Source organism: Paenibacillus sp. NRS-1782, assembly GCF_050467685.1.
In the GTDB taxonomy this organism is placed as follows: Bacteria; Bacillota; Bacilli; order Paenibacillales; family Paenibacillaceae; genus Paenibacillus; species Paenibacillus terrae_A.
In genome coordinates this window covers 1-57,671 of sequence record NZ_JBITPH010000005.1, presented here as the reverse complement: position 1 = coordinate 57,671, position 57,671 = coordinate 1, and the positions used below count along the sequence as shown (strand labels likewise).

Below are 57,671 nucleotides of genomic sequence, written 5' to 3'. Positions count from 1 at the left end.
GGCTCCTTCATCGGATCATACGCAATCACTTCTGATAACGTTGAAAATTTGTATGCGTTAAATGAGTTGATGAACACCTGGAAAGATCAATTAAAAACGGTTTCAGGTATTTCAAAAGTTAATATTCAAGGAATTCCAGAACAAGAAGTACGGATAAGCCTAAACACTCAAAAAATGCAGCAATATGACATCTCCTGGGAACAGGTCCTTCAAGCCATTAAAAATGAAAATGATAGAGTGCCTACAGGAAGTCTGGATTTCAATCAGCGTACCTATCAGCTAACGGTAGATGCTTCAACTGATCCGAATGTTTTAAATAACGTTCAGATTTCAAGCAACGAAGAAGGGTTTCCTATAGCCTTGAAGGATATAGGTACGGCCTCACTTGTTTTTAAAAAAACGGAGAGTTATACGTATGTGAATACCAAGCCTGCTATTTCAATCAGTTTGAGTGGAGATACAGGCACAGACGTACCAACGGTATCCAAAGCGGCGACAGCCAAAATCAACGAGCTTGCGAGTAGCTTGCCAAAGGATGTACATTTTGAACTGCTGTTTGCTCAAAATGATCGCGTAAGTGAAATCTTTGGTAATCTGTCCAAAGAAATGATGATTGCTATTGCATCAGTTATTGTTATTTGTACATTAGGCTTAAACTTGCTAACCTCTGCATTTGTGGCCTTGGCTATCCCTGTTTCTATTGCCATCGGTTTTATTGTCTTGCCGATGACAGGAACGACGCTGAATCAAATTTCAGTCATCGGATTAATCATTGTACTGGGGATACTGGTTGATGATGCCGTTGTGGTAAACGACAACATTGAACGCCGACGCTCTGAATTTGGAGAAGATGCTACGGAGGCGGCAATTAAAGGAACAAAAGAGGTATCCTTATCGATCATTACAGCCACGCTGGCTACAGTTGCAGCATTTGCCCCGCTTTTATTTCTGCCGGGCAATATGGGAGACTTTATTAAACCGATCCCTACCGTTATTTCGTTAACGATGCTGGCTTCCATGATTATGTCGCTTACGATCATTCCTATTTTCCGTCAATGGTATGATAAACGAAGTAAGGGCAAAGAACGTAGCAAACCGACCAAGCCTCCGGGGCTCCTTGGCAATCAAATTCAGTCCCTCTCTAATGCATACGCTAAAAACTGGATGCCAAGAATACTGCGTCGACCACTTTTCACTGCGCTTATTGGTCTTATGATTGGTACGGCAGCTTATGGACTGCTTGCTATTGTGCCCATTCAATTATTTCCTGAATCGGACCAGCCGGATGCCACAATCAACGTAACGATGCCAGAAGGAACGTCATTGCAGGCAACCAATCAGGTTATAACTGAGATTGAGAACTGGGTTAAGAAGCAGCCAGAAACAGAACATCTGGCAGCAACGGCAGGTGGTGGAGCACCTCAAATGTACAGTGACATAGTAGCCGGTAGTGGCTCCGTGGGCGCGGTGCACGGTCAACTTGCTGTTGTTGGAAAAGAGGGAGTCTTTGATATCAAAAAAACGGTGGACAGCTGGACAAGTACACTGCAAGCCAAATATCCAGCAGCATTAATAAGTATACGTGTTCCTCAATTAGGTATCCCAGTCGGCAGCGCAGTGTCTATCCGTATTAAAGGAGAAGACCTTGGTAAGCTGCAAAACATGACAGCTAAAATAAAAGAAATCGTTGCGGGAACTCCCGGGGCTGTAGATGTGACCGATAACATGGGGATGCAAAGCTATAATTTGAATTTTCAAGTCAACCAGCAGGCCTTGGATAAATATCAGGTCAACTATTCCAACTTAACCCGCACTTTGTTGCTAATGGGTGACGGAGTGAAGGTCACGGATTTTGATACGGGTAAGGAACTGCTTGATATCAATATGTACATGGATAAACCTAACCATGATCCTGAGGTATTATTCCAACAGCTGAGTGTCACTAATGCGGGAGGAGAGCAGGTCCCGTTATCCCAGTTAGCCACGATGAAACCGGATTTTTCCATTCAGCAAATTCACCGCTATGATTTGGAACGGACGGTAACAATCTCAGCCAATGCAAATGGGCGTACGGCTACGGAGCTCACCCAGGATATCCACAGCAAGCTTACAAGTACACATTTCGATTCGGGGTATACTTGGGAAATGGACGGGGAAACATCTACGCAGTCCGATTTGTTTAAGGATTTGGGGAAATTAGCCGTTATCGTTGTTTTTCTCATTCTGCTCTTGATCACCATGCAGTTTTACTCGGTTTCCACACCGCTCATTATTATGACGACTGTTTACCTGGCAGCAGCAGGAGGAGTGCTTGGAAGCTTTATTACAGGTATGCCAATCGGCTTTATGAGTATCATGGGTATCATTTCCCTTGCCGGTATCGTCGTGCGTAATGGTATTGTATTGATCGAGTTTATTGAAGACGCGCGGCGTGAAGGCGCCGAATTAACAGAAGCCATCTTAATGGCATGCTCTGCCCGTTTTCGTCCGATCTTTCTCACCTCGCTAACTGCGATCGTCGGTATGATACCGATTGCTACGATGGGAGAAATTCTATTCAAGCCATTGGCAGCGACCATTATATTCGGACTGATTTTTTCAACCATTTTAACGTTGTTTGTAGTTCCGACTCTTTATATGGTCGTAGCTCAACTGAAGCTGAAACGGAAGCAGAAGAAAGAAATGGATGGCAAATAACGATAGCACATAATTATGCTTGAAAATTACCCGATCGTACATTAGGCTGTTGCCCTAATGTACGATTTTTTTCTTTTGCTGGCGTAGTACAATGAATAATTAAGAGAAGTCTTATTATTCAAAAGCAGTATAAACAGAATTTTAGATGGTACCAAAGGAGAGCATTGTATGACTGAAAACGAGCAGCACGGCCACATTCTAATATCAGATGATGTTCTATCCCAAATTACTGGTTTGGCGGTATTGAAAATTTCCGGAATATCAGCAATCTACGGAGGGATTTCAAAAGAAGCAATCAAACGTCCGAATAGAAAAAATTTCAAAAAAGGAATTTCAGTGACAGTAAGCCCGGATGAAACGATTATTGATCTCAAAGTAGTCGTCGATTACGGATGCTTCATTCATGAGGTGGCCCGAGAGTTACAGCAAAATGTTATGGAGGATATAACTACTATGACAGGATTATCAGCAGTCGTGGTGAACGTCAAGGTGGAGGGAGTTGCTCGCATACCGAATCCCTGAAGTGAAAGAGCCAACGGTCGTTCAAAAATACATCGAGAAGTTGGTAAATGATGAGATGGTTCAACGCGCTGTGGCAGACAGGGTTTGAAGGAAGCGAAAGTGAAGATACTTAAATTATCGGATGAATGATGAAACAAGGCAGACCAGAGAAGCTGACTGCCTTGTTTTAATTGTTTTATCGTCCTATTATTGGCACTGGATTCATCCATTATACGCGCGGGATAGCCTTAAGGCGGAAGGTAGAGCTGACAAAATCTCCTGTCAGATCCGAGACAACAAGCCCAATTTTCATTAAGCGGTCACCTCCAAAGATTTCGCCGCCGAACGCTTCGCGGAAGGGGGAACCACCGTCTTCCGCCAAGGTATTACCCGTATCTGCTGCACCGGTTTCGATCTTGTACTTTTTCTCTGGATCAAGTCCTTTTAAGGTTAATCGTAGGATTGGCCCATTGGGCTCAGCCAGTACGCGGAAATAAGCAACAAACGCTTCCGACTGGTCCTCGCTAACGAACATCCAAGCTGTATCGCCTCGGCCTTCAAACGGGCTAAGAAGCCGATACATATTCCCCTGCTGTACAAGGGAACGAATTTCCTTATACTGTGCGATTTGTTTGGCAGCGAGCTCTTTTTCTTCCTTAGTAAATGCAGTAAGGTCAAGCTCGTAGCCAAAGTTGCCACTCATTGCCACGTCACCGCGTATGGCGAGGGAGGTCATTCGTCCCACTTGATGATTGGGTACGCTCGATACGTGTGCACCCATGGTGCTGGCTGGATACACGATGCTTGTTCCGTACTGGATAGCCAATCTTTCAATTGCATCGGTATCGTCGCTGGTCCATGTTTGCGGCATATAGTAGAGCATTCCGGGATCAAACCGTCCGCCTCCTCCGGAACAGCTTTCGAACAAGATGTCCGGGAACCGGGAGGTCAGACGTTCCAGCAGATCGTAAAGTCCAAGCATATAACGGTGTGCGGTTTCCTTTTGCCGTTCGCTAGAAGCTGCAGCCGATGCAATCTCCGTCATATTACGATTCATGTCCCACTTGACATAAGTAATCGGAGCGATCGAAAAAACGGAGCTAAGTGTATCGTACAAATAGTCGCATACTTCCTTGCGGGAGAGATCGAGCACTAACTGGGATCGACCCTCCGTCCGCCGCCGCCCCTTAGCATGCAGGCACCAGTCAGGATGCTTGCGGTACAATTCACTATCAGGAGATACCATTTCCGGCTCTACCCACAAGCCAAACTGTAATCCTTGTTCATGAACCCTCTTGGCTAGGTCGGAAAGACCTCCAGGCAGCTTGCGGCTGTTTTCAAACCAGTCTCCAAGCGAATTATCATCGTTGTCGCGTTTGCCAAACCAACCATCATCCAGAACAAAGAGCTCAATACCGAGGGGGCCCGCTTCCTTAGCAATCGCTTCGATTTTATCGGCGTTGAAGTTGAAATAGGTAGCTTCCCAATTGTTTACGAGAATAGGGCGCTCTTTGTCACGATAAGCCCCCCTGGACAGTCGAGTGCGGTAGAGACGATGATAAGTGCGCGACATACCTCCAAGACCTTCTTCCGAAAAGACCAGAACGGCTTCGGGGGTCTGGAATGATTGACCCGGTTCAAGTCGCCAGGAGAAGTCAAAGGGATTGATTCCGATACTTACACGGGTTTGGTTGAACTGCTCTACTTCTGCCTGTGCGACGAAGTTGCTGCTGTAGACCAGACTGAAGCCGTACACATCTCCGCGATCTTCAGTTGCATCCGGACGAAGCAGTGCCAGAAAGGGATTCATCTGATGGCTGCTGGAGCCACGCCGGCTTTCCAACCGAATGGCCCCAGGTCCGAGGTCGCGGCGCTGGATATGTCTTTCTCGCACCCACGCTCCGGACAGGTAGAGAGCCTGGTAGTTGGAATCGGCGAAATCGACAGAGGCGCTCATTGCATGCTCAATATTCATGACAGCGCTTCCCTTATGCTCCAAAAGAGTAGACCGGGCAATAGCGCTGTGATTCGCAAATACGGTATAGAGCAGTGTCGTCTTAAGACCCGAGTATTTGTCCTCAAGGATTAGAAAGAGGGTTGCCGCTTCATCATCCGATTCCGCATAGACGGCAGGAAGCCCTTCGAGCTGTGGCTTACCCGCTACAATACGGTACCCACTATATTGTAGCTCCGTAATCCGGGTTCCGTCCGCGAGTGTAGCCTGGTAAGCAGGCTGACGAAAGTCGCTTGTTCCATACTGAGGATATTCCTGGGGAAGCGTATCCAGGGAAATCGTACGATTGGAAGGAACAGGATTGGGAGAAAAGGAGCACCGCTCCCTAAGCTCCAGTATACTTGCCAGACTTTTGTCATGAAGAAGTCGGGCTCCCCAATAAACATGTGCGGGATATCCTTCTACAAGCTGGATAATATAACTGCAATCCTTGGACTGCAGATGGAACAGGCCAAGCGTCTCGTCTACATGAATGTTCATGGTATTCACTCCTTGAGGGTTCCTGATATCAATTTGTTTTCACGTAAGGATTTTATCAAAAGAATTGAGAATTTCACTTGCTGATTTTAGCCGTTTCTGCATGAACTCTCTCGTATGACAAGCTTAGTCCCGATCACGCTGTGTGCAGGTGGTTCACGTCCCTCAAACCGTTCAGAGAGCAGTTGAACGGCAGCCTTTCCCATCTCTTCGGGGTAGGCACGTACGGTGGTGAGCGGAGGCTGTACGAAGGCCGCCATCTCAATGTCGTCGAAGCCGACGACAGCCATATCCTCGGGCACCCGGATTCCATGTCCATGCAGGGCACGAAGGGCTCCGATGGCCAGCGGATCGCTTGCAATGAAGCAAGCCGTCGGTCTTTCCTGTTCGGTAAGGAGATTGTTCATCATCAGATATCCATCCGCGGTACTCCATGCGCCTACACGGACGAATTGAGGATTGTACAATCCCTGTTCCCGCATGAACCGTTCAAAATAATGCGCACGTCGCTCTCCATCGCTTTTGCCGCCGATAAACCCGATGTGTTGGTGGCCAAGCTCGATTAGATGTCCGAGTGCCTGATCAACAGCTTGACGGAAGTGGAGGCGTACAGAATCGTACTCCAGCTGTTCATGGTATTGGTCCACAAGAACAATGGAGTTCTTGTCGGGATGCAATTTGATTACCTCTTCAGGATCGACCCCGCCCACAACTATCAGACCGTCCGTCTTCTGCAAGGTGGAGATGGAAGAGCGGCCCCGCAGGGTCTGTCCCAACGTCAGGCCAAGCTCTTCACAGCGCAGCTCGATTCCACGACGGATCGAGGCGTAATACGGATCGTCCCGTTCCTCTTCAATGGAACACCACAACAGGAGGGAGACCGTCTTTCCAGCACGTTCCTTGTTCTGCTTTAATTGTCTCAGCCGGGAAGGCTTATACCCAAGCTGTTTGGCAATCGAAAAAATTCTGTTTCTGGTGTCCGGGCTCACAGCCAGAGACTGATCGTTATTTAAAACCCTTGAAACTGTTGCGGCAGACACTCCCGCTTCGTGGGCAATGTCTTTTATGGTTGCCAAAGAGCTCACACCTTTTTAGTTAATAATTTTACTAAAAATCAACTTCATCCTAACACATCCCCTTTATGCTTTCAAGAGGGCTGTTGAATTTACTTTTAATCTACTACTTTCGTCTTTTACATCTAGAGTAGGGCTGAGAGATTTCCTAACACCAGATCCGAACTTCCCGGTTTTCCTTGTTTTTGCCTGTCTGGGTGCTAGCTTTTTGTGTGAAAGATAGAGAATGTAAAGCAGCGTTTCTTTTAGAATTCGCTACTGATTTTGGTGGCTTATTTTTGCATACTCGGATCATTGTATATCCGAAATGGATCAGGTTGAAAGCCCTTAGGAATCCGCTTGTACAACCGACGAATTCATGTGGCCTGTCAGTCGTTGTGGAGGGAAAACCGTTCGCACTGGTGCAATGATAATAGCAGCGAATAAGACTTTGACCAGATCCCCGATAATGTAAGGATAGAAACCCTGAATCATGGCTTCGGAGAACGACATTTTATAGGCAAAGGCAAGCCAGGGCACACCTGAAACATAGATCAGCATTGAACCGAACATCTCAAATACGATAAATGCCAGAAAGTAACCGAAGAAGCCTTTCAGTTTGATTCGAGCGAGTAGCCATCCAATCAGGAGAGCGGATATGGGCCACATCATGACGTATCCTCCTGTAGGACCCAGAAGAACGGCCAGCCCTCCGGTTCCATGCAGAAGAGGGAAGCCAAGTGCAGTCAAAATAACGACCAGAGCAATGCTTAGAAAACCGTACAATGGGCCCAGCAATCCTCCAGCCAGCATCACGGCAAGAGTCTGCAATGTAATCGGGACAGGTGAGAAACCGATCGGAATGCTTATGTAACCGAAAAGGACAAGTATGGCTGCCATGAGCGCGCTAAATACAATACCTCGCAAAGATAATTTCATGTTTGAACATTCCTTTCGATTTTGGTAGTCTTATTGTTAACCAAATAAATATGATTCGGTTAACGATTTGGATCGTACCACAAATGAATCAAAAGGGAAAGGACCCATTTGCGATGCAAGACGTTGTACCATTAATCACGCTGGAGAATGCTCGTGTTCATTATGAGTCAGAGTCTGGACGTGTTCGTAAGGCGGTTGATGGTGTTTCCCTGAAACTGCATGCAGGAGAATGGATCAGTGTTGTAGGATCCAATGGAAGCGGCAAAAGTACGCTGGCCGGGCTGTTGATTGGGTTCACTCCGTTATCCGGTGGAGCAAGGCAGGCTTCTTCAGAACTTGTCGTTCGTGGAGTCCTGCAGCAGCCTGATGTGCAGGTGCTCGGTGACACCATTGAAGAGGAATTTCATTTCGCCTTATCTCCATTGCTTGGATCCGTAGACGAACAATTACGGCGTAGAGAACACGCATTACATACCGTAGGGCTTGACTTCTCGCCGGGAGCGGCAATCTCACAGCTGTCTGGAGGGCAAAAACAATTGCTCAACATTGCGGTAGCGCTGGCAGCCAAACCGGACGTACTCATTCTGGACGAACCAACAGCCATGCTGGATCCCGGTGCGAGAGAACGAATGGAAGCCATTATGCATGCCGTTGTCCGCGAGGGGACGGCGGTAATCTGGATTACACATCATCTGGAAGAAGCCACCTTGTGTGATCGAATCATTGCTATGGAACGAGGACGTTGTGTGTATGACGGAGTGCCTTCGTCCTTCTTTTATGGACGTGAGAAGGAGGTGATCCCTGCCAAAGAAGATGAGCAGCGATCACCTTGTGAGCGACTTGGGCTTGCTCCACCTTTCACTGTGCAAACGGCGCTTCTGCTGAAGCAGCAAGGCATGCTCCGTCATGCCGCCCCACTGCGACCTGAGCAGCTGGTTAAGGAGGTAGCCTGTTGCATATCGAATTGAATCATTTAAGTATAGCAGCGCCAGAACCCCATAAACGTGCACTGCTTCAGGATGTGTCCGTTACAATGAACAGTGGGGAAATCACTCTGCTGCTGGGTTGCACAGGGTCGGGAAAAACTACGCTGCTGCAAACGATAGCTGGCCTAACACCACCAAATGCAGGGAGTATTCTGCTGGATGATGAGCCCTTCTGGCAAAACGGAAAAGTGCCGCAGTCTATTCTTTTGCGGATAGGGCTGGTATTTCAATTCCCGGAGCAACAGCTGTTTGCCCGAAGCGTTCAGCGTGAATTCGCGTATTCTCTCCGTCCATATCGAATGACCGAGGAGCAAAAGAAACGCCAAATTGCCAGTACCCTCGAACAGTGGGACCCTCCAGCAGGCAAAGAGTCGAAGCGGCAGTTCAATCTGGACAGATCGCCATTTGCACTGAGCGGAGGAGAACGGAGAAGACTTGGTCTTGCATTGGGAACCGCTGTTGAGCCGCATTGGTTGCTTCTGGATGAACCCAGCGCCGGATTGGAAGCGCAAAGTGTAGTGCTTCTGCTCAAAGCGCTGGATCAGCATCGACATGCAGGCGGGGGAGCCGTTGTGGCTACGCACGACATGGATACGTTTTTGCCGCATGCGGATCGGGTTCTTTTGCTTCGGGAAGGGTGTCTGATCGCTGATCTGACACCCAAAGAACTCCATTCACGGCCAGACCTGCTGGAGCAGGCTGGGCTTGGGCTGCCACCTTCCATGCGGCTGGCACAGCAATTCGCCGCTGCAGGTATTGAGCTGCCTTTTACCGCATTGACGCCAGAGGAGATGGCTGAACATATCGTTTTTTCCAGGTTACATGGATGGGATGTGGTGCAGGAGTTCAAGTCGAATGACGAGCTGCGTGCAGCAGAAAAGATGGAACAGGAAAAGGTGCACACCAATGAATCGGCAACTTCTGCACTGGCTCAAGGTAGTAAAGCCCCAGAAATTACTAATCCGGCATCAGCGGACAGTCAGGCAGTTTCAAGCACTGGATTGTACGGTGCCATGGACCCGCGTCTCAAATGGATTTTGTATATTTTGCTTGCGACTGCGTCGATGCTTCAACATCGCTGGTTGGGACTGTCACTCACATTGGTGCCGGTAGCGCTGGCACTAGCTGCTCTGCCTCGACAAGCTCTGGCTGGCTGCGTGAAGTTAATGAAGCCGCTATTGTTGTTTTTTCTCGTATCCACGGCTTTGTCAGGAACAACTCTTTCAACAGAAAAGGGCGGTCTCCAATTCGGTTTCTCCCTGATGCAGGCGGAGGCTACTTTGCTGAATGTGTACCGTTTGTTTATTGTCACCTTGGCCAGTCTCTGGTTTTCGCTGACTACGCCTTATGGACGCATGGTGGAAGGACTGAACTGGGTGCTTGGTGCTGGCAAAAAATTGAGGCTTCCCGTTACCTCGTTTGCACTTGCTGTATCATTAATCTTTCGGTTCATCCCGATGATCTGGAGTGAATGGCAGCGATTCTCGCTGATTGTCCGGGCACGCGGCAAAGCTGCGCTACGACCAAATACGGTGCGGGTGCGGGATCTTGGACCGATGGTGATTCCCTTGCTGATGTCGCTGTTCCAGCGTGCGGAGGACATGACGATCGCGATGGAAATGCGGAAAGTTAGAGAGCATTCCCTGCTAGGAGCACGTTCCACCTTGCTGATATGGTCCAAGCGGGATACGATGATCTGTATCATAGGCCTTATTGTTTTTGCATTATTTATATCAATTCGGAATCTCTGAAGAAGAAAATTATTGCGACAGAACCAAACCTGAATCAGAGCCTGAAACGCAGTGCTTTTTAAACATCATGCATAAATGAATACGTTTTCGCTCAAAATAGGCTTGCTTTGATATCTCAAAGCGGATAGGGAGGGGCAAAACGATGAAGGATAAATTTTTGCAGGAAGAAAGGCAAGAATATACGGATGTATCTACGGTGGAGTCACAGCAAAATGATCTGGCTCTCGAAGAGTTCCCTGAAGGTTCTTACGGTTCATCTCTGATGTCTGAATCTCTTGGAAAAAGCTCGCCGTGGCGAGTGGATCAGAGAACTGCGCATCGTTTTGATTATGAAAATCATGAATTGCATGAGGGGGAAGTTCGGGATTATCCCGGCCAGGACGTTTATGACGAATCTGTTCCCAATAACGTGACCAAACCTCAATATCCAGAATGATTAGTCATGATATGATGTTATAAATAGATGATAGCCTCAGGCAGGATAATCTTGCCCGGGGCTATTTTTAGTTATACTGTTCGAAAACAAACTTTTGCAAATTCCACAATATGGGTTATCATAAGCGTAACCAAAGACGAGTTATCGAAAAGGAGAGACTTGCATGAATCCCATTTTAAATCAAATTGGTACTGTGTTTATCCCTGTCAGTGACATTGAAAAAGCGCGCGATTGGTACTGCGAGATATTGGGGTTGCCTGCGGATGGAGAGATTTTATTTGGACATTTGTACATTGTTCCGATGAATGGAACACGTATTGTGCTGGACAGCAAAATCTATGCCGAGAATCATACGTTTAAAACGCCAGCATTTCATTTTGATACTCATAATATTGAAGAAGCCTATGCATTTATGCAATCTAAACATGTAAATATAACGACAACCATAAAGCATGACCAATGGTTTAACTTTCAGGACCCAGACGGGAATCTGTTGATGGTATGCAAGTGTTAAATGAATAAATGGTAAGCTCTTGATGAAGAGTACGATGATACTTTCTATTTCTAACAGTTGCAGTACGCGGCTTGTGCAGAGTGAAAATACAAAAAAAAACGTGGTATATAATAATTGAAGTGAAATTCAGTCTTCTTGGATAGTGTGAACCAGACAGAAGCCTAATAACAATATCAATGCAATCGCTTACATTTTATAAACTTCCGTTCTGTAAAAGGAGGGTATGTCATATCATCACATATTAGAACCTCAGGAAGTGAAGCGTTGGAAACCAATGCCACGAATTATGGCCTCCTTAAAGGCTCTGTATAGCGCAGATCAATACCCATACGTATGGGGGGAACAACCGAACGGCGCTTCGCAATGCGGCCACCTCGGACAACAAACATCTATGGACTTCCGAGTATGGGGACGGGAACGCCAGTGGATTGACGATGTCACGGACGATCCTAAAGGACATACGCAATATGGGCGCAAGTGCCTGGGTTTACTGGCAGGCAGTTGACAGTGCTGAGGGATGGGGATTTTTCAAGAACGTACTTAATGACACACAGACGACCAGCTACACTGTGAATCAGACATATTATGTGGTGGGCAATTACAGTAAGTTCATTCGTCCGGGGTACAAAATCATCGGTATGAGTAACGCCAATACGCTTGCTGCTTACGATGCATCTTCAGGCAGGTTCGGTCACGACCTACGTCATATCCGGCATCGGATACGATTCCAAATCCATCAAGTAGGTAAGCCAATACAAAACTTCAAGTTCAAAAAGAAAAGAAAAACTCCTTCCTCAATAATTAAGTTATTACGAACTAATAAATGGTCCCTTTCATTTCCTTATTATTATATGATCCAGCACTTATATTATATTTATAAGCGAAATGGATGTAAGTATAATGGGATTATATTTATACAGATTAATTCAAATGGGGGAATGCATTCATATGAGTTATAATTTGTTTCAGTCTGAGATAAGAGAAAGTTTGAAGTGGATGAATGAGCCCGAGCACTGGGAATACACCAAAGAAGATGGATTGATCATTGATGCACCGGCTAAGGTTGATTTTTTTAAGGATCCTGGGGGAAAACATGTAGCCCATTCGGCTCCTTTTCTACATCTTCAGGTTGATTCATCATTTCAGCTTACGACGCAGCTTCAGGTAGACATGCGTCATCTTTATGATTCAGGGTGCTTAATGTTGATGGCAGACGAGAACAATTGGGCTAAACTATGTTATGAATTTAACGGTGATTATGCTACGATTGTGTCTGTTGTAACAAAGAATGGCTCCTCCGATGATTGTAATTCTGAGCGCGTTGTGGTTGATAACCCACATTTAAGAATCACGAAAATTGGGGGCATTATTTCTTTTTACCATTCGCCCGATGGTAAGGATTGGAAGTTAGTCCGCTATTTTGGAATGGAAATTTCTGATCCGTTTATAGCAGGTGCACTGGCCCAATCACCGATGGGATCAGGTTGTCGGGTCAATTTTAAATATTTAAACTTAACGACTCCCAATGAGGATAGCAGGTTTTAGGCATCAAAGAAGTCGCCATTTTGGCGGCTTTTTTTGTTCTAACGATATAAATTTCTTCTCCGAGTCTCAGGAAATATTTTAATTTACTAGAAGTTATCGAGCATAAAGGTTTAAAGTACCAAAGAACATAATGATGATCCCGTTCGGAGATCAAAAAAAGATTTGACATGTAATGCGTTACACAGATTACAGTGTAATAGTAGAACATAACGACAACCATCTCATAAAACATCATTCGTTTAAATAAAGGAGACAGCATACTAATGGATAGAAATACTCAAAAAATTGTATTTATCGACATTGATGGTACACTCGTCGGTGATGACGGTATGGTGCCTGAATCGGCACAAAAAGCCTGCAAATTAGCACGCCAGAATGGTCATCTGGTTTATTTGTGTACAGGTCGTTCGAAAGCTGAAATCTACGACGCTATTTGGAATATCGGATTTGATGGTCTCATTGGAGCAGGAGGGGGATATGTAGAATCCGGAGATGAGATTCTTTATCATAAAAAAGTCACGTCTGAGGATGTTCGGCAAATGGTGGATTTCTTTAATACACATGGAATTGATTTTTATCTGGAGTCCAATTCGGCGCTCTATGCTAGCCAGAAATTAAGACCTCATCTGGAGAGACGGATCTATGGAGATGTTGAGAACGACCCTGTGGCCAGAGAAAAAATGGAGCGTTCCCCCCACCCATTTATCGCGGGTTTGACATATGGAGAGGCTGATTTGTATAAAGAGGATGTCAATAAGGTTTGCTTTCTGGAAAGTGATGTACCCTTTGAACGCATCAAGGAAGAATTCCAGGGGAAATTTGAGGTCATCCAGTGCACCGTTCCGATCTTTGGTAAGGACAGTGGGGAAATGATGATTCCGGGTATTCACAAGGCAATCGCCATTGCTGATTTGCTGAATCATTTGGGCTTGCCCCAGGAACAGACGATTGCCATTGGAGATGGAATGAACGATACCGAGATGCTCGAATATTGCGCCCTAGGCATTGCTATGGGGAATGCAAAGCCAGGTTTGATGGAAATTGCCGATGATATTACTGACAACGTTGAGGAAGATGGATTGTATAAAAGCTTTGTAAAATACGGTTTGATATTTGAATAATAACCGTGGTTGCCTCTTTGCAAGCGAAGATTATGCAAATTTGGGACATGGACAGTCGCCTATACTCCGTAATAGCTAGTCATTTATGATACAATCAATATATGGAAGAAAATAGTATTTTATGGTATGTTTCGACCAGACCCTTCTTAAAAGGAGGAGTTAGCACGTGATCAAAAACATAATGAAATGGGAGAAAGGCGAGTGGATTATCCAGACTTTTCCAGTGTGATAAGCGGTCTGGAGGTTACTTTTACCCGCTGGGCTTTCACCGAAGCAGATCAGGATTTGAGGTTTTTTTACACTGCCTCAATACAGTATGGCCATAACCATCCGCATATTACGATTCCCCTTAATGATCCTCGCCAGCACTTTTAATCCAGTGGTATGAAAAAAGCCTGATTAAAAGGCTGGAAGTGCTCATCGATTTGGAAAAAGAAGCTACTTTTAAAGAGATGTATCTGGAATACTTGAATCAACTTCAGTCCAAATAAGTGGAATCCGATAAATTACAAAGTATGCGGAGGACTCAGGCCAACCTGTACCCGGCGGCGTAGCTCAACATCTTGCAGCCCATCCAGCGTGAAAAGCGTGCGCTCGATACGTCCTAATTCCCGAAGCGCCATAGCTAGCCCGTTCTGACGTGGATAACTGCCCAACTTTCTAAGCATCAGAGAGGCGGTAGGGCTTGCGTCACACGCATTAACCCAAAAACATTTACGTCAAACTGGTTGTGAATTTGTTTTTCGGTAGCTGCTTCAAAAATCCCTACTGCTCCATAGCCAGCATTGTTTATAAGTACGTCTATTTGCCCGAAGCGTTCTACGGCTTCACTTATAGCACGGTGGATGGTTTCTGGCTGCTGGACGTCCATACGAGTCACAAGAACATTATTATACTTAAGAAGTTCTGTTTCTTTTTCCGGGGATCGCATGGTTGCAGCGACGTTCCATCCTTGTTCAGCGAAATACATGGCCGTCGCTTTCCCTAGCCCTGTAGATGCACCTGTAATAAATATTGTTTTCATTTATAAATCCCCCTAATCATAAGTTGTTTTTCATTCTAATGTCTAGAGTTTACTCTATGTCAATAGTGTAAAATAAAGGGTTCGGTTTTTTCATGTAATGAATTGCTTAGCGTATGATTTTTTCCGTTTCGTGAGGTGACCCCAAAAAGGTCTATATGTCTGAAAAAATGAAAAATACAGCAGATAACAATGTATAAATGATCTTATATTTTGACGAAATACGTTCTTGTGTTATTGAGAACAGATTGCAATGCTTACATCTTCGGCGGGAATTCAACATACGTACCGTTAAGATTCATAACCGAAGCTTTAAGGGCTACGATAACATGGAAGCCTGATGAATATATGGCCGTTGTAGATACGGTTGAGTAAAACCGAAATTCTATATGAAGAACGGGTGTAATATCGGTTGTCAGCTTTTGCGTGGTTTCGTTCTCTTTTATTCAACTCTGCTGAATAACCAAATTATTCTTATACTGCTTGGGAGTCAGGCCCGTGATTTTTTTGAATACCTTGGTGAAATAGCTTTGATCGTGAAAGTTGAGCAGGGAATAGATTTGGCTAATTGATAGGTCGGAGTAAACAATGAGATTCTTGGCCTCTTCGATTTTTTGGCGCTGTATATAGGCTTTTAGGGTCTCCCCCGTCTCTTCCTTAAACTTGTTGGACAGATAGGAGGGGCTGATCCGTAGCTGCTTGGCCAAGGATTCCAGCATCAAGTGTTCATGCAGGTGGTTGAATATATAGTCCTGGCATAGCAGGATCGTCTTTGAGAAGCTGGAGCGGTTGGCTTTGGTGACCCGTTCGGCAAAATCGGGCAAAATCTCTTCCAGCATCTTAGTGATGGAATCGATCTTCTTTAGCTCTTCGATATGCTGGATATAGGCATCGCTCAGGTTATAGGAAATTTCCGGGTAGAGTCCGCCCTCGATGGCCGCTCGGGTCGCCAGGGTGACTGCCGTAATCAGGAGATTTTTCTTGTTCCGCAAGGAGTCTTTTTTGGACAAGGTTCCGTAGTTGCCTTCCTCGGAATGCAGCTTCATGTAATACAGCATTTTTTCAATATTCCCGGTTTTAAGATGCTCCCAGATCTTCCTCTCGGCCAGAAAGGAGCTGTGGTAATCGCTGTTCTCCCGCTGCTTGATAATTTTGAGTTCAATCAATTCAGAGATTAGGGAAGGATTCAGGTTCTCGTTATCCGGTTTGACCTTATTTAAGGATGGGGGAGCATGGCAATAATGTCCTCACGGTTATTGATATAAACCAGATGGACCGGCTTGCTCAAATTCAGGGAGAATAAGTGGTCAATCAATGTCTGGGGTAGTGTCTCCCAGATCATCAGAGAAGAATAGTTATTGCTGAAGGTCTGGGAGCTTTCCTAGCCTTTTTTTATATAGAAGATCGGAATATGGGTCGCGTTATAGACGAGCTTGCAGAGGGTTTCTAGGTCACATCGAGATGGGTTCATGGTGTTCCTCTCCATAAAAAAATTATAAAAATACAACTTTTCCTTACATAATACCATAAATCATGAACAAATATATTTAAACTGTAAACAAATAAAACGCTTTCCAAGTTGGAGCAAGGTTCTAATCAAGCTCTAATGTTAAGAAGATTTGAAAACGCTTTTAGGGGGGAGTAAAATAGCAGTGCTAGAAGCAGAACTGAAGAAGGGTAAGCAGGCTGTAAGCTCAAATCAGAAATTGTCTTTGTTGGGAGAAAGTAAGTTACGGTTTAGGGGATGCGGGTTCCAACTTGATTTACACAGTTATTACGACCTATTTGACCTTTTACTTTACGGACATGTATGGACTCGGGGCGGCTGCGGTCGGTACGCTGATGCTAATCGCCAGATTCGTCGACATGATCGACAGCCCGATCTTCGGGGTACTGATTGACAGGACCAATACAAAATGGGGGAAATCAAGACCCTAGATTCTCTGGTCCAGCTTTCCTTTTGCAATCGTTTCCATACTGCTCTTTATGGGGCCAGAATTAAGCGCTTCCGGCGAACGTGCTGTATGCGGCTGTCAATAATCCACTCAGATAAAGATGACAGGATAGGAGAATGCTTATGTATCTTGCACTCGATATAGGAGGCACCTTTATAAAATATGCGCTGATGGATTCAGCTGGAACGATCATGACTAAAGGCAAGCAATCAACACCTAGAGTACATTTGGCAGGATTTATGGATAAATTGTGTTCCATTATAGATGGGCATGATTTGTCTGCGGTTAAGGGAATTGCCTTTAGCTGCCCGGGAACGGTTGATGCGGCTCTCGGCGTTATCTACCATGGCGGTTCTCTGCCTTTTCTGCACGAGGTCAATTTAAAACAGGAAATTGAACAAAGATACGGAATAGACGCTTTCGTCGAAAATGACGGAAAGAGCGCGGCTCTGGCCGAACTCTGGCTTGGAAGCGTGAAAAACGCCAAAGATTCCGTGGTGTTAATTCTCGGAAGCGGGATTGGCGGCGGGATTATCATTGACGGTAAGCTTCACCGCAGGGTCAATCTCTCCGCCGGAGAAGTCAGCTATGTTATGCATCAATTCAATCCCGTAACTAAGACGGGACAGTTCTTTGGACTGGATTGCTCTGCGGTCAACATGATCCGCCGTATTGCCGAAATCAAGAAAGTCAATTCCGCTGACGGAGAAGTGATATTTGAATATATTTTGCAAGGGGACGCAGAGGCCAATGCGATTTTTGATGAATACTGCCTGTTCTGGCGATTCAAATATTAAATTTGCAGTACATTCTGGACCCCGAGGTTATCGCGATCGGGGGCGGAATCAGCGCGCAGCCCGCCGACGTAAAAGAGGCCAATCCTCTGCATATCGCAAATCCCAAGGTGGTAGCCTGCCCATTCCGCAACGACGCCAACCTGTATGGGGCGCTGTATCATTATTTTGTCAGTAAGGAAAAGCTCGTCAATTCTTAAAGTCAGACAAGCTGAAGACCCTATGATGTCGGTCGAAGAAGGGTATAATCGTGTAGTAACCATCTGTAGTTGATTTCGATCCGCGAGCAACCACTTGATATGTGGTAGGCTTAAAACAGGAGTGAAAGGAAAATGAAAATGGACAATCGGATATATAATGTAGTCATTATCGGTTATGGAGGTATGGGAAGCTACCATGTTCAATTAATCGAGCCTATTCAGCAGCTTGCCATTGGCGGTGTATATGATATTGTCGATTACCGGATGGAACTGGCTGCCGCTGCCGGCTATAAAGCCTACGAAAGTCTGGATGCCGTTCTGGCTGATCAGGCCGTGGATATTGTTTTGATAGCAACGCCTAATGATGTTCATAAAGAAATAGCGATCCAAGCACTGCAAGCCGGAAAACATGTCATTTGTGAAAAGCCGGTTACGATAACGAGCGCGGATTTCTTGGATATTGTCGAGGTGGCGAAGAAAGAAAACCGCGTGTTTACGGTACATCAGAACCGCCGATGGGATGAAGACTTCCGAATGATCAAAGATATGATCGGCAAGAAGACCGTGGGCGAGCTTTTCCAACTGGAATCGCGGGTTCAGGGGGCTAACGGCATTCCAGGTGACTGGCGGCAACTGAAGGCGTATGGTGGAGGAATGTTACTGGATTGGGGAGTGCATCTGTTGGACCAACTGCTTCAGATTACGGACAGCCAAATAGAAAGCGTAGCTGCTAAGTTAAGCTATATTTTGGGAACTGAAGTGGATGACGGCTTTACCAGCTTTATTGAGTTCAAGGACGGCCTGACAGCGGTCATTGAAGTGGGTACGACCAATTACGTTAAGCTACCGCGTTGGTATATTAAAGGAACCGAGGGTACCGCAGTGATCAGGGATTGGGACTTGAGTGGAGAGATCGTCACCCGAAACCCGGATGTTGCTCATGTGGAACCAAAACCGATTCAAGCAGGTCAAGGATTGACGAAAACGATGGCGCCGCCGTCAGAGGAATCTACCCTGAAGTTCCCGATTGAGAAAATACCTGTGGCAGCAGAAAGTTTTTATGAAAATTTTGTCTCCGCTATCGAAGGAAAAGCAGAGCTTGCGATCAAAAGCGAAGAAGTGCATCGTGTGCTGGTACTGATTGAGACGATTTTTGAGGCGGCAGCAACCAAAAGCGTGATTCGAAGAACGATTTAAATCAGCTCTATTTTCGATTTGCCATAAGTAAGAAATATAGGATACTATATTTTGATGACATGTAAAAATATGAATTATAAAGTTTCTCATGGAATGTTAAAACTAGACTATTCACCAAAATGAGGAGAGCGAAAAAACCTCTTTTTGGTGAATAATTCCACTTAAACATCCCCCAAAGTAAGGGACCGATTACGGTATTAAATGCCTAAACGTAGGAAATGTTCCACAATGTGCTTTCCAACGCTTCGGCAAATTCAAGCACCGTCTTCCGAGAGGCGTATCCCTTCAAGTAACGCTCCATGGTCACTCCAAGGCGACTGCCTGCCGCAGATGTTTCTGATTCCGGATGACCTCCAGATGATAGGAAAGAATAACGGCAGCCTGGTGAAAAATACCCTCCATATCATGTGCTTCCAGCAGATTTTCGGTTTGAACCAGCAAGTAACCGTATGATTTTCCGTTTTTCAGCAGGTGGGCCCGATACAACAGGTTGTTTGCAGCCTTATAAAACCGATGGTCCTGATGCCAGGGCCAATCGCTCAACAGCTCCGTTTCGGAACAGCTTATCACGTTATACAAGGTCTGTCCCTCAGAGGTGACGATGGCAACTGGACGCCCCAAAATGCTTGTGATGGTTTGAAAATAATGGGTGTACTCATCTGCCTGCATCGCAAAATCAACCAGCTTCTTCAGCTTTTGCAGCAAATTTACAAATTCCTCGGGGGAATCCCTGATCGCATAAGCTGTAGTCAGCAGCAACTCCCCTTCTTTTATCCAATTGATCACATCCGGCGCATCCATCAAATTAATGGAACTGATCGTTCGGAAAGTCCCCTTTTTACCTTTACAATGTAATATAAATTAACATGATATACTGTTAATCCTATTTTAAAACCAAAAAAAAGCCTGAATTGTTAGATTAAAAACCAAAATTGTGTTAGCAATATTTACATTCATATTGTTTGGCTTTATGATAGGACACAACACCTTATACAATATCAAGCAATGCTATGGCTTCGTTGCTGATTCCACCTGGCTGGTGGAGGAGCTGAACGGGCAGCGGCCCGTAAAGAGGGAAATGCACCGGAAGAGCAGGCTCCTCTGGAAGGGTGAGCGGAAGGGAGGGGATGACTTGATGGAAGATCAATGGAACGCTGTTGTCAACCAGTTGATAGTTGAACCGACAGGACAGGGAATGCTGAGCGGACTCAGCTTTATGGTCAAGGATGTGTTTGCTGTCCGTAATTATACGAACGGCGCGGGCAATCCGTGTTGGCTGGAGAAACACAGCCCGGCGGCGGCGCACGCGGAAGCGGTCAGCCTGCTGTTGCAGGAGGGGGCGCGTCTAACGGGCGCGACTCATACGGATGAGCTGATGTTCAGCCTGAACGGTGAAAATGTCCATTACGGAACACCGGTGAATCCGAAGGCCCCGGATCGTATCCCTGGTGGTTCATCCAGCGGATCGGCGGTTGCCGTCGCCGCAGGGCTTGCCGATTTTTCCCTTGGAACGGATACGGGAGGATCGGTACGTGTGCCGTCTTCGTACTGCGGAATTTATGGAATGCGTCCGACGCATGGCATTGTCTCCGAGAAAGGCGTTATTCCGCTCGCCGCTAGTTTCGACACCGTTGGCTGGATGGCGCGTGATCTGGAGACGCTGCGCCGGGTAGGTGAAGTGCTTCTGCCACAGACAGCCTCGGGTTCCGGCTTTAGCCGTGTACTGATCGGTGAGGATGCCTGGAAGCTGGCTGACACGGAGAGCCAAGAGGCGCTTACCACTTGGCTGGAGTTGCTGTGCGGCTTGGCTGAGAGCCATGAAGCTGTTCGCATCGCCCCACAGGGTCTGCCTGAATGGATGGCCATGTTCAGGACGATCCAGGGCTACGAAATATGGCAGGAGCATGGGGTCTGGATTGAACGTGAGCAGCCAGTCTTCGGACCGGATATAGCCGGACGTTTCTCCTGGGCAGGGACCATTGAACGTGCCGATCAGGAGAAGGAAGCAGGACACCGGCTTGAGGTGCGCAAGCACATGGCTGACCTGCTCGGAACGGATGCGGTGCTTGTGATACCGACAACTACCGGAGCGGCCCCGAAGCTGGGGCTGATCGGGCCGCTCATTGAAGAACGAAGAGTGCAAACGATGCGATTGACCTGCATTGCCGGCTTGTCGGGCTTGCCGCAGCTTACGATCCCCGCTGCCGAGGTACTGGGCTGCCCGATTGGTATTTCCCTCATCGCTGGCCCGGGACAGGATCGGCGTCTGCTGGAATGGGCCGCATCCCTTGTTCCGGCAGTAACAAGGATAAAATCATCGCTCGATGTATAAGAAGCCATTAAGCCATATGAAAAGAATATCAAAACCGCAGAAGAAAGAGTGTCAGTTATGTTTCAACGATATGAAGGAACGGTATGGGAGGAGCGCTTTTTGCCCCGTCTGACAAGCAAACAGGTCAAAGAACTGCCAAAGGAGAAGGCGCTGGTTATTCTGCCGGTCGGAGCTGTGGAGCAGCATGGACCCCATCTGCCTGTATATACGGATACTTTGATTGCAGAGGCGACATTAACACAAACGCTGGAGCGCGTGCGGCCGGATAAGGAGATTTGGTTGCTGCCTCCGATCTCGTATGGCAAAAGCAATGAGCATATCGGGCTGCCGGGCACCATTTCCTTGTCTGCGAGTACGCTGCATGCCATAATGCTGGACATTGCAGAAAGTCTGAAAGCCAGCAGTTTTCGCAAGCTGCTGCTGTTTAATACACATGGCGGCAACGTGGATTTGCTGAATACCGTATCATGGGAAATCCGGATCAGAACGGGCATGATGGTTTTCTATCTCAGTCCAAGCAGTCTGAATGTGGCGGAGGACCTTCTGTCTCCCGAGGAACTGGAATATGGAATTCACGGCGGCTGGCAGTCCGTTCTGCATGCAGCTCAGGCATATGCGTAAGGCCGCATAAACTAACGGCATCAAACAGAATTGATTTGTCAGTTATAAAGGGGAGAGGAAGTGGGGGCATAATGGTTGCATCGATTACAGGAACACAGACGATGGTTGTCAGCCCTCATTATTTGGCAAGCTCAGCCGGATCGCGTATTTTGCAGCAGGGAGGCAACGCTTTTGATGCCGCCGTGGCGGTGAGCGCCTGTCTTGCCGTCGTATACCCACATATGACGGGACTGGGTGGCGATTCCTTCTGGCTGACCTATAGCAGCCAGGAGGAAAAAGTCAGGGCCTATAATGCGAGCGGCCGTTCGGGCAGCCGGGTTACAGCCGCCTGCTTTGCGGGCGAATCCGCCATCCCGCTGCGGGGACCGCGCAGCGTCATTACCGTGCCGGGCATGGTGGACGGCTGGGATGCCGTACTGCGCGAATATGGCTCGAAGACGCTGGCAGAGGTACTTGAGCCCGCGATCCACTATGCGCTGGAAGGCTTCCCACTGTCGCCGAACCAGCATGTCAATACGGCTGAGCGCTTCGAGGTGCTGGAGGATTATCCGCAGACGGCTGCCATCTATCTGCCCGGAGGGAAGGTCCCCGAGCAGGGTAGCCGCTTTGTGCAGGCTGCTTTGGGAGGCAGCCTGCAGCAGCTTGCGGATCACGGTCGGGATGTATTTTATTCAGGCAATGTTGGTCAGGAGATTGTTCGCTCACTTGCGGAGCAGGGCGGTCTGCTGACGCTGGAGGATTTTGCGAGGTACAGAGGTGAATGGGTGGAGCCGATCAAGGGGAGCTATCGTGGTCTGGATCTTTACCAGGTCCCACCGAACTCACAGGGATTTACCGGCATTATGGCGCTTCATATTCTCGAACAGTTTGATTTGGGCAGTATAGAGCACGGTTCCTTTGAGTACTATCACTTGCTTGTGGAGGCGCTGAAGCTGAGCTTCCGCGACCGCAACCGGTATTTGACAGACCCGCGATTTTCCTCCATTCCTCTGGATCGTCTGCTGTCCAAGTCCTACAGCGCGGATCTGGCAGCCTGCATCTATATGGACCGCTCCCTGCCGATGGATACACAGCCGATAGGCAATGATACGGCGTATGCGGCGGTAGTAGACGCAGATGGCAATGCCGTCTCCTTTATACAAAGCTTGTATTTTGAATTCGGCTCGGCGGTGATAGGAGGAGATACGGGCATTCTGCTGCAGAACCGTGGCTCTTTCTTTTCCCTTGATCCGTCACATGTGAACAGGCTTGAACCGGACAAGAGAACATTTCATACGCTGATGCCGGCAATGGTCTGCCGCAATGGGAAGCCGTATATTTTATATGGCACCCAGGGAGGGGAAGGCCAGCCGCAGACGCAGACCGCGCTGCTGACCCGCATGGTCGATTACGGCATGGACCCGCAGACCGCCGTGCATGAACCGCGCTGGGTGTGGGGCCGAACCTGGGGGGAAGAAACGCAAGAGCTGAGACTGGAAGGCCGGATCGCCGAAGAAGTGCAGCGTCGTTTGAAGTTGGCCGGGCACGCGGTAAAACCGGTTGAGGATTTTGCCGGAGCCATGGGGCACGCGCATGCCATTTTGATTGATGACAGCGGCTTTCGGATCGGTGGCACGGACCCCCGTTGCGATGGAGCGGCCATCGGCTGGTGATCCAGAAACGGGGCATGGCCCTAACAGTACACATTTAAAACACCCTGATCGGGGAGGAACTGTTTTCTTTCCTTCATCAGGGTGTTTTTTGCTGTCACTTTGTCTCCTGAGGCACGCGGATACCAGTAGGAATAACACTGTAAGATTATAGGGAGAATAGGGGGAATTCAATTTTATTTATAGTATAATGGTTACTTCAATATGGATGGAAAACAGGGAAAGAGGGAACGGATGCCTACTATACTGGTTGCTGACGATGATGCGAACATTCGTGAACTTGTCTGTTTATTTCTAAGGAACGACGGATTCACAACGCTCGAAGCCGCGGACGGCAAGGAAGCACTGACCGTCTACTCCTCAGCGCATGTCGATCTTGTCGTGCTCGATATTATGATGCCGATTATGGATGGTTGGACGTTATGCAAGGAGCTCAGAAGAGCCAATCCTGATCTTCCCTTACTTATGCTGACTGCGAAAGGCGAAACATGGGAGAAAGTGAAAGGTTTTGAACTGGGGACAGATGATTATTTGACGAAACCATTTGATCCACTGGAATTGACAGTTCGTGTTAGGGCACTACTGAAACGATATCGGATTGGCTCCACGCAAACGATCCAGTTCGGCAACGTCATCCTTGATCGGCAGACCTATAAGGTGATGAGAGGGACGGAGTCGCTCACGTTACCGCTCAAGGAGTTCGAATTGCTGTATAAGCTCGCTGGAACACCCGGGCAAGTCTATACGCGTGAGCAGTTGATTGATCAAATCTGGGGGATTGATTACGCTGGAGATGATCGAACGATAGACGTACATATTAAACGTCTGCGTGAACGTTTCGCCACTACAACCGATTTTCGAATCGAAACCGTGCGCGGGCTTGGCTACCGGCTTGAGATTTACGAATGATCAGATCCTTATATATACGTGTTGTTCTGACATTTCTGGTCTCCGTCATCGCGGGCACAATCATTGCTTTTTTAATTACATTTTGGGTGTTTGAGGAAAAATTGAACGAAAATTTGCACACCACCTTACTTAACTTTGGTCAGGACATCGTCCGGGTTTACGAAACCATTCCGTTACGTGAAGCGAACTTGTTCGTAAGTGGAATGAAACAACTCGATTCCTATCATATTCGAATTTTCGATGAAACAGGTCAGTTCCAGTCTTACGGAACGCTTAACGGACAAAATCCTGCTACGGTGACGATGGATCAAGTAAAGAAGGTATTGGGTGGAGAAGTGGTTCAAGTCAATCCGAGTACGGTTGCAACGAACTTTTTGGGACTGCCATTAAAAACGGAAATGGGCACGAAAGCGATGTTTGTGGAGCCGCTCACATCTCCTTCCTCCTCTTTTACCGTAAAATGGTTACTTTCTTTTTTGACCTATTCGCTGATTGCAGGAAGCTTATTGATCCTGATTGCCGCTGTATTCCTGATCAGGCCGATCAAAAAGCTGACAACAGCGACCAAGCGAATAGCAGCTGGAGATTTCAACGTAAAGCTGAATATTAAGCAAAAGGGTGAGCTAGGCACCTTGGCTCGCAGCTTCGAAGAAATGATGCACGATCTGCAGCAACTTGAACAGATGCGCAAGGAATTTGTATCGAACGTGTCGCACGAAGTTCAGTCGCCGCTCACCTCCATATCCGGTTATGCTTTGGCGCTCAAACAAGTGGACATTGCAGATCACGAGCGAAGTCGTTATCTCGATATTATCATCGCTGAAGCAGGACGAATGTCCAAGATGAGCGATAGCCTGCTCAAGTTAAGTTTGCTTGAATCACAGTCCCGGCAACTGCGGCTCATCACCTTCAGCCTTGATGAACAGATCAGACGAGTCATCGTGGCGATCCAGCCGCAATGGTCGGCTCGCAACATACGTTTCGACCTCCATTTGAAAGCCGTTCAATTCATGGCTGATCACGATCTATTAAACCAGGTATGGACGAACATCATTGGCAATAGCATCAAATTTTCCATGGATGGCAGCATAATTAACGTCAGCATCAAGCAAGATATCAAAAATGTGACAGTCCGAATATCCGATACGGGCATTGGTATTTCCACCGAGGATCAGAAGCGTATATTTGAACGGTTTTTTAAGGCCGATCGTTCCCACAGTCGCAAGTATGGTGGTAGCGGTATGGGACTTGCCATCGTTAAACAGATCGTATCGCTTCATCAAGGCGACATCCGAGTGGAAAGCGAGCCTGGCCGAGGAACGACCTTCATTGTCATCTTGCCAATCACAGCGCCGACAGATTAGTTCAATTCATATGCACCATTCGAATGGTCTAACTGCATTCTCATGCTACGGCATCATGTGCACGCTTCCTTGCATGTGACGCCGCAGCATTTTTTTGCTTGTTCATACTCCGTTCATATTGTCGTCATAGGGAGTACATCTTCGTCGTATAAGCTTGTCCTTAACGGCACATTTTAAAGTAGCCGAATAAACAAATGAGGTAGGAGAAGATGAGAGTGGAACACAGAGAGGTCATAAAAAGGAGGGTAGGCACGAGTACAGGTAGATAACGAGCTTCAAACGTCGCTCAAACCCCTCGTGCATAAATGATGAAAAAAATATTTACCATTATACTTAAATCCGTGGGAGTTATAGCCATAGCCATAGTGCTTTTTCTAGCCATTGTTTTTATCGTTAATATGATCTCCAACAAATCGGAGCAAGGAAAAATAGAACCCTATGGCCAGTTAGTACCTGTAGATGGGAAACATATGAATGCTACCATTCAAGGAGAAGGCAAAGAAACAGTCGTGCTCCTGCCTGGTTATGGAACAGCAGCACCAGCTCTTGATTTTAAGCTACTAGTAGATGAATTATCACCATTTTACAAAGTTGTCGTGATCGAGCCTTTCGGTTATGGATTAAGTGATGGAACCGACAAAGAGCGAAGCACTGAGAATATTGTAAGTGAAATTCATGAAGCTTTACAGCAGCTTAATATTAACCGTTACACGCTAATGGGCCATTCCATTGCGGGCATTTACGGACTGGATTATGTGAACAAATATCCTAACGAAGTGAGTGCATTTGTCGGAATTGATAGCAGTGTTCCAACACAAGGTGGAATGGATGTTAAATTCCCAATAAAAACGTTTGAATTTCTTAAAAAATCAGGTCTTTTAAGATTGATCAAGAATCTAAGTGGTGACCCATATGCTTCATTATCATTTGATGATCAAACCAAAGAACAAATGAGAATGATTTCGAATAAAAATGGCAATAATACCACGACTTTGAATGAAATGGAGCATATTTCTTCTAATTTTACAGCAGCTGAAAATTTAACGTTCCCCAAAAATCTTCCCGTTATATTCTTTTTACAAGCGAATAATACGGATATTAAAGGTTGGTTACCACTGCATGAAGAGCAAGTCAAAAATTCTGTACATGGCAAAGTGATGACATTTGAAGGAGGACATTATTTGCACCATACCAGATCAAAGGAAATCGTTGAGAACTTCAGGGCATTTATGCAAGGAATAAAATAAGTGCGATGAAAAAGGCACCTTCATATCCTCTTCAAGTAGACACTCAAAAAAGTCCACATGGTATCATGTTGAGGAGTTGTGTTCAATAAAATGGTATGGTAATATACATTTACTTTAATGATTGGGGTTGAGAAGGATAATGTAGGATTTTCTTGCTGATCTATAAACTAATAAAACATTTAGTACGATTGGTTTCGCATGTTTTATTGCTTTATAAGCAAGAAAGTTACATTTTCTTTTCACTCAAACGTTAGGTCCTTAATCATCTGCCTTCCATTGGGAGGCTGGTTTTTCTGTATCTATTTGAGCTGCGAGAAATTAACTTTCTTGCGGCTTTTATTTTTTTTACAGGAGGACAACTTGATGTCATTAATTAATGTTACCAACCTGACGTTTGCCTATGAGGGCAGCTACGATAACATATTCGAAAACGTGAATTTTCAGATCGACACCGATTGGAAGCTGGGGTTTACGGGAAGGAACGGAAGAGGGAAGACCACATTTCTTCAGTTACTGCTCGGCAAACATGAATACAGTGGAGCTATCTCTGCTAATGTCAATTTTGAATACTTTCCGTATCCTGTGCCAAACAAGAATAATCATACGCTGGATGTAATCAACGAAATCTTTCCGGACTATGTTCACTGGCAATTCATGCGTGAGCTCTCGTTGCTGAAGGTTGATGAAGACGTTCTATATCGTCCATTTGCTTCTTTGTCAAACGGTGAGCAGACGAAAGTGCTCCTGGCCGCCTTGTTTATTAAGGAAAACAGCTTTCTGTTGATCGATGAGCCTACGAATCATCTGGACATGAATGCCAGAAAATGGGTCAGTAATTATCTGAATGCCAAAAGCGGATATATTCTGGTTTCTCACGACAGATCCTTTCTGGATAACTGTGTGGATCACATCCTGTCCATCAACAAAGCTAATATTGAGATTCAAAAAGGTGATTTTTCCAGCTGGTGGGTGAATAAGAAGAGACAGGATAACTTTGAATTTGCACAGAACGAGAAGCTTAGAAAAGACATTAAGCGCCTATCGGATTCTTCCAAGCGTACGGGGAACTGGTCTCACGAAGTGGAAAAAACCAAAAACGGAACCAGAAATTCCGGCTCCAAGGTAGACAAAGGCTATATTGGTCATAAGGCTGCCAAGATGATGAAGCATTCTAAATCCATTGAGCAAAGACAGCAATCGGCGATTACCGAAAAGTCCAAACTGCTGAAAAATATAGAAAGCTCGAACACCCTGGAAATCTCACAGCTTGCTTATCATAAAAATGTGCTTGCTGAGCTTGAACAGGTCTCTATATTTTATGGAGAAAAGCAGGTTTGTGCAGACGTGAGTTTTACGATTGAACAGGGGGAGCGAATCGCGCTTTCGGGTAAAAATGGCTCCGGAAAATCAAGTATCCTCAAACTCATCTGCGGCGTGGATATAGACTACACTGGCAGCTTCACAAAGGACAGTCAGCTAAAAATATCCTACGTGTCCCAAGATACCTCGCATTTGCAGGGCAGTCTGACAGATTACGCCCGGGACAATGGGATTGACGAGAGCCTTTTCAAATCTATTCTGAGAAAGCTTGATTTCTCCAGAGTGCAATTCGAGAAGGATCTATCCGCTTATAGCGGCGGCCAGAAGAAGAAGGTGCTGATTGCCAAAAGCCTGAGCGAGCAGGTTCATCTGCATATTTGGGATGAGCCGCTGAATTTCATCGATGTCATTTCCCGTATGCAAATTGAAGAACTGCTACTGGAGTATTCGCCAACGATACTTTTTGTGGAACATGACAGCGAGTTCTGCAACAATGTCGCAACAAAGATGGTTGAGCTTTGACCAGGGAGTATTTAAGGAGTTCTCGCCTCGTGGGCGCTACGTCCGAAGAGCCGCATCCTTTAAGGAAGTGTGAATTAACGGCTGTCCCTTGGTAATAATATTTAGGAGAGGGTGTTGTGAGCGAGAACAACCAGGAGTACGAATATGTTGCGCTTAAACCAACTATTAGAGGAGGAAGAAGAATGAGTTTAACATTATCCTTGGATTTTCAGTTCACGACATCGATCGAGAAGGTTTGGTCCGCCTTAACCGATTCAAGCAAGCTTGCCAAGTGGGTCATGGAAAATGATTTTAAGCCCGTCGTAGGACACCATTTTCAGTTTCGCACGCAGCCGACCGAATGGTGGAATGGAATTATTGACGGCGAAGTGCTTATCGTGGACGCACCAAACCGGTTGTCCTATACTTGGGAAAGCGGAGAGAAGCACACGGTCACCTGGACGCTGCAGGATTTAGGGGACGGAAAGGTTAACCTTCATCTCGAACAAACCGGAATCTCAAATGATCAAGCACTCGCAGGTGCTAAGTATGGTTGGAGTAATTGGTTCGGCGAGTTTGAAAAGGTGTTGGAACAATAACCGCATTGGGTACTAAAGCATCTACTTCCCCAATGCTAAATTAATGAGTACGATAGTGAAATAGCCCAACATCATAAAACAGATCACTAATGGTATCTATATGCCCATCAAGTGATCTGTTTTTACATGATGAGTTAATTACTATAGTTGTAGTGATTAAGACTTTATTTTCTCATCTTGGTCTGTCGCTTTGAACTTATGAAGTTCAGTTAATGATCCCGAGCGTTATGAGCGTCTTTGCAGTATGAAGTGGTGGCAGGAAATGCCTGCGGTAAAGCAAAATCAGGTTTACATTACCGACTACTCCGAGTTTGCTGTGACGGAACCCATTTCGATGCCCTATCAATTGGATATCCAGATGAATTGTTGCTGGAGCGGAAGATGCCGAACGGACTATAGGATCATATGATTGTGGAGCGAAAAATGCTCATGTGAGATGGTTGTATTGCTTTAGAGTTCTACCCTGCGGGGTAGGGCTTTTTTTGGTTCGTTCTATTTAGTAAATAGTCTGTGCTTGTGTGATGGAAATTGGTCACTAGTCTTTCAATTATTCATAGTGAAATATTCGCTAAAAATCAATATTGATATTTCCAATAGGATATTCTTATTTTGAGGAACAAAATGCATCTACGAATCCGAAATTTACAGAAAGCTTATATCAAGAAGGAGAAGATGAATATGAGTATCTTGGAGGATTTATATTATGGCGAATGGTATCCAAGTGAACGAATCAGGACGAAAAACCCTGAGCTTGAACTAACCCATCAGAAAATATCCGCTTCTATGGAAAATCTAAAAGCAAGATTACCAGAACACGACTATAAATTAATTGAAGAACTATCGGATTTAAATGATGTTCTAATTTCTATATTATCTGCTTCTGATTATATTTCTGGGTACAAAACTGGAGCTTTGATGATGTTAGAAATATTTGATGGGAGAAATTATCGAAACTAAGGTACACCTTTGTAAAGTAAAAAGAAAGGCCGGACGCAATAGCGTACCGGCTTATTTATGTGAGGTTGTTGTTTCAAACTCATCATGTACTTGTGAATCAAACATATTGCAAGAGATTGATTCGTCTTATAATTTTATGATCATATAACTGAAATAAGATATATTTTCACGATTATTCAGCTGAATATGAGGAGTTAAAGAGGTGCTTTTTTATAATTAAGAGGGAGCTGTATTTGATAAATATAAGTCATAGGGATTAAGTCTTCTTATTCTTATAACAATTAGGAGTAGAGCAAGATAAGCCAGCTTATGATTATGATGAATATGACAAAAAAATTGTAGGAAATATGTGGATTCTCAGCAAGAATGGTGTTACTGATCAAGAAGCAGCCAAAGCAACTATGGCCTATAATGAAGCACTTAAAAATGGAGACATTAAACTAGATAACGAATCAGAAGATGTGGATATTAACTTGGTGCAAATTGAAGCGTTCAAACAAGGGTATAATCCATGGACGGGAGAAAAACTATCTGAATGGCACGCGAAATCTCTTATTGTCAGTAGTGTATTTTCTAGTTTTATGGGGATTAGAAATCTTAGTGGTGGTTGTGTTAAAATCAATAAAGGTTTTAAGATCAAATCTGGATCAAATAGAATTTCAAAGGCTGATTTTAAAAATGGCAACACCAGTTATGTAAAGAATATTACTATTATAGGTGGTCACTCTCCAAAGATAAACAACGGAAATCCTAACTATGCAGTTGAAGAAATAGTAGTTAATACTGATGGCACAAGAAGGGTTAAATACACAACGCAATTTCCAGATGGAAATCTGTCAAAAATTAAAACAAGCACATTATTTCCAAATACATGGTCTGATGATGCTATTATTAATGCTATAAAAAAAGTTGAAGATAGCCCAAGTATTGGAACACGAGATGGGATAACTCTTCACAGAAGTACAATAAATGGGATCGAAATAGAGGTAATGAAAGATGGAAATAAAGTAATCTCAGGTTTTTCTACAGGTGGTGTTCACACACCAGGTTTTAACTAAATAATATGGCTCATTAATTAATTTAATGGAGGAAACTAAATTGTATACAGATTTAGATGAATTTATAACAGAATACCAGCATACTACTGATTTTTGGTATGATGTAGGGTGCGTTATGGCATCTGAAAAGCTATCAAAGTTCAGTTCAAAAGATTGGCAGGAACTATTAATTATTGTGCATAATAGACCGCTAGAATGGCAGAAAAAACTTGCTTATTGTTTGGATACTTCTTGCAACAGGTATGAACTGGAAATTCTATTATCATTACTAAGTACTGAAGATGAGGAACTATTTGAAATATGCATAGATACTCTAAGAAGCTTTACAACCCAAGAAAGCAAACAAATGATACTAGACAAACCGTCCATATTGAATCGTATAAATGATCTGCTTCCAAAAGCGGGTATTGTCTCTAAGAAGATGTTAGAGGATTTTATAACGAGATTAAATTCATAATGAGCCATTTGATTTTAAAGACTTTTAAATGGACTTCTCCGTTGAGTAACGGGTAAAACGAATGAACTAAACCGACCCCATAATTGGAGTCGGTTTTTACTTGCTGATTGATAACCAACACTTGAAACTTTAACTTCATAATCCTTGGCTAAGTCCTAATATCTGATCATTCACATTTACATTACTTAACCCCCCGTGATAACAAACCACGGATGCAATGTCGAGATCTAAATACTTTTTCAATGAGAGACGAGCGGCATTCATATCCGGTGTGGTCGGGACATGAATTCCCCCGAGAATCCCGTTTACACTGTACATCGAATCCCCGGCAATAAGAGTCTTACTTTGCCTTAAATAAAGGCTGATATGACCGGGAGTATGCCCAGGCGTATGGATGACGCGAATCCTGCCGCAAAACGGCAGTTCCTGACCATCTATTAAGGTATCGTCCACTTTGCCCTTCGGGGGATTCTCAAGGTGACCATCTTTTAAAAGAGGGATCTCCCCCTGAATATACGGCTTATCCAGTTCGTGTGCATATACTTTAATATTATGGCCACACTCCTGCAAAATCTCGGGAATACTTCCTATATGATCCACATCCTGATGCGTCAAAATCACAGCTTTTAGTTTGTCGAACGACACGCCTACCTTTTCCATGGCCACGCGTAAATCTTCAATTTGCCCTGGGAATCCTGTGTCTATTAAAACAGCCATTTCTCGATCCCACAAAAGAATGGGGTGAATCATATTCCCATGAAAATCTAGATGAAGCATTGCTACTCCCTTTGAAATTTCCACAATATCAGCCTCCGTTAAATGAAATGATACATACAGTATTTTGCTCGAAAACTTATTTATCCACCACTTTCCTGTTTCGGTTGATTTCTCTTTGTAAACGTACTGAGACCACAAAAAGATACGGAGATTGCAATGGAAGTCTCATTGATTAATTCTTGTTGAATTTGTGCTAGTCGGCTACAAAGAGGAACACAAAGAAAAAGAGACCGTCCCCTGTGCAGAGTTCTTTCAGCAAAGAGAGACAGCCTCTTTTTGCTTAGCCATGACATAAGTTCTTGCACTATCGATCATACTCTAACAATCAGAGGTCACGGCTGGGGCTTGTTGTTCCTCATATCCTGGAGGTGATCCAGTCTTCATTTTCACTTGTTTTCATTGAAGGGGGCGAGATCAATTATATACACTTCATTAAAATTACCAATGCGTAATATGGGTATTTATCCCAAATGAAGGCGAGTCAGTGTTGGGTAAGTATACAAATCCAAACTTCAAACGGTGTGCTATTATAACAATTGATACTCGAAATAACTTTAGCTTGCCCGGTGCCATCGCCTAAATAAAAGGAACCCATGAAGTAATTCGTCGAGTGAAGACAATTTAAAAGTAAAAGGAGATATTATGACGGAGAAAAAAGAAATAGAAGATACAGGGTGGAACTTCGACAACAGTTATACTCATCTGCCGGAAACATTGTATACAAGGCTCAAGCCAACTCCTGTACGTTTACCGAAACGGGTCATTCTTAATGACCCGCTGGCAAAATCTCTTGGGTTGAACGGCGCAGCGCTGCGAAGCAATGGTAGCGCTGCGGTTCTTGCAGGCAACGAGGTTCCCGAAGGTGCTGTACCTCTTGCTCAAGCTTATGCAGGACATCAATTCGGGCATTTTAACATGTTAGGAGACGGCCGGGCAGTGCTACTTGGCGAACAGATCACTCCCCTGGGCGAGCGGGTGGATATTCAGCTTAAGGGTTCAGGCAGAACTCCATACTCCCGCAGGGGCGATGGCCGGGCGGGACTTGGACCGATGCTGCGCGAATATATCATCAGTGAAGCTATGCATGCGCTTGGCATTGCTACCACCCGCAGCTTGGCGGTGGTTACAACCGGTGAGTCATTAATCCGGGAAACCAAGCAGCCGGGTGCCGTTCTGACTCGTGTGGCGGCCAGTCATCTGCGCGTCGGAACCTTTCAATACGTCGCAGCATTGGGCAATTCCCAGGATCTCCGGGCCCTGGCAGATTACACATTGCAAAGACATTATCTGGAGGCTTACGGTGACGAGAACCGTTATCTTTTCTTGCTACAAGAAGTGATCAAACGTCAGGCAGAGCTGATTGCCAAATGGCAGCTCGTCGGCTTTATTCACGGGGTGATGAACACCGACAATATGGCCCTCAGCGGAGAAACGATTGATTATGGTCCTTGCGCCTTCCTGGATACCTATGATCCTGAGACGGTATTCAGTTCCATTGACGTTCAGGGCCGTTATGCCTATGGCAATCAGCCCAGTATTGCCGCTTGGAATCTGGCGAGATTTGCTGAGACCCTCCTGCCGCTGCTGCATGACAACGAGGCACAGGCTATAAAACTGGCCGAGGATGCAATTGCAGATTTTACCGAGATGTATAACCGTAATTGGCTCATGGGAATGAGGGCGAAGCTGGGTATTTTTAATGAAGAGTTGCAGGATCTATCTATTATTGAAGGCCTTCTCAGTATTATGCAAAAGTATCGTGCGGACTACACCAATACCTTCCGTGCCCTAACTTTGGACAAGCTTGAAGGTGCAGCCCTGTATGGCACTGAGGAATTTGTCCAGTGGCATGAACAGTGGCAGGCGAGACTGGGTAGACAGCAGGAAACGAAAGCCTCTTCGCAACAACTGATGCGCAGCAGTAATCCTGCGTTAATCCCACGCAACCACCGGGTAGAAGAAGCACTGGAAGCGGCGGTCAAACAAGAAGACTACAGTGTGATGGAGCGGTTTCTTGGAGTTCTTGCGAATCCTTACGCGTACTCTCCCGAACAGGCTGATTACTCAACACTGCCTGAGGTATCCACCCTTCCTTATCGAACCTTTTGCGGTACCTGATTTGGAAACTTTAAAAGGGCATGTACTTAACTGAATTGATTAACCTAAAATAAAACAAATTTAATCCCCTTGGGGTAACAAGCATATGGTGATTTTCGGAAAATGACCTTATGTATGCCAACCTCAAGGGGATTATTTCATATTTAGAGGTAGGTATAGTGAGTTAAAACTAATATTTGCTTAACATGTTTAGTGCATTTTTTTTAATAGTTTTTAGGTATATTATATTAGGGAATCGGTTCCAAGGAGCCTTTCTTCATTCAAAACTAAGTACATATACCTATTCGTTGTCGTGTTAATATCTTTTTTTGTCGAAGTGTTTTAGAGGGAGATGATAAAGAACGGAAAAGGGGAAGTTAATTTGTCGAGTGAACAATCATTGGCAAAGCGAAGCGGTTCACAATATGCAAGTAATCCAGACTATGAATTGGAGATGTTGACTAATGAAGAAGTTTGCAGGAAAGCCATGGCACGTGGGAAGGATGCTCAGCAATAATTTTAAAACGAAGCTGATGGTCGCTTTTATTGCTTTTTTGATAATACCGTCTATCATTGTTGGGGCTCTATCATTTGTAAGCGCCAGTCATGAGATTCAAGCGCAGATTGAAGATAGCGCCGAGCAGGCCATTATCCGCACTAATTATATTATTGATAGCGCCATTTCACCCAAGGTGCATGATGCAGAATATTTCGCTGAAAGGCTAAAAGGCAACCTGGTGGAGACGGAGGAACAAGCGGCGAATTTGGAAGAATTCTTTAAGCAATATATTGCACTCCATCCTGAAACGGAATCCATTTATTATGGAACGAAGGATGGTAAATATACAATCTATCCACAGAAGGAATTACCGGATAATTATGATCCCCGAGTCAGATCCTGGTATGAGCAGTCCATAAAGGAACAAGCAAAAACAGCGATTAGTACGCCCTATCTCTCCGCATCCTCCAAGCAAATGACGGTTACGGTGTCCAGAGCCACGACGGATGGTTCGGGTGTTATTGGCATCGATCTGAAAGTTAGTGGTATTAAGGAGACACTGAACAAGATTAAAGTAGGTCGTGAAGGTTATGCCATATTGCTGGACAGTGAGCGCACTTACATTGTTCATCCGACGAAGGAGCCAGGCAGCAAAATTGCAGATATTGAATCACGCATGTATGAGAAAGACGCTGGTGAATACGAGTATCAGTATGAAGGTCAGTCCAAATATATGAACTATGCGACCAACAAGCTGACAGGCTGGAAGATAGGCGGAACGCTGTATTTATCTGAAGTGGATGAAGCAGCACAGCCGATTTTGATCAGCACCTTGCTTACAGTCGTCGGGTGTCTTATGGTGGGTATAATCATTGTCTATTTCCTGATTCGTTCCATCATCAAACCTATTTTAAAATTGAAGGAGCAAGCGGTTAATGTGAGCGCAGGGGATCTGACGCAGGACATTCAAGTGAAGAGTGAGGATGAGATTGGACAATTGGGACTGGCTTTCCGAAACATGCAGGATAATTTGCGATCTGTCATTCAGAACGTAGGGGAAAGTGCAGATCATGTCGCTAGATCCTCGAACGAGCTAACGGTAAGCGCAGAACAAACCAGTGCTGCAAGTGAGCAGGTATCACAGGCTGTTCAGGAAATTGCCAGTGGAGCAGAGAAGCAGACTACAGGCCTGGAAAATAACTCAGTAGCCCTTGATGAAATTGCACAGGGAGTCACACAAATTGCGGAACGCTCAATCTCGGTAGCCGATTTGGCCAGACGATCCTCTTTACAAGCAGAGGAAGGACGGAAATCCGTAGAGCAAACAGGCGAACAAATGAATTCGATTCACGATTCGGTAGAGCAATCTAACCAAATGATTCAAGCCTTGCAAGCCCGCTCTCAGGAAATCGGTGAAATTACCAAGGTTATTGGTGAACTATCCAATCAGACGAACCTGCTGGCCTTGAATGCAGCGATTGAGGCGGCTAGAGCAGGTGATCATGGCAAGGGCTTTGCCATCGTTGCTGATGAGGTGCGCAAGCTGGCAGAGCAATCGCAGGAATCTGCAACACAGATTGCCACATTGATTGCCGAAGTTCAGCATGAAACGGAAACCACGGTTCAGACAATGAACCGTGTTACGACTGAGGTTCAGAATGGGCTGCAGATTTCCAAAGAAACCATTGTCAAGCTGGGAGACGCGATGGAAGGCATTCGGGAGACCACACCTCAGGTGGAGGAGGTCGCTGCGATTGCACAACAGATATCAGCGAGTGTACAAGAGATTGCAGCGACAGCCAACGAACTGGCGACAATTGCAACCGGTAATGCCGCTACATCTGAGGAAGTCGCCGCTTCCTCGCAAGAGCAGCTGGCTTCCATGGAGGAAATATCAGCCTCAGCCCAGCAGCTATCAACAATGGCTGCTGAGCTGAAGTCGATGATCAGTCGTTTCAAATATTAAAACGTACTTGAACCCTATGGAATCTATAGTACAATGAATGCTCGGGACAGCTCTTTAAGCCTTATGGCATAAGGAATCTGTCCTGAGTTTTTTTATATTCTCATTCTTACAAAGTAGGAAAATTACAGGAGGAAGAACATTTGGTTCGAGATTTGTTATTATATGCTATCGTGATATTATTCATTATTTTTACTTTTCATCCATCTATTACATTTCGGCGCCCCAATCTGATTTCTCAGCTCATTCGGCAGACGATCACGCATGTTTTTTATGGAGTGACCGGAATTCTGTTTTTATATTTTGGCATAAGTGATAGAGCTTTGATGACTTGTGTTCTGGAGCTAGTGATGGGTCTGATGTTCATCGCTTTGTTTGTACGCGTTGGGATCATTAAATATACAAATGAACAACGTTTACTGGACCAAAACCGTGATCTCCTAAATGTGCTTCGGGTTCAACCTGGCTTTACCTTCAGGCTGGAGAAAAGCGGCGACGAATTTTATTATAGGCTGCTGGAAGGAGGCTTGCTGGAGCGCATGGGTCTGAATATGCAAGTCAGCTATAATCGTAGGGAGCATGTGGAGCGACTCGGGGACATTTTTGAGCTATCCTCTGAAACACTAGAGCAGCTTTGTGAATATTACAAACAGGCATGGTTCGGTGACCGGACGGTATTTGAGCTGGAGTTTTGGGAATACTCGGTTTTAATTACCTTACATCCGGTCAGGGAGAACGGGATCACCAAGCATGTCATCGGTCACGTCATGGATATTACGGAGTATAAAGCTTCCAAGCAGAAAGGAAAGGAGGTAGACGAGGCTAACCATGCCAAAAGCGTTTTTTTGGCTCATATGAGCCACGAAATTCGCACGCCGCTGAATGGTGTTATCGGTCTGTCCAAGCTGTTGAACAAGACGGAACTGACTGCTGTCCAAAAAGACTACCTTGACAAGCTGCTCGCCTCCTCACGAACCCTCTCATCCATGCTCAATAATGTATTGGACTTTTCCAAAATGGAAGCAGGCAGTTTGGAACTGGAAAGGCTGGAGTTTGAGCCGGAAAAAATGCTTCGGCATCTTGCAGATACGGTGGGTACTTTGCTGGAACACAAAGAAATAGAGATCATTTTTATAACGGACCCCAAATTACCCAAAAGTGTTAAAGGTGATCCATTGCGGATGGAACAGGTGCTTTTAAACCTTCTGACGAATGCCGTCAAATTTACGGATCAGGGACATGTATTGTTAGAGGTGAACATGCTAAGCCAGCAGAACGGACGGGTAGCGTTGTCCTTTATGGTGGAGGATACAGGCATAGGTATTTCGGAGGTGGGTGTGAACAAGCTGTTTGTCCCTTTTACCCAAGCGAATACATCAACCAGCCGCCGATATGGGGGCTCCGGGCTGGGTTTGGCCATTAGCAAGCATTTGGCTGAAGCCATGGGCGGGAATGTAGAGGTTGAAAGCCGATTGGGGGAATACAGTCGGTTTTACTTTAATGTCGAGCTGGATATCGGGGATCTACATCCAGAAGGCACTCAGATAGAAAAACAAATAAACGGCAAAGCCTTAATTGTTGTGCGGCATGAGCTGTTGAGATATAGTCTGAACGAATTACTGCAAAGCACAGGATTAGAAACATACACCATTTCATCCTTTCAGGAATGTGTGCAAGCTTTTCAGAATGGCGAATATTTCGATTTGGTTATGATCGACATGGGAATGAATGGCTTTAGAGAGCTGGATACACGGAGACAATGGCTTCAATTGCTAAATAGACAGATGACTCAGGTCATTGGACTTACAACAGTGTTCCAGATGGAAGGGATAGCGACTGGGGACGAGGATAGCAGGGTGGATGCCTTTTTGTCCAAGCCCGTGACTCGAAACGCTGTATTGGAGGTTATCCACTGGAGGCTGGAAAAGGAAAAGATAGTGTCTGTAGATGTTAATACTCTGGATACATATACGATGATGAGCCCTCGTTATGAAGGAGAGATTAGAACACAGAAGTATCAAATTCTCATAGCGGAGGACAATGAGATTAACCAGGTGGTAATTACCGAGTTCCTGGCAGAGCGCGGTTTTGAAGTAACCATGGTTGCAAACGGAAGAGAACTGTTAGAGTCAATGGAGCTGCGTTCCTGGGATATGGTAATGCTTGATCTGCATATGCCGGAGATGGATGGCTTTGAGACAGCCAGACATATTCGCAGAAAGAAAGCTTTTAACAGACTTCCAATTATCGCCTTTACGGCCGATGCTGCGCAGCATGAACAGGAGGTTTGCCTTCGTTCAGGCATTAATGCTGTGCTGCTCAAGCCTGTCCATGAACTGAATGCTGTAAGAGTGTTAAACAGCTGGATTCATTTAGCATGGCTGCAAGAATTACATGGTGTTCACGCGGAACAGGCGATAGCCGGGATGGATGGAAAGGTATATATTTTCCAATTTGCCCTTTACAAATGGATTCAGGAATACCAGCATCTCGATAAAAGATTGACGAGGAAAATGGACAACGGACAGTTATCTGCCGCTCTCCGATTAATCCACTCGCTTAAGGGAGGGGCAGGAAACCTGTTTGCGTCCGGGCTGTTGTCAAAGGTCATAGAGTTGGAAAAGGGATTGAAGCGTAGCCATGAAATCTCACTGGGGGAACTGTATCCAGAGTGGCGAGAGCAATTGAGCTTGGTTCAAAAGGAGATTAACCAAATCAAGTCATCGGTTCCCTGGAACTGATTGTGCTATTGCATAAATTTATAACCAATTCCCCAGATGGTCCTGATTAATTTTGGCTTTTTAGGGTCTTTTTCGATTTTCCTGCGCAAATGGTTAATATGTACATCTACAGCCCTCTCATTAATAAAGGAGTCTGTGCCACGAAGAGCTTGAATCAAGGCATATCGACTGAATACAATTCCCCGGTTCAAATAAAAAAGCTTCATAAGCTCAAATTCCGAAAATGTCGTCTCGACAATCTGCCCATCAACGGTAATCATTCTTCGCGCCAGATCCAAAACAATGTCTGTTTCAGGCTCGGCTTCAGGCGCAAGGCCCCTTGCCTGTAACCGTGTGATTTCAATACGACGGAAAAGAGCCTCGATTCGTGCCTTTAGCTCCTGCATACTGAAAGGCTTGCAAATATAATCGTCCGCTCCCAGCGTAAGTGTACGGATGCGCTCTGAGATGTTGTTTTCTGAAGAAATCACGATGATTGGCACATCCGTATGCCTGCGTACCAGTGGGCAGGGATTGACGCCATCCAAATCTGGAAGCAGCAGATCTAGCAAAATAATATCAGGCTGCACCATACCCAGCCAGGCAATTCCCTCAGCCGCCTGTTCCACTCGGGTAACGTTATAACCTTCTCCAGTCAAATACAAGGACAGGGTATCTCCCAGCATATTGTCATCTTCAATAATCAAAACATTAGACATGATGATGTTTCCTTATCTTTCTATCAAATTCGAGCCAAATGGTTAGGATAGGTTCAATGCATTCCAAAACTTTTGGCAGGTTCTTTTGATAGAGTAACCCCCTTTGGGCAGTCTGTCAAAAGAACAGGGAGATCGGGCAAACCAATAGCCGGGCAGAACGAATTTATACTTTTTTGATATGGAAATGCTCTATTTATAAAATTTTCAGTTCTATTCCGACATTTTTCGATGAGAATTAACAAAATGCACCAAGCTCCCGACACTTGATTTCAAAAATTTAACAAAACATATTAAAAGCGTGCATTGACTTTAAGAAAAATTATGGTATTTTATTACATAGGAGTGACATCCACTGATAGGCCCCTTAGAAAACCCTACCATTTAATCTTCTAGAATGTAATTTACCTCCATAGACTATTTTGCATATATTTTCCGTACTCTAATCGTTCCAGTGATCGTACTCATGATTTTTTGGTGTGGCTACCCCATTGAAATTCGGACTGTCTTCTCTTTTCAGCTTACATATTTACACTTTTTTTGCTTTCCATGCTTGTATTTTTTCCAAATCAGGTCTAGCGGGAGGACGAGAAATCAATGAACACATTCGAAGCACTGGAGTCCAATGTAAGATCCTATTGCAGAAACTTTCCGGTTGTTTTCAACAAGGCAAAAAACGATGTGCTGTACACGGAGGCGGGAGAGGGGTATATCGACTTTTTTGCCGGAGCAGGGGCCTTGAACTACGGGCATAATAACGATTTTATGAAAAATCGGATTTTGGATTACTTGACCTCTGATCGGATCATACATGGTCTGGATATGTACACGACGGCGAAACAAGAGTTTATTGAGTCTTTCTCCGAGCGTATTCTCCAGCCCAAGGGCTTGAATTATAAGCTGCAATTTTGCGGACCAACGGGAACCAATGCGGTAGAGGCAGCGCTGAAGCTTGCACGCAAAGTCAAAAAAAGAAATGGGATTTTTGCTTTTATGGGCGCATTTCATGGCATGTCTCTAGGAAGTTTGTCCGTTACCAGTAACAACTCCATGAGAGAGAGTGCCGGTGTATCCCTGAATAACGTTACCTTCATCCCCTTTAACAGTACGTTTAACGGCTTGGATACCATTTTGTATATGGAGCAGCTTTTAACAGATACCCATTCCGGAGTGGAAAAGCCAGCGGCCATCATTCTGGAAACGGTACAGGCTGAAGGTGGTATTAACATTGCCGATACTGAATGGTTGCGTGATTTGCGGCAACTGTGCGATGATCATGATATTTTGCTGATTGTTGACGATATTCAGGTCGGCTGCGGGCGGGTCGGTTCGTTCTTCTCGTTTGAGCGCGTGGGTATCGTTCCTGATATGGTCGTTTTGTCCAAGTCGATCAGTGGCTATGGTTTGCCAATGTCACTGCTACTGCTCAAGCCGGAATTGGATATTTGGAGCCCTGGCGAGCACAATGGTACCTTCCGGGGGAACCAGCTTGCTTTTGTAGCCGCCAAGGCTGCGCTCGAGTTCAGGGATACGGTTGGGCTGGAAGCACAGGTAAAAGAGAAAGAAGCTTTTGTTCAGCAATTTTTGTATGAACATATTCAAAAGATTGACCCGCTCATTGACATTCGCGGCTTGGGACTGATCTGGGGAATTGATGTGTCTCCTCTGGGAGAAGCCTTTGCCAAGGAAGTAGCTGCTCTTTGCTTTAGCAGGGGCCTCATTATTGAGCGGGCCGGACGTAACGATACGGTGATTAAAATTATGCCTGCGCTAACGATCAGCATGGAAAACCTGCGTAAAGGCTGCAACATCATTAAAGAAAGCATGGTTCAGGTGTCCAGCACACTGGTTACTTTGTAAATCTTCATAGTTTAACAGATTGACGGGAACCTCCATCGCTGCTATTTTCTAGCGGCAGGAGGTTCTTTGTCAAATCAACGAATCATCTCAAAATCAAAAAATCCCCTTGATCGGTAGACTGCCACGTTCTGCTTCACAGCAGGTGACAGCTCCAACCAAGGGGATTCTTGCAATTTAATTAAGAAGTAACGGCTTGCGCATATTTTTGCGCGGATTGCTCCAACTGTTCGTCGGTCAGAACCCCAGCACCATATTGTATAAAATAAGGAAGCAACTTGATGCCCACCATATAGCTTGTAGCTTCAAGAGGTCTCAACAGCTCTTCGATTGTGTATCTGTTCCGTCCGTCATGTTGATAGTTTTCCTCTACACTGGCAGCAGACAGAGCAATCAGTAACTCTTTGCCTTCCAATTTGCCACCTTCGCTACCAAAAGCCCAACCGTAAGTCAGAACCGCATCTTGCCATTTTTTTAGCAGGGAAGGGGTGCTATACCAGTAAAAAGGAAATTGCAGTACAATACGGTCATGCTTCTCCAGTAGTTCCTGCTCCTGAGCTACATTGATTTTCTCATCAGGGTATACTTCATACAGGTTGTGAATAGTCACGCCGGGTTGCTTCTTTAGCTCTTGGACCCATCTTTTGTTAACGCGGGACTCCGCAAGATTAGGGTGGGTTACAATAACAAGTGTTGACATATGAAAAACATCTCCTTTAACTTATTTTATGTAAGTAAATTACGTTATTACATGTAACTATTATAGTTTCAACTCGTATTCTTGTCAAATGGATTATCTCTTACAAAAAAAAATCCCCGGCATGCGAGTGCCGGAGAAGTCATCCTGCGAAGTATTCTCTGTCGAATTAAGCGATATGATTGAGCGAAACTATCTTATTCTTGCCAGAACGCTTAGCTTGATATAGATAGTCGTCCGCTTCCTGAAAGAACGAATCTTTGTTCATTTCTTCTGTATAGCTTTTCAGTCCAATGCTTACGGTTACAGAAATGTGTTGCTTTTTTTCATGAAAGATCATCTTTTCCACTGCATGCCGGATGTTTTCGGCGATTAGATAAGCTTCTTCAAAAGTATGCTCGAACATCAGGATGGCGAATTCCTCACCACCATAGCGGGCCGCAATATCATTAGCTGTAATCTGTTCTGTAATGATTAGCGAAATTTTCTCCAAAATTTTATCTCCGAACTGATGCCCGTAATTGTCGTTAATTTTCTTGAAATTATCAATATCAAGTAAAGCGAGATGGATAATGGCGCCTTGTTCAGCATATTCGAGTGCTTTTTCATAGAAGTTCTGAAAGGACAAATGATTATAGAGCTTGGTTAACCCGTCGGTCATTGACATTTTGCTTATAATCGCATTACTAATCATTAATTCCTGGTGAGCACGCTGTGTTTTATACAAATCCAACAGCAGGTCACGGCCGCTTGCCTGAATAATAATAGCAATAAAGGTAGACATAATCAAAAAGATCAGAATGGCTACAATATCAAAGGCCGACAAGTAGGTACGGAACGAACCATCCACTGCTAGCAAAAGTAAAAAGACTCCCATTTGCAAGACAAAGGAAAACCATATTAGGCGACGATTGAAGAACAGAATGGATGAGAAAATAGGCAACAAGCACAACGCCGGGATAATCCCAATATCGTAGTTTAAACGAATGATGGTCCAGCAAATGACCGTGCTTGCCATAAATAGGATCACAAATGAATATCTGTTGTATTTATAATGAACCAGCTCTGCAAGCAGATTGGAACCACACATAATCAGTGTCGGAACAATGAGAACTCCAACGTAAAATTCATAAGACGAAGCGTGGTATTCGAGATATAAATAACAACCAAGCTGCACAAAAAAATGTACGGCTATAATCATCCAGTATAATAAAAGCATCCTTTGTACCCAGCGAGCTTCCTTTATTTTATAATCGGTTGTTAGAGTAAGTCGTGTTGTCATATTTATGAGGTCACCACACTTAATGTATCTTTAGCCATTCTCGTATTATAAGATACTATGTGACGAAGTTGAAGCTAATTTTTTAGGAGGCCATTTAGGTGCCAATGTACTTGTCAGCCCAGTAACACTTTAACCTGATGGAAAGCACCATCTCCTGCAACTGGCAGAACATTGTCCGTGAGGATAATACCATCTAGTGTGACTGTTGCTACACCCTTGGATATATGTTGTGGATTCGTGATTTGGATCACGTAGGTATCGCCACGGAAGACGCGAGTGATTGTAAATTCGTCCCAAGCGGCAGGGATACACGGATCAATACGCAGACCATCCCATTCCGGCTGAATACCAAGAATAGACTGGGTAATGGCTACAAAGTTCCACGCCGCTGTGCCGGTCAACCAGGAATTTTTGGCTTCGCCTTCACGAACGGCATCCTTACCCGCAATCATTTGCGCATATACATAAGGCTCGGTGCGGTGGATGTCGCTGATGTCCTCCAGATACGCTGGAGCCATTTTGCTATACAGTTCAAATGCACGATCTCCACGGCCAATCACGGCCTCCGCCATCATGATCCACGGGTTATTGTGACAGAAAATTCCTGCATTTTCCTTGTACCCTGGAGGATAAGAGGATATTTCACCCAGATTGATGTAATAGCGGGAATAGGGCGGATTTTGCAGCACAATGCCATAGGGAGTCTCCAGCCGATCCCGTGTAGAGTCGAGCGCTTGTTGAGCCTGACCCTCCTCAACGCCAATTCCGGCCATTACGCAAAAACCCTGCGGCTCAATAAAAATTTGGCCTTCCTCACAATCCTTGCTGCCGACCTTGTTCCCATAGTGGTCATAGGCACGCAGAAACCATTCCCCATCAAAGCCATGCTCTAGCGTGGCTGTCCGCATCCGATCCACATGGGCTTGGGCCGTAGCTGCTTCCTCATCTAATCCTCTGCGCTTGCACAGCTCGATAAAATCCGGTCCTGTATAGACGAAGAGTCCGGCGATGAATACCGATTCCGCTGTACGCCCCTCCAAATTTTGTGTGGTCTGATAGGACTCATCTGGTGTGGCGGAAAAACAGTTTAGATTCAAACAGTCGTTCCAATCTGCCCGGCCAATCAGTGGAAGACCGTGCGGGCCGAGATTGTTAACCACATGATAAAAGGATCGCTTCAAATGCTCAAAAAGGGTAGCGGTGTGCTCTGCATTTCCATCAAAAGGCACTTGTTCGTCCAATATGGCGAAGTCTCCCGTTTCTTTGATATACGCAGCGGTGCCGACAATTAGCCACAGCGGATCATCGTTGAAACCGCCACCGACCTCGTGGTTTCCTTTTTTGGTTAAAGGCTGGTATTGATGATAAGCCCCGCCGTTATCAAATTGAGTGGAGGCGATGTCGATAATCCGTTCCCGTGCCCGCTCCGGTATTTGGTGGACAAAACCAAGTAAATCCTGATTCGAATCCCGGAAACCCATTCCACGCCCGATGCCGGATTCGAAATACGAAGCGGAACGCGACATATTGAACGTAACCATACATTGATACGGGTTCCATATATTCACCATCCGGTTCAGCTTATCGTCGTGGCTCTGAATGGTGTACTTGGAGAGCAGAGTGTTCCAATAGCCCCGCAGCTCACTTAAGGCTCGTTCAACATTGGCTTCCTCCGCGAATTGAGCAATCATGGCCTGAGCCTGCTTTTTGTTAATCACACCGGGAGATTCCCATTTTTGATCCTCCAGATTTTCCACATAACCGAGTACAAAGTTAAGACTCGTTTCTTCACCTGGCTCCAAGGTTACTTCGATGCAATGCGACCCTACAGGCGACCACCCGCTAGCCACAGAGTTCGAGGCTTGCCCGGCGGTGACGGTTTGCGGCTGATCCAGTCCGTTGTACAGTCCCAGAAAAGCTTCACGGTCTGTATCGAATCCTGCCAGCGGGCGATTGACAGAGAAGAATGCATAGTGGTTGCGACGCTCACGATATTCCGTTTTGTGATAGATGACGGAGTCCTGTATTTCGACCTCGCCCGTGTTCAGGTTGCGTTGAAAATTGGTCATATCGTCATAAGCGTTCCACAGACAAAATTCCACGAAAGAAAAAAGCTTGATCCTCTTAGTCTGAGCAGAGGTGTTCTGAAGCTTGACCTGATGTACTTCGCCATCAAAGGACAACGGTACAAAAGCCAATTGCGTCGCCCGGATACCGTTACGTTCACCCATAATTGAAGTATAGCCAAGCCCATGTCGGCACTCATACCGATCCAGCTCCCGTTTGACCGGCATCCAGCCCGGTGTCCAGTAATCCCCGTCATCATGAATATAAAAATAACGGCCGCCGTTATCGACAGGAATATTGTTGTATCGGTATCGTGTTAGACGACGTAAGCGCGCATCCCGGTAAAATGCATAGCCGCCGCCTGTATTGGAGATCAGTCCAAAAAATCGTTCGTTGCCTAAATAATTGATCCAGGGATATGGGGTTTGAGGGGTGTGTATGACATATTCTTGTTTAGCATCATCGAAGAAACCGTACTTCATGGCGCAGAACTCCTCTCGAATTTAAAGAAATAAAACCAAACACATTATTATATTCAAACATGAAGCTGTTCTTCCTAAAAGAAGCGGTTTCCTGCCTGATGCAAAAGATGCTTGATTTCCTCGACTTTGTTTCTTGAATTTGCAAAATATTTGAAATGGGTAAATATACCTCTTTATGCTAAAATGAAAGAGTTAGGACTCAGCATGGCAGGAGGTTGTAAGGATGGCACCCATCACATTGTTTTTCATTCCATATGCAGGTGGATCGGCATCGGTCAGCTTCAAATGGAAAAAGCTGCTGCTTCCGCAGATTAAGCTTGTCCCGCTGGAGCTGGCGGGCAGAGGTATTCGTTCCGGAGAGCCGTTAAAAGACAGCATCGAGGAAATGAGCGAGGATTTACTGCTCAAGATCAGTCAAGAGATAGCCCCCGGCGATCCTTATGCTATATACGGTCACAGCATGGGAACGATGATCGCATTCGAGCTGTATTACAAGCTGGTGGCTGGTGGTTATGGCAAGCCAGCTCATCTGTTCGTATCTGGGGGACGGGCACCGCATGTCCCGAGAGATTTCCCGTGGGCCCATGATCTGCCCGCAGAGCAGTTCAGAACGCATTTGCAGCGATATGGTCAGCTTTCGGAGGCCATTTTTGACAATCGTGAATTGTACGACTATTTTATCCCAGTGCTAAGAGCGGACTTCAAAGCCGTTGAGACGTATAAGTATACGCCCCGAACGGTCCCTTTGAATTGTTCAGTCACAGCCTTGACAGGGCTGGCCGATAACACGATGACCTTGCAGGATGCGGAGGCGTGGGGGCAGCATACGAATCAGAAGTTTCAAATTTTCACCTTTGACGGGGGCCACTTTTTTATTCATGATGAGGTGGAAGGGATTACACAAATCATTAATGAAACTTTGGAAGGCAGTGCTGTGACAAGCAGGATGCAACATTAAAAAGAAGAGGTGATTTCAGTGACAGTAGGTGTATTGGCGCATTTGTTTGGCAAGTTGCCTTATCGCGAGTTGGCTGCAAAGGTAGGCGCAGCGGGCTTTACTCATGTTCAACTGGCTCCGTGGAGAGCGATCAGTGATGTGGACTTTAACAAACCGGGCAAGTTCAGCCCGGGATTGGCGCTGTCTATCGCGGAGGAATTCCGCAAGCACGGAGTATCCATATCGGTTCTTGGATGCTATTTGCATTTTTTTGAACAGGATGAGGAGCTGCTGCGTGAAAATGTAGAACGCTTTAAAGAGCTGATCCGATATGCGAGCCTGTTAGGGGCACCTATGGTGGCCGCCGAAGTCGGACGTAATGAAGATGGCAGCGCATATACGGAACGAGACTGGAAGGCTGTAAAGGAAGTCGTGCGTGAATTAGCCGATGAGGCGGGAAAATGGGGCGTATTCGTAGGATTGGAGGCCGCTAACGATCATTTGGTCGGAACGGCGGTAGAACTGGCTACCTTGCTGGAGGAAGTACCGTCATCCCAGATCGGCGTAGTGATTGATCCGGGCAATTTGCTGAAAACGGAAAATCTGGCACGGCAGGATGAGGTTATCCGCGAAGCGTTCCAATTACTAGGACCTCGAATTATCGCGGCGCATGCCAAAGACCGACGATTGTCATCGACAGGTGAGATTGAGACCGTACCGCCGGGTTTTGGTGACATGAATTACGGCCTATACATGGAACTGCTGGAACAGTACAAGCCGGGGGTTCACATCATTATGGAAGCCGCGCAGGAGCACCAGATGGCTGAATCCAAACGCTACATCGAGGGTCATCGCTTAGCGGCTCAGAAGGTGCAAGAAGTGCAGACGAAATCATAGTATTCTTTCAGATTCGGGAATGGCTCAGGAGACTTGGAAGCGTCTACTTTTCCAAGTCTCTTTTCTTTAGCTATGTTTAATCTTGTAGAACCGCGACCATCACAAGCACCCAGCTCACCAAAAAAGCCACCCCGCCAATCGGGGTAATCGCTCCGAGCTTTTTCACGCCGGACAAGCTAAGGGCATACAGACTGCCGGAGAACAGGAGAATACCGATGAGCATAATCCAGCCTGCGGTTACGACCAGAGAAGAATGGACCAGATTTCCTGCAACTGCTCCGAGCAGAACCAAGCCCAAGCCGTGAGCCATATGATATTGGATGCCCGTCTGGAAAATACTCATCATGTCTGCGGAAAGTTTTTTTTTCAAAGCATGTGCCCCGAACGCTCCCAGGGCTACGGCTAAAAACATCATCGTACAACCAAGCACCAGTAAAATTTTCATTTTGTAACGCCTCCTTATGAAGTCGTAGCGATTTCATGCGATTTCGTCAATTTTCATTATTACACTCTAAACATATTGATTTTTTCGACTCTCATTTGGCGGCGGGTGTGGTATATTTTTGCCAGGGCCAATGTGAAGCATTTGGAGCTAATGGACAGCGTGTCCTCCACCTTTTTTAATGGAAAAGTGAGGTGATGGTGCTGTCTTTTTGTGCTGTCTTTTTTCGTAATAAAATCTAGTGTAAAGCCAAAATTGATAATGGAGAGGATGGATGCAAAAGTGATCAGCAGAAAATCCGTGTTCAGGAAATCTGTCTCTATGGTCATGTCAGCCATTTTGGTGCTTCCCCTAACTTTGGGCATATTTCAAGCCGAACCCGACCGTGCTTCAGCCGCAACACCGGAATCCACACGCTTTCTTCAATTGTACAAACAACTGAAGGATCCGGCCAGTGGATATTTTTCCAAGGAAGGTATACCTTACCATTCAGTTGAAACCCTGATGAGTGAGGCGCCAGACTATGGACACTTAACGACCTCGGAAGCATATAGCTACTGGATGTGGCTGGAAGTACTGTATGGTCATTATACCGGAGATTGGGGAAAGCTGGAATCGGCTTGGGACAACATGGAGAAATACATTATTCCTGTTAATGAGGGGGATGGCAAGGAAGAACAGCCTACTATGAGTAACTACAACCCTAACAGCCCAGCCACCTATGCAGCAGAGTATCCGCAGCCAGATCAATATCCAAGCCGTCTGAGTGGTCAGTATGGTGGTGGCAAGGACCCGCTGGATGCAGAACTGAAAGCAACCTATGGCAATAATCAGACCTATCTAATGCATTGGCTGCTGGACGTGGATAATTGGTACGGTTTTGGAAATCTGCTGAATCCGTCGCATACAGCGGCCTATGTGAACACCTTCCAACGCGGGGAGCAGGAATCGGTTTGGGAATCCGTCCCGCATCCATCGCAGGATAATCAAAAATTTGGTAAAGCGAATGAAGGCTTTATGAGCCTATTTACCAAGGAAAATAATGCTCCTTCACAGCAATGGCGCTACACGAATGCCACCGATGCGGACGCACGGGCGGTTCAAGCCATGTACTGGGCGAAAGAACTGGGGTATGACAATCCGGTATATTTGGATAAAGCGAAAAAGATGGGCGACTACTTGCGTTATGGTATGTACGATAAATACTTCCAAAAAATCGGAAGCGCTTCCAATGGAACTCCGACCGCTGGTTCCGGCAAGGATGCCAGCCATTATCTGATGGCATGGTATACGGCATGGGGTGGCGGACTGGGTCAAAGCGGCAACTGGGCTTGGCGGATTGGCGCCAGCCACGCGCATCAGGGCTACCAAAATGTCGTTGCGGCTTACGCGTTATCCGATCAGGATGGCGGATTAATACCAAATTCACCAACGGCGGGACAGGATTGGGCTACCTCGCTGAAGCGCCAACTGGAATTTTATACGTGGCTGCAATCCGATGAGGGAGCCATTGCAGGTGGAGCAACGAATAGCTGGGATGGTGCCTACAAAGCGTACCCGTCTGGCACAAGCACCTTCTATGGAATGGCTTATACAGGCGCTCCTGTATACCAAGATCCACCGTCCAACAATTGGTTCGGAATGCAGGCTTGGCCTGTCGAACGGGTTGCCGAACTGTACTACATTTTAGCCAAGAAGGGTGATACTTCTTCCGAGCAGTTTAAAATGGCTAAGCAAGTGACGGAAAACTGGGTAGCATGGTCCAAGAGCTATGCATTTGCCAACGAACGTCCTGTGACTGACGCGCAGGGGTACTATTTGGACGCTCAAGGCAAGCGCATTCTGGGGGGTAAAAATCCGAAGGTTGCCACTACAGTAGCTAAAGGCGAGTTTTGGGTGCCAGGCAATCTGGAATGGAGCGGGAAGCCAGAAACCTGGACCGGATTTGCCAGTCATAAGGGGAATGCCAATCTGCATGTAGTAACGAAGAATCCAGGGCAAGATGCGGGAGTGCTGGGTAGTTATGTTAAAGCGCTTACTTTCTTTGCTGCTGGAACGAAGGCCGAAAAAGGAGATTACACCGCATTAGGCAAGGAAGCCAAGGATCTGTCCAAAGCTTTGCTCGATGCTGCATGGGGTTACAACGACGGTGTAGGCATTACCACGAAGGAAGCACGTGAGGATTATTATCGTTATTTTACGAAAGAAGCGTATATCCCGAACGGATGGAGCGGTAAAACGGGGCAAGGCAACACCATTCCTGGCGCAGACGCTACCGCATCTGATCCGTCCAAGGGTGGTAATGGTACGTATTCCAGCTACACCGATATCCGGCCTAATATCACCAAAGATCCTCAGTGGTCTTATCTCAAGGACAAATACACAACTTCATGGAATAATCAAACGAAAAAATGGGATAAAGGCGCTCCGGAATTTACGTATCACCGTTTTTGGTCCCAAGTCGATATGGCGACAGCTTATGCCGAATATGACCGTCTCATCAACAATAGTGGAACAACCGAGCCGACAGCTCCCAAAGCTCCGGCAAATGTGAAAGCAAGTGCCGGGGATGCTCAGGTTACACTAAACTGGAGCAAAGCGACAGGGGTGGACAGCTATACCGTTAAGCGCTCCACAACCAGTGGAGGACCTTATACCACGGTAGCAACGGTAACGGATAGCACTTACAAGGATACAGGAGTGGTGAATGAAACCACTTATTATTATGTAGCAAGTGCAACTAATTCTTTAGGAACCAGCCCGGATTCTGCCGAGGTCAGCGCCAAGCCGACAGCAGCGTCGGTTCCAGCAACGGGAGATGTAATTGCCCAATATCGCGTGGGCGACACGAACCCGGGAGATAATCAGATTCGTCCGCTTTTCCGTGTTGTAAACAAGGGGAAAGAGGCTGTTGATCTGAAGACTGTCAAGCTGCGGTATTACTTTACAGTGGATGGCGATAAACCGCAGGAATTCCATTGTGACTATGCACAGCTCGGCAGCGGCAACGTTCAGGGACGCTATGTGAAACTGGATAAGGCGGTTACGGGCGCAGATTACTATCTGGAAATCTCCTTTGGAGCTGGTGCGGGAAGTCTGGCAGCAGGAGCCAACACGGGGGATATTCAGGTTCGCTTGAACAAGACGGACTGGAGCAATTATAACGAAAGTGATGATTTTTCCTATGATGCGACCAAGACGTCTTATGCAGATTGGAACAAAACGCCTCTGTATGTGAACGACCAACGTGTGTGGGGACTGGAGCCTTGATTGTAAAATAAAATTAGTGTGAGGCGAGCGCAATGAGAGGGTGTAAAAACTCACATTGCGCTCGTTTTTGTGCTTGGTTTCGTGGTACACTAAGATCGCTACATCATTACATACATGACCGAGGTGACCTGATACATGAAAGACAATTTGGCACAGGCTCTAAATGAGCAAATGAATTTTGAGTTTTACTCCGCTCACGTATATCTGGCGATGGCTGCTTATTGCTCTGGCGAAAGTCTGGATGGGTTCGCAAACTTTTTCCTGGTACAAGCTGAAGAGGAACGTTTTCATGCGATGAAGCTATACAAATATATTAATGACCGCAGAGGGCGAGCTACTTTGGCGGCATTACCGGAGCCAAAAAACAGCTACGATTCCATGCTGGATGTGTTCGAGCACGGCTACAAGCACGAGCAGCAAAATACGCAGAAGTTTTATCATTTGGCTGACTTGGCTCTGGACGGACGTGAGCATGCGACGATCCATTTCCTGAAATGGTTTATTGATGAGCAAGTCGAAGAGGAAGCTCTGTTCGACAATGTAATTCAGAAGCTCAAACGGATTGAAAGGGATAGTAACGCTTTTTACATGCTGGACAGTGAATTTGCTCAACGCAGCTTTACACCTCCTGCGGAATAAAGCAACATGCGCTTTTCGTCTGAATGCTAAGGATATGGCTGGTATGTTATGAGACGAGGAGTTAGAAAAGCCCGGTTTTCGGGCTTTTTTTGCGTTTTTTATGATCATGTACAGCTTGACACATTAGTAAATTCGAGTATATTATAGATATAATGAGTCTTTAATATCTCTTTAAAAGGAGAGGAGCATCATAATTTACGATTGTGCTATTATTGGCGGAGGACCCGCCGGATTGAATGCAGCCCTTGTGCTGGGCCGGGCAAGACGAAGTGTGGCTTTGATCGACAACAACCAGCCCAGAAATGCCGTTACGCATGCATCGCACGGCTTTATTACAAGAGACGGCATTACGCCGTCCGAGTTCCGTCGCGTTGCTTATGAGGAAGTACTGCGCTATCCGTCTGTCGATCATCTGCAAGCCGAGGTTGTTTCGATTGAAAAAACTGAATCCGGATTTGAGGTGCTTGATTCGTCAGGCCTTCGCATTCAAGCGCGAAAACTGATTTTAGCGACGGGCGTAAAGGAGATATTTCCCGAGATCGAAGGCTTTTATCCACTATACGGAAAAAGCTTGTTTAATTGCCCCTATTGCGACGGCTGGGAGCTACGGGATCAACCGCTTGTCGTTGTGTCCGAATCTCCGGGCATCTATCATACGGCCAAATTACTCCTGAATTGGAGCAAGGATATAATCGCCTGCACGAACGGCCATGCTTCCCTGACATTCGAGCAAAAAAAATGGCTTCAATCCAAGGGAATTGTGGTGATAGAGCAGCCTGTTACAGCTTTCATCGGACAAAATGGACAGCTTGAGCATGTTCAATTTACGGATGGAACTCAAGTCTCAAGGACTGGCGGGTTCGTGGCTCCCAAATTTGTACAAAGTACACCATTTGCAGAACGCTTGGGCTGTGAAAAGCTGGAGTCGGGCGGGATCAAGACGGATGAATCAGGAAGAACCTCTATACCTGGTGTATACGCCGCCGGGGATTCTTCATACTTCATGCCTTCCCAATTGATTTTTGCCGCAGCCGACGGCAGCCGAACCGGTATGTGCGTTAACATGGATTTGACGGAGGAAGATTTTGCAATTTGAGGTCACTTTCGCTAGGTTATCGTTGTTTTGAATATACCTATAGAAAAAATTAATTTGTCGCTGGATTGTGAGCATGCTACAGTTATTTTATCTTTTATTTCTGATTAAGTAGATAGGATTAATATTTTTTATGGAGAGGCGGGTTAACATGAGCGAAATCTATCGTCTGGCACAACAGGAAGATGCGGAAAGATTGCAGTACGTGACTTATGAGGCGTACGAAACGATTCGGCAGTTGGAGCTTAAATGGCCTGCCGCTCAGGCGGACATTCCTATCATTCAGGAGAATATTAAAAATAATGACTGCTACGTGCTGGAAGTCGATGGTGTAATTGAGGCTACAGTTAGTCATCTCAAAAATAGAGCTCTTAATTTTATAACGGATCTACCCTTTGTCATGTGGTTTGCCGTCAATCCGGCTGCTCAGGGCAAAGGTTACGGCCGCAAGCTGCTCAACTGGGTAGAGCAGACTATAATCCGTGATCAGGTGGGAGCTCCTGCCGTTACGCTGGCAACAGCCGAAAAGCATCCCTATCTGCTGTCTATGTATGAGCGTTGGGGATATGAGCGTATTCATGCATTTGACCATGGTACAGGAGATGGAACGATGCATGTGCTGCGTAAAGTTGTGAATCCCGAATTATTTGAAACGTATATTCGTGAAAAAAACGAAGCCGAGACTGCTAACCGCAATTAGAGCCGATATTTTCCTCAAATTCTTTCCACCCGCAGGCCAAGTATAAAGCGCTCATTGATCATTACCGGGAACGACTAGCTTATTATGGGCATGATCCGTCTCAGGCTGTGATTGGTGCTGGGGCAGGGAGTCTGTATCTGGCAGATACGGATGAGGAAGCGATTCGACGGTATCGTCCTTATTATGATGCTTACCACTCGACAGCGGCAGCTCAGCACAATCAGTCGCCCTTCACGAGTCTGGAGGATAATATCCGTAACGGTCCTGTTCTGATCGGCTCCGCGGAGAGTGTTCTTAAAAAAATACGGAACTATCATACCGCGTTTGGTCACCAGGTACTCAGCATCAGCGTAGACGGGCTAGATGAGCAGGAGCAGCTCGAACAGCTACATCGGTTTAGCGAGAATATCATACCGGTGCTGCGGCGGGAAATTCCGAGCACGATTTGGCAGCATGGGCCGAATTTGGAGGACGGAAGCAGGTCGATTATCACTGTAAAAAATGATGCGCCACCCATATCTCCTATTTTTCAATTATAGATGTGACTGTTCAATCACCTTATCTCATGAAAGCATCCGATGTATGGAGCTTTTAGGCCCGTGGCGACCAAGAGATAAGGTTTTTAGTGTTGGAAACTGTACCATTTTCGTACAGGTTTTATTTTTCTAGGCGATTTTCCAGAGCGCAGAAATAGAAAAAAAAAATGCGCAAAACTATTCCATATAATTACTTTTTATAAAAAAGAAATACATTGACATTTTTGGAATGATTGCTTTATCATGTTAGTAAAGTGTTATATATTTGATGTTTCATTTATTTTTGTATGACCCCGATGTTCAATCATTAAACTCACCTATGTTGCTGAAATTTCAAACTTTTAATTTTAATTAAAAATTTCAGTTCATTCCAGATTCACACACCCCTAAGATCACATACCTAAATTTGTCCTATTTCACTCACACCACGAAATACAATTTGCAAGCCTGTTTAACTCTCAACTCTCGTTCATTCTTTGTTCGTAGTTGCTAGAACCGTCTCTACATATATGCAAGTCAATATTTATTCCTTAGAGGCATTTTTGTCTTACCCCATAGCTGTTGGAAGCGCGGAAGGACTCGCCATGAAGGATATGTTTTATACGGCTAATACGGGCAGAAGTGACCTGACGTACCGGATTGCAGTGACTGCTGCTGGAGCGGATGCGCTGAAAGCGAAGGTGCTTTGACCACATGAACAAGGCATAACATGGAAGGTGTGTACACGGGAAAAACAGATGATCAGCGGAAGCTTGAACGTGTTGCAATCACTGGAACAACTGGCTGCAAAGTATGTGAAAGGAGCGCAGACAGACTGGAATTCTCTATATGCGGGTAATCGCTACAAAAAGGTTTCTTTACCTGCGTATCCATTCGAACGGAAAAGATATTGGATCAACGTTCCTGAGCAGAATTAAGCTGAACAAATGGTCACGAAGCAAATGAGATTGTCTCATTTGACGCAGTCGTATGCCGGACTAGCTCATGAAAACTCAACGGTAATGGGGGATTTAAATATGAGGAACGAGTATTTGGTGACGGAATCGGTTAGCGATCAGCACAAATCATCTATTCGTCAAAAGTTAGCTAAAATGATTGGTAATGTGTCTCAGCTTAGTCTGGAGGAATTGGAGCCGCAAACGCATTTTCTGGAGCTAGGGCTGGATTCCATCAATCTGTCTCAAGTCCGTCATAGCATCAAAGATACATTCGCATTGGACGTTCCAATGAATGAGTTTTTTGAAACGCTGACCACCTTGGAACTTTTGACGAGTTATGTAGCCGAACGGGTAGCTATTACCACAGATTATCCAAATCAAAATGTATTGGAAGATCATATAGCAACACCGATAAACCTGACTGAGCAGACGGTTCCTAAAGCATTTCAATCGTACCTCCAAGCAGATCTTCCGGTATCCACGTCAGTTTATGCGGCTGAGCAGGTCGAAGTCCAGAACGTGCACATGGCTACCGCTCCATTAGGCTTGGAACATATTTTGGAACAACAGCTTCACTTGATGTCACAGCAACTTGATGTCCTGCGGTACAGTCACTCTCCCCTTGTGGCAGGTTCCACTAAAGTTCATCCAGAAACGGGAATATTGCCATCCGTGTCGGTAGGTGGAGAAAAGGGTGGGCTGGTTCAATCAGAAGTTAAGCGGCAGGTCGCAGCTACGCTGGTACCGGTTTCATCTGCACAGACTGCACGAAAACAGGCTGAGTCCAAGTCGTTTACACCCTACAAAAAGCTGGATGTCAAAGCACATGAATTGCTTTCGCTCCGTCA

Annotated in this window: 48 protein-coding genes and 3 pseudogenes (1 of these 51 running past the window's edge); 37 read left to right on the top strand and 14 right to left on the bottom strand. The window is 45.6% G+C overall.

Features of this window, described 5'->3' with window-relative positions; translation table 11 throughout:
- Together ACIFQM_RS01830 and ACIFQM_RS01825 are read left to right on the top strand one after the other, a co-directional pair.
- Positions 1-2,697 carry the 3' portion of an efflux RND transporter permease subunit gene (locus ACIFQM_RS01830; protein ID WP_430064935.1) on the top strand. It extends 393 nt beyond the left edge of the window, so 2,697 of the gene's 3,090 nt are visible here — the last part of the coding sequence; its start codon lies off the left edge, out of view; it ends in the stop codon at positions 2,695-2,697.
- Between the two features lie 168 nt (positions 2,698-2,865).
- Positions 2,866-3,219 carry an Asp23/Gls24 family envelope stress response protein gene (locus ACIFQM_RS01825; protein WP_430040044.1) on the top strand — a complete coding sequence of 118 codons (354 nt, stop codon included), beginning with the start codon at positions 2,866-2,868 and terminating at the stop codon, positions 3,217-3,219.
- A gap of 208 nt (positions 3,220-3,427) precedes the next feature.
- Here the strand turns inward: ACIFQM_RS01825 and ACIFQM_RS01820 are convergent, their stop codons facing one another.
- From ACIFQM_RS01820 to ACIFQM_RS01810, 3 genes are all read right to left on the bottom strand, one after another.
- Positions 3,428-5,692: an alpha-galactosidase gene (locus ACIFQM_RS01820; protein ID WP_430040046.1), complete on the bottom strand. Its 2,265-nt coding sequence runs from the start codon at positions 5,690-5,692 to the stop codon at positions 3,428-3,430.
- An 86-nt stretch (positions 5,693-5,778) separates the two neighbouring features.
- Complete coding sequence (locus tag ACIFQM_RS01815; RefSeq protein WP_430040048.1) at positions 5,779-6,765, bottom strand: substrate-binding domain-containing protein; 987 nt, start codon at positions 6,763-6,765, stop codon at positions 5,779-5,781.
- A 324-nt stretch (positions 6,766-7,089) separates the two neighbouring features.
- Positions 7,090-7,680 (bottom strand): biotin transporter BioY, encoded by a 591-nt coding sequence (locus tag ACIFQM_RS01810; RefSeq protein ID WP_430040050.1) that lies wholly within the window; start codon positions 7,678-7,680, stop codon positions 7,090-7,092.
- A gap of 83 nt (positions 7,681-7,763) precedes the next feature.
- Between ACIFQM_RS01810 and ACIFQM_RS01805 the strand changes: the two genes are divergently transcribed.
- The 7 genes from ACIFQM_RS01805 to ACIFQM_RS01775 all read left to right on the top strand — a co-directional run bounded on the left by ACIFQM_RS01805 (position 7,764) and on the right by ACIFQM_RS01775 (position 14,033).
- Positions 7,764-8,648 carry an ATP-binding cassette domain-containing protein gene (locus ACIFQM_RS01805; protein WP_430040052.1) on the top strand — a complete coding sequence of 295 codons (885 nt, stop codon included), beginning with the start codon at positions 7,764-7,766 and terminating at the stop codon, positions 8,646-8,648.
- Positions 8,633-10,417, top strand: a complete 1,785-nt coding sequence (locus ACIFQM_RS01800; RefSeq protein WP_430040054.1) for an ATP-binding cassette domain-containing protein — start codon at positions 8,633-8,635, stop codon at positions 10,415-10,417. Before ACIFQM_RS01805 ends, ACIFQM_RS01800 begins: the two co-directional genes overlap by 16 nt.
- Before the next feature lie 142 nt (positions 10,418-10,559).
- Complete coding sequence (locus tag ACIFQM_RS01795; protein WP_430040055.1) at positions 10,560-10,853, top strand: hypothetical protein; 294 nt, start codon at positions 10,560-10,562, stop codon at positions 10,851-10,853.
- A 163-nt stretch (positions 10,854-11,016) separates the two neighbouring features.
- Positions 11,017-11,367, top strand: coding sequence for a VOC family protein (locus ACIFQM_RS01790; protein ID WP_430040057.1), 351 nt, complete (start codon positions 11,017-11,019; stop codon positions 11,365-11,367).
- 223 nt (positions 11,368-11,590) lie between these two features.
- On the top strand, positions 11,591-11,872 hold the full coding sequence (locus tag ACIFQM_RS01785) for a hypothetical protein (protein ID WP_430040059.1): 282 nt from the start codon (positions 11,591-11,593) through the stop codon (positions 11,870-11,872).
- Positions 11,873-12,315: 443 nt separating this feature from the next.
- Positions 12,316-12,912, top strand: coding sequence for a DUF1349 domain-containing protein (locus tag ACIFQM_RS01780; RefSeq protein WP_430040061.1), 597 nt, complete (start codon positions 12,316-12,318; stop codon positions 12,910-12,912).
- A 263-nt stretch (positions 12,913-13,175) separates the two neighbouring features.
- The gene (locus tag ACIFQM_RS01775) at positions 13,176-14,033 is read left to right on the top strand and encodes a Cof-type HAD-IIB family hydrolase (protein WP_430047228.1); all 858 of its coding nucleotides are present in this window, start codon (positions 13,176-13,178) and stop codon (positions 14,031-14,033) included.
- Positions 14,034-14,557: 524 nt separating this feature from the next.
- Here the strand turns inward: ACIFQM_RS01775 and ACIFQM_RS01770 are convergent.
- Both ACIFQM_RS01770 and ACIFQM_RS01765 read right to left on the bottom strand, forming a co-directional pair.
- Positions 14,558-14,713, bottom strand: a pseudogene (locus tag ACIFQM_RS01770) (Tn3 family transposase); the annotation flags it as partial.
- Positions 14,701-15,057 carry an SDR family NAD(P)-dependent oxidoreductase gene (locus tag ACIFQM_RS01765; RefSeq protein ID WP_430040065.1) on the bottom strand — a complete coding sequence of 119 codons (357 nt, stop codon included), beginning with the start codon at positions 15,055-15,057 and terminating at the stop codon, positions 14,701-14,703. The pseudogene ACIFQM_RS01770 and the gene ACIFQM_RS01765, both read right to left, overlap by 13 nt.
- 228 nt (positions 15,058-15,285) lie before the next feature.
- On the opposite strand from ACIFQM_RS01765, the gene ACIFQM_RS01760 reads away from it, so the two are divergent.
- Positions 15,286-15,429 carry a stalk domain-containing protein gene (locus tag ACIFQM_RS01760; RefSeq protein ID WP_430040137.1) on the top strand — a complete coding sequence of 48 codons (144 nt, stop codon included), beginning with the start codon at positions 15,286-15,288 and terminating at the stop codon, positions 15,427-15,429.
- Positions 15,430-15,500: 71 nt separating this feature from the next.
- On the opposite strand, the gene ACIFQM_RS01755 is transcribed toward ACIFQM_RS01760, so the two are convergent.
- Positions 15,501-16,112 (bottom strand): helix-turn-helix domain-containing protein, encoded by a 612-nt coding sequence (locus tag ACIFQM_RS01755; protein WP_430047234.1) that lies wholly within the window; start codon positions 16,110-16,112, stop codon positions 15,501-15,503.
- A 700-nt stretch (positions 16,113-16,812) separates the two neighbouring features.
- Between ACIFQM_RS01755 and ACIFQM_RS01750 the strand changes: the two genes are divergently transcribed.
- From ACIFQM_RS01750 to ACIFQM_RS01740, 3 genes and pseudogenes are all read left to right on the top strand, one after another.
- Complete coding sequence (locus tag ACIFQM_RS01750) at positions 16,813-16,992, top strand: MFS transporter (protein ID WP_430040068.1); 180 nt, start codon at positions 16,813-16,815, stop codon at positions 16,990-16,992.
- A 139-nt stretch (positions 16,993-17,131) separates the two neighbouring features.
- Positions 17,132-18,003 (top strand): annotated as a pseudogene (locus ACIFQM_RS01745) (ROK family protein).
- Between the two features lie 132 nt (positions 18,004-18,135).
- Positions 18,136-19,200, top strand: coding sequence for a Gfo/Idh/MocA family protein (locus ACIFQM_RS01740; protein WP_430047237.1), 1,065 nt, complete (start codon positions 18,136-18,138; stop codon positions 19,198-19,200).
- A 303-nt stretch (positions 19,201-19,503) separates the two neighbouring features.
- On the opposite strand, the gene ACIFQM_RS01735 is transcribed toward ACIFQM_RS01740, so the two are convergent.
- Positions 19,504-20,058 carry a PucR family transcriptional regulator ligand-binding domain-containing protein gene (locus tag ACIFQM_RS01735; protein WP_430040141.1) on the bottom strand — a complete coding sequence of 185 codons (555 nt, stop codon included), beginning with the start codon at positions 20,056-20,058 and terminating at the stop codon, positions 19,504-19,506.
- A gap of 277 nt (positions 20,059-20,335) precedes the next feature.
- Here ACIFQM_RS01735 and ACIFQM_RS01730 point away from each other — a divergent pair, with 277 nt between their 5' ends.
- The 11 genes from ACIFQM_RS01730 (at position 20,336) to ACIFQM_RS01680 (ending at position 32,214) form a co-directional block, all read left to right on the top strand.
- The gene (locus ACIFQM_RS01730; protein ID WP_430040143.1) at positions 20,336-21,532 is read left to right on the top strand and encodes an amidase; all 1,197 of its coding nucleotides are present in this window, start codon (positions 20,336-20,338) and stop codon (positions 21,530-21,532) included.
- A 57-nt stretch (positions 21,533-21,589) separates the two neighbouring features.
- Positions 21,590-22,153, top strand: a complete 564-nt coding sequence (locus ACIFQM_RS01725) for a creatininase family protein (protein ID WP_430040072.1) — start codon at positions 21,590-21,592, stop codon at positions 22,151-22,153.
- A gap of 71 nt (positions 22,154-22,224) precedes the next feature.
- The gene (gene ggt / locus ACIFQM_RS01720) at positions 22,225-23,805 is read left to right on the top strand and encodes a gamma-glutamyltransferase (protein WP_430040074.1); all 1,581 of its coding nucleotides are present in this window, start codon (positions 22,225-22,227) and stop codon (positions 23,803-23,805) included.
- Positions 23,806-24,036: 231 nt separating this feature from the next.
- Complete coding sequence (locus tag ACIFQM_RS01715; protein WP_430040076.1) at positions 24,037-24,711, top strand: response regulator transcription factor; 675 nt, start codon at positions 24,037-24,039, stop codon at positions 24,709-24,711.
- Complete coding sequence (locus tag ACIFQM_RS01710; RefSeq protein WP_430040078.1) at positions 24,708-26,075, top strand: sensor histidine kinase; 1,368 nt, start codon at positions 24,708-24,710, stop codon at positions 26,073-26,075. Before ACIFQM_RS01715 ends, ACIFQM_RS01710 begins: the two co-directional genes overlap by 4 nt.
- A gap of 305 nt (positions 26,076-26,380) precedes the next feature.
- Positions 26,381-27,322 (top strand): alpha/beta fold hydrolase, encoded by a 942-nt coding sequence (locus tag ACIFQM_RS01705; protein ID WP_430040080.1) that lies wholly within the window; start codon positions 26,381-26,383, stop codon positions 27,320-27,322.
- Positions 27,323-27,685: 363 nt separating this feature from the next.
- Positions 27,686-29,164 carry an Lsa family ABC-F type ribosomal protection protein gene (locus ACIFQM_RS01700; protein ID WP_430040082.1) on the top strand — a complete coding sequence of 493 codons (1,479 nt, stop codon included), beginning with the start codon at positions 27,686-27,688 and terminating at the stop codon, positions 29,162-29,164.
- A gap of 182 nt (positions 29,165-29,346) precedes the next feature.
- Positions 29,347-29,742: an SRPBCC family protein gene (locus tag ACIFQM_RS01695; RefSeq protein ID WP_430040145.1), complete on the top strand. Its 396-nt coding sequence runs from the start codon at positions 29,347-29,349 to the stop codon at positions 29,740-29,742.
- Between the two features lie 678 nt (positions 29,743-30,420).
- Positions 30,421-30,699: a DUF6809 family protein gene (locus ACIFQM_RS01690; protein ID WP_137063106.1), complete on the top strand. Its 279-nt coding sequence runs from the start codon at positions 30,421-30,423 to the stop codon at positions 30,697-30,699.
- Between the two features lie 347 nt (positions 30,700-31,046).
- Positions 31,047-31,757: an EndoU domain-containing protein gene (locus tag ACIFQM_RS01685; protein ID WP_430064933.1), complete on the top strand. Its 711-nt coding sequence runs from the start codon at positions 31,047-31,049 to the stop codon at positions 31,755-31,757.
- Between the two features lie 40 nt (positions 31,758-31,797).
- Positions 31,798-32,214 (top strand): hypothetical protein, encoded by a 417-nt coding sequence (locus ACIFQM_RS01680; protein ID WP_430040086.1) that lies wholly within the window; start codon positions 31,798-31,800, stop codon positions 32,212-32,214.
- Positions 32,215-32,349: 135 nt separating this feature from the next.
- On the opposite strand, the gene ACIFQM_RS01675 is transcribed toward ACIFQM_RS01680, so the two are convergent.
- Complete coding sequence (locus tag ACIFQM_RS01675; RefSeq protein ID WP_430064931.1) at positions 32,350-33,015, bottom strand: MBL fold metallo-hydrolase; 666 nt, start codon at positions 33,013-33,015, stop codon at positions 32,350-32,352.
- A 618-nt stretch (positions 33,016-33,633) separates the two neighbouring features.
- On the opposite strand from ACIFQM_RS01675, the gene ACIFQM_RS01670 reads away from it, so the two are divergent.
- The 3 genes from ACIFQM_RS01670 (at position 33,634) to ACIFQM_RS01660 (ending at position 40,291) form a co-directional block, all read left to right on the top strand.
- Positions 33,634-35,109, top strand: coding sequence for a protein adenylyltransferase SelO (locus ACIFQM_RS01670; RefSeq protein WP_430040090.1), 1,476 nt, complete (start codon positions 33,634-33,636; stop codon positions 35,107-35,109).
- Between the two features lie 443 nt (positions 35,110-35,552).
- Positions 35,553-37,553 carry a methyl-accepting chemotaxis protein gene (locus ACIFQM_RS01665; RefSeq protein ID WP_430040092.1) on the top strand — a complete coding sequence of 667 codons (2,001 nt, stop codon included), beginning with the start codon at positions 35,553-35,555 and terminating at the stop codon, positions 37,551-37,553.
- A 140-nt stretch (positions 37,554-37,693) separates the two neighbouring features.
- Positions 37,694-40,291 carry a response regulator gene (locus tag ACIFQM_RS01660; protein ID WP_430040094.1) on the top strand — a complete coding sequence of 866 codons (2,598 nt, stop codon included), beginning with the start codon at positions 37,694-37,696 and terminating at the stop codon, positions 40,289-40,291.
- 5 nt (positions 40,292-40,296) lie between these two features.
- On the opposite strand, the gene ACIFQM_RS01655 is transcribed toward ACIFQM_RS01660, so the two are convergent.
- Positions 40,297-40,989 carry a response regulator transcription factor gene (locus ACIFQM_RS01655; RefSeq protein ID WP_430040096.1) on the bottom strand — a complete coding sequence of 231 codons (693 nt, stop codon included), beginning with the start codon at positions 40,987-40,989 and terminating at the stop codon, positions 40,297-40,299.
- 594 nt (positions 40,990-41,583) lie between these two features.
- Between ACIFQM_RS01655 and ectB the strand changes: the two genes are divergently transcribed.
- Positions 41,584-42,846 (top strand): diaminobutyrate--2-oxoglutarate transaminase, encoded by a 1,263-nt coding sequence (ectB, locus tag ACIFQM_RS01650; RefSeq protein WP_430040098.1) that lies wholly within the window; start codon positions 41,584-41,586, stop codon positions 42,844-42,846.
- Positions 42,847-43,024: 178 nt separating this feature from the next.
- Here ectB and ACIFQM_RS01645 read toward each other — a convergent pair whose 3' ends face one another.
- The 3 genes from ACIFQM_RS01645 to ACIFQM_RS01635 form a co-directional block, all read right to left on the bottom strand.
- Entirely contained in the window at positions 43,025-43,543 is a 519-nt protein-coding gene (locus ACIFQM_RS01645) for an NAD(P)H-dependent oxidoreductase (protein ID WP_430047244.1), read from the bottom strand.
- A gap of 166 nt (positions 43,544-43,709) precedes the next feature.
- Entirely contained in the window at positions 43,710-44,828 is a 1,119-nt protein-coding gene (locus ACIFQM_RS01640) for a GGDEF domain-containing protein (protein ID WP_430040147.1), read from the bottom strand.
- Between the two features lie 107 nt (positions 44,829-44,935).
- Positions 44,936-47,371 carry a GH36-type glycosyl hydrolase domain-containing protein gene (locus tag ACIFQM_RS01635; RefSeq protein ID WP_430047247.1) on the bottom strand — a complete coding sequence of 812 codons (2,436 nt, stop codon included), beginning with the start codon at positions 47,369-47,371 and terminating at the stop codon, positions 44,936-44,938.
- Between the two features lie 223 nt (positions 47,372-47,594).
- Between ACIFQM_RS01635 and ACIFQM_RS01630 the strand changes: the two genes are divergently transcribed.
- Both ACIFQM_RS01630 and ACIFQM_RS01625 read left to right on the top strand, forming a co-directional pair.
- Positions 47,595-48,329 (top strand): thioesterase II family protein, encoded by a 735-nt coding sequence (locus tag ACIFQM_RS01630; protein WP_430040104.1) that lies wholly within the window; start codon positions 47,595-47,597, stop codon positions 48,327-48,329.
- Positions 48,330-48,347: 18 nt separating this feature from the next.
- Positions 48,348-49,205, top strand: a complete 858-nt coding sequence (locus ACIFQM_RS01625) for a sugar phosphate isomerase/epimerase family protein (RefSeq protein ID WP_430040106.1) — start codon at positions 48,348-48,350, stop codon at positions 49,203-49,205.
- Between the two features lie 76 nt (positions 49,206-49,281).
- Here the strand turns inward: ACIFQM_RS01625 and ACIFQM_RS01620 are convergent, their stop codons facing one another.
- Both ACIFQM_RS01620 and ACIFQM_RS01615 read right to left on the bottom strand, forming a co-directional pair.
- Positions 49,282-49,650 carry a DUF423 domain-containing protein gene (locus ACIFQM_RS01620; RefSeq protein WP_430040108.1) on the bottom strand — a complete coding sequence of 123 codons (369 nt, stop codon included), beginning with the start codon at positions 49,648-49,650 and terminating at the stop codon, positions 49,282-49,284.
- Positions 49,651-49,709: 59 nt separating this feature from the next.
- Complete coding sequence (locus ACIFQM_RS01615; RefSeq protein ID WP_430040110.1) at positions 49,710-49,985, bottom strand: hypothetical protein; 276 nt, start codon at positions 49,983-49,985, stop codon at positions 49,710-49,712.
- Between ACIFQM_RS01615 and ACIFQM_RS01610 the strand changes: the two genes are divergently transcribed.
- The 7 genes and pseudogenes from ACIFQM_RS01610 to ACIFQM_RS01580 form a co-directional block, all read left to right on the top strand.
- Positions 49,969-52,917: a glycoside hydrolase family 48 protein gene (locus tag ACIFQM_RS01610; RefSeq protein ID WP_430040149.1), complete on the top strand. Its 2,949-nt coding sequence runs from the start codon at positions 49,969-49,971 to the stop codon at positions 52,915-52,917. The two genes, ACIFQM_RS01615 and ACIFQM_RS01610, sit on opposite strands and share 17 nt — an antisense overlap.
- Positions 52,918-53,052: 135 nt before the next feature.
- On the top strand, positions 53,053-53,556 hold the full coding sequence (locus tag ACIFQM_RS01605; RefSeq protein ID WP_430040112.1) for a ferritin: 504 nt from the start codon (positions 53,053-53,055) through the stop codon (positions 53,554-53,556).
- 190 nt (positions 53,557-53,746) lie between these two features.
- Complete coding sequence (locus ACIFQM_RS01600; protein WP_430040151.1) at positions 53,747-54,652, top strand: NAD(P)/FAD-dependent oxidoreductase; 906 nt, start codon at positions 53,747-53,749, stop codon at positions 54,650-54,652.
- Positions 54,653-54,800: 148 nt separating this feature from the next.
- On the top strand, positions 54,801-55,349 hold the full coding sequence (locus ACIFQM_RS01595) for a GNAT family N-acetyltransferase (protein WP_430040114.1): 549 nt from the start codon (positions 54,801-54,803) through the stop codon (positions 55,347-55,349).
- Positions 55,349-55,888 (top strand): annotated as a pseudogene (locus ACIFQM_RS01590) (LLM class flavin-dependent oxidoreductase); the annotation flags it as partial. The gene ACIFQM_RS01595 and the pseudogene ACIFQM_RS01590, both read left to right, overlap by 1 nt.
- Before the next feature lie 755 nt (positions 55,889-56,643).
- Positions 56,644-56,802: a hypothetical protein gene (locus ACIFQM_RS01585; protein WP_430040117.1), complete on the top strand. Its 159-nt coding sequence runs from the start codon at positions 56,644-56,646 to the stop codon at positions 56,800-56,802.
- Between the two features lie 99 nt (positions 56,803-56,901).
- A partial coding sequence (locus ACIFQM_RS01580) for an acyl carrier protein (protein ID WP_430064929.1) occupies positions 56,902-57,671 on the top strand: 770 nt, incomplete at its 3' end.

Coding starts and splice junctions, on each gene's coding strand:
- ACIFQM_RS01685 (WP_430064933.1), top strand. CDS start 31,047: ATGTGGATTCTCAGCAAGAATGGTGTTACTGATCAAGAAGCAGCCAAA.
- ACIFQM_RS01785 (WP_430040059.1), top strand. CDS start 11,591: ATGTCATATCATCACATATTAGAACCTCAGGAAGTGAAGCGTTGGAAA.
- ACIFQM_RS01715 (WP_430040076.1), top strand. CDS start 24,037: ATGCCTACTATACTGGTTGCTGACGATGATGCGAACATTCGTGAACTT.
- ACIFQM_RS01710 (WP_430040078.1), top strand. CDS start 24,708: ATGATCAGATCCTTATATATACGTGTTGTTCTGACATTTCTGGTCTCC.
- ACIFQM_RS01695 (WP_430040145.1), top strand. CDS start 29,347: ATGAGTTTAACATTATCCTTGGATTTTCAGTTCACGACATCGATCGAG.
- ACIFQM_RS01780 (WP_430040061.1), top strand. CDS start 12,316: ATGAGTTATAATTTGTTTCAGTCTGAGATAAGAGAAAGTTTGAAGTGG.
- ACIFQM_RS01670 (WP_430040090.1), top strand. CDS start 33,634: ATGACGGAGAAAAAAGAAATAGAAGATACAGGGTGGAACTTCGACAAC.
- ACIFQM_RS01765 (WP_430040065.1), bottom strand. CDS start 15,057: ATGAAAACAATATTTATTACAGGTGCATCTACAGGGCTAGGGAAAGCG.
- ACIFQM_RS01630 (WP_430040104.1), top strand. CDS start 47,595: ATGGCACCCATCACATTGTTTTTCATTCCATATGCAGGTGGATCGGCA.
- ectB (WP_430040098.1), top strand. CDS start 41,584: ATGAACACATTCGAAGCACTGGAGTCCAATGTAAGATCCTATTGCAGA.
- ACIFQM_RS01820 (WP_430040046.1), bottom strand. CDS start 5,692: ATGAACATTCATGTAGACGAGACGCTTGGCCTGTTCCATCTGCAGTCC.
- ACIFQM_RS01620 (WP_430040108.1), bottom strand. CDS start 49,650: ATGAAAATTTTACTGGTGCTTGGTTGTACGATGATGTTTTTAGCCGTA.
- ACIFQM_RS01730 (WP_430040143.1), top strand. CDS start 20,336: ATGGAAGATCAATGGAACGCTGTTGTCAACCAGTTGATAGTTGAACCG.
- ACIFQM_RS01755 (WP_430047234.1), bottom strand. CDS start 16,112: ATGCTGTATTACATGAAGCTGCATTCCGAGGAAGGCAACTACGGAACC.
- ACIFQM_RS01645 (WP_430047244.1), bottom strand. CDS start 43,543: ATGTCAACACTTGTTATTGTAACCCACCCTAATCTTGCGGAGTCCCGC.
- ACIFQM_RS01690 (WP_137063106.1), top strand. CDS start 30,421: ATGAGTATCTTGGAGGATTTATATTATGGCGAATGGTATCCAAGTGAA.
- ACIFQM_RS01825 (WP_430040044.1), top strand. CDS start 2,866: ATGACTGAAAACGAGCAGCACGGCCACATTCTAATATCAGATGATGTT.
- ACIFQM_RS01700 (WP_430040082.1), top strand. CDS start 27,686: ATGTCATTAATTAATGTTACCAACCTGACGTTTGCCTATGAGGGCAGC.
- ACIFQM_RS01805 (WP_430040052.1), top strand. CDS start 7,764: ATGAATCAAAAGGGAAAGGACCCATTTGCGATGCAAGACGTTGTACCA.
- ACIFQM_RS01705 (WP_430040080.1), top strand. CDS start 26,381: ATGATGAAAAAAATATTTACCATTATACTTAAATCCGTGGGAGTTATA.
- ACIFQM_RS01795 (WP_430040055.1), top strand. CDS start 10,560: ATGAAGGATAAATTTTTGCAGGAAGAAAGGCAAGAATATACGGATGTA.
- ACIFQM_RS01665 (WP_430040092.1), top strand. CDS start 35,553: ATGAAGAAGTTTGCAGGAAAGCCATGGCACGTGGGAAGGATGCTCAGC.
- ACIFQM_RS01610 (WP_430040149.1), top strand. CDS start 49,969: ATGGTCATGTCAGCCATTTTGGTGCTTCCCCTAACTTTGGGCATATTT.
- ACIFQM_RS01725 (WP_430040072.1), top strand. CDS start 21,590: ATGTTTCAACGATATGAAGGAACGGTATGGGAGGAGCGCTTTTTGCCC.
- ACIFQM_RS01615 (WP_430040110.1), bottom strand. CDS start 49,985: ATGGCTGACATGACCATAGAGACAGATTTCCTGAACACGGATTTTCTG.
- ACIFQM_RS01790 (WP_430040057.1), top strand. CDS start 11,017: ATGAATCCCATTTTAAATCAAATTGGTACTGTGTTTATCCCTGTCAGT.
- ACIFQM_RS01740 (WP_430047237.1), top strand. CDS start 18,136: ATGAAAATGGACAATCGGATATATAATGTAGTCATTATCGGTTATGGA.
- ggt (WP_430040074.1), top strand. CDS start 22,225: ATGGTTGCATCGATTACAGGAACACAGACGATGGTTGTCAGCCCTCAT.
- ACIFQM_RS01810 (WP_430040050.1), bottom strand. CDS start 7,680: ATGAAATTATCTTTGCGAGGTATTGTATTTAGCGCGCTCATGGCAGCC.
- ACIFQM_RS01775 (WP_430047228.1), top strand. CDS start 13,176: ATGGATAGAAATACTCAAAAAATTGTATTTATCGACATTGATGGTACA.
- ACIFQM_RS01635 (WP_430047247.1), bottom strand. CDS start 47,371: ATGAAGTACGGTTTCTTCGATGATGCTAAACAAGAATATGTCATACAC.
- ACIFQM_RS01655 (WP_430040096.1), bottom strand. CDS start 40,989: ATGTCTAATGTTTTGATTATTGAAGATGACAATATGCTGGGAGATACC.
- ACIFQM_RS01605 (WP_430040112.1), top strand. CDS start 53,053: ATGAAAGACAATTTGGCACAGGCTCTAAATGAGCAAATGAATTTTGAG.
- ACIFQM_RS01595 (WP_430040114.1), top strand. CDS start 54,801: ATGAGCGAAATCTATCGTCTGGCACAACAGGAAGATGCGGAAAGATTG.